The sequence below is a fragment of the Microbacterium sp. CFBP9023 genome, assembly GCF_034045055.1.
Classification (GTDB): Bacteria; Actinomycetota; Actinomycetes; order Actinomycetales; family Microbacteriaceae; genus Microbacterium.
The window spans coordinates 1-56,754 of sequence record NZ_JAXCWI010000003.1; the positions used below are offsets into that span (position 1 = coordinate 1).

At 68.0% G+C, this 56,754-nt stretch carries 51 protein-coding genes and 4 tRNA genes (1 of these 55 only partly in view); 30 read left to right on the forward strand and 25 right to left on the reverse strand.

Features of this window, described 5'->3' with window-relative positions; genetic code table 11:
* Positions 1-226: 226 nt before the first annotated feature.
* The 3 genes from SOM10_RS14695 to SOM10_RS14705 form a co-directional block, all read right to left on the reverse strand.
* Entirely contained in the window at positions 227-1,447 is a 1,221-nt protein-coding gene (locus SOM10_RS14695; protein ID WP_320490754.1) for a TIR domain-containing protein, read from the reverse strand.
* Between the two features lie 121 nt (positions 1,448-1,568).
* The gene (locus SOM10_RS14700; protein WP_320490756.1) at positions 1,569-2,477 is read right to left on the reverse strand and encodes a DUF4231 domain-containing protein; all 909 of its coding nucleotides are present in this window, start codon (positions 2,475-2,477) and stop codon (positions 1,569-1,571) included.
* Between the two features lies 1 nt (position 2,478).
* Positions 2,479-3,030: a TIR domain-containing protein gene (locus SOM10_RS14705; RefSeq protein ID WP_320490757.1), complete on the reverse strand. Its 552-nt coding sequence runs from the start codon at positions 3,028-3,030 to the stop codon at positions 2,479-2,481.
* Between the two features lie 507 nt (positions 3,031-3,537).
* On the opposite strand from SOM10_RS14705, the gene SOM10_RS14710 reads away from it, so the two are divergent.
* Positions 3,538-3,936, forward strand: coding sequence for a hypothetical protein (locus SOM10_RS14710; protein ID WP_045278962.1), 399 nt, complete (start codon positions 3,538-3,540; stop codon positions 3,934-3,936).
* A gap of 695 nt (positions 3,937-4,631) precedes the next feature.
* Here the strand turns inward: SOM10_RS14710 and SOM10_RS14715 are convergent.
* From SOM10_RS14715 to SOM10_RS14725, 3 genes are all read right to left on the reverse strand, one after another.
* Positions 4,632-4,704 (reverse strand) — tRNA-Phe (locus tag SOM10_RS14715).
* A 70-nt stretch (positions 4,705-4,774) separates the two neighbouring features.
* Positions 4,775-4,848, reverse strand: a tRNA-Asp gene (locus SOM10_RS14720).
* Positions 4,849-4,877: 29 nt separating this feature from the next.
* Positions 4,878-4,950 (reverse strand) — tRNA-Glu (locus SOM10_RS14725).
* A gap of 211 nt (positions 4,951-5,161) precedes the next feature.
* Here SOM10_RS14725 and SOM10_RS14730 point away from each other — a divergent pair.
* Entirely contained in the window at positions 5,162-6,529 is a 1,368-nt protein-coding gene (locus tag SOM10_RS14730) for a peptidoglycan DD-metalloendopeptidase family protein (RefSeq protein ID WP_053098718.1), read from the forward strand.
* Positions 6,530-6,597: 68 nt separating this feature from the next.
* Here SOM10_RS14730 and SOM10_RS14735 read toward each other — a convergent pair whose 3' ends face one another.
* Together SOM10_RS14735 and SOM10_RS14740 are read right to left on the reverse strand one after the other, a co-directional pair.
* Positions 6,598-7,089: an inorganic diphosphatase gene (locus SOM10_RS14735; RefSeq protein ID WP_053098719.1), complete on the reverse strand. Its 492-nt coding sequence runs from the start codon at positions 7,087-7,089 to the stop codon at positions 6,598-6,600.
* Between the two features lie 68 nt (positions 7,090-7,157).
* Positions 7,158-8,129: a LysR family transcriptional regulator gene (locus tag SOM10_RS14740; protein ID WP_320490763.1), complete on the reverse strand. Its 972-nt coding sequence runs from the start codon at positions 8,127-8,129 to the stop codon at positions 7,158-7,160.
* 111 nt (positions 8,130-8,240) lie between these two features.
* Between SOM10_RS14740 and SOM10_RS14745 the strand changes: the two genes are divergently transcribed.
* Both SOM10_RS14745 and SOM10_RS14750 read left to right on the forward strand, forming a co-directional pair.
* The gene (locus tag SOM10_RS14745) at positions 8,241-9,620 is read left to right on the forward strand and encodes an MFS transporter (protein ID WP_320490764.1); all 1,380 of its coding nucleotides are present in this window, start codon (positions 8,241-8,243) and stop codon (positions 9,618-9,620) included.
* On the forward strand, positions 9,617-10,414 hold the full coding sequence (locus SOM10_RS14750; RefSeq protein ID WP_320490766.1) for a 3-hydroxybutyrate dehydrogenase: 798 nt from the start codon (positions 9,617-9,619) through the stop codon (positions 10,412-10,414). Before SOM10_RS14745 ends, SOM10_RS14750 begins: the two co-directional genes overlap by 4 nt.
* Here the strand turns inward: SOM10_RS14750 and SOM10_RS14755 are convergent.
* Entirely contained in the window at positions 10,381-11,037 is a 657-nt protein-coding gene (locus SOM10_RS14755; protein ID WP_320490767.1) for a TMEM175 family protein, read from the reverse strand. The genes SOM10_RS14750 and SOM10_RS14755 overlap by 34 nt on opposite strands.
* Positions 11,038-11,114: 77 nt before the next feature.
* On the opposite strand from SOM10_RS14755, the gene tilS reads away from it, so the two are divergent.
* On the forward strand, positions 11,115-12,101 hold the full coding sequence (gene tilS / locus SOM10_RS14760) for a tRNA lysidine(34) synthetase TilS (protein WP_053099371.1): 987 nt from the start codon (positions 11,115-11,117) through the stop codon (positions 12,099-12,101).
* Between the two features lie 93 nt (positions 12,102-12,194).
* On the opposite strand, the gene SOM10_RS14765 is transcribed toward tilS, so the two are convergent.
* Entirely contained in the window at positions 12,195-12,785 is a 591-nt protein-coding gene (locus tag SOM10_RS14765; protein WP_320490768.1) for a DUF937 domain-containing protein, read from the reverse strand.
* A gap of 137 nt (positions 12,786-12,922) precedes the next feature.
* Between SOM10_RS14765 and hpt the strand changes: the two genes are divergently transcribed.
* The 10 genes from hpt (at position 12,923) to SOM10_RS14815 (ending at position 21,575) form a co-directional block, all read left to right on the forward strand.
* Complete coding sequence (gene hpt, locus SOM10_RS14770) at positions 12,923-13,474, forward strand: hypoxanthine phosphoribosyltransferase (RefSeq protein ID WP_053098725.1); 552 nt, start codon at positions 12,923-12,925, stop codon at positions 13,472-13,474.
* An 81-nt stretch (positions 13,475-13,555) separates the two neighbouring features.
* Positions 13,556-15,556, forward strand: a complete 2,001-nt coding sequence (gene ftsH, locus SOM10_RS14775; protein ID WP_056276765.1) for an ATP-dependent zinc metalloprotease FtsH — start codon at positions 13,556-13,558, stop codon at positions 15,554-15,556.
* Between the two features lie 3 nt (positions 15,557-15,559).
* The gene (folE, locus tag SOM10_RS14780; protein ID WP_053098727.1) at positions 15,560-16,159 is read left to right on the forward strand and encodes a GTP cyclohydrolase I; all 600 of its coding nucleotides are present in this window, start codon (positions 15,560-15,562) and stop codon (positions 16,157-16,159) included.
* A complete protein-coding gene (gene folP, locus SOM10_RS14785) occupies positions 16,156-16,956 on the forward strand; it encodes a dihydropteroate synthase (protein ID WP_320490769.1) in 801 nt (266 codons plus the stop codon). The genes folE and folP overlap by 4 nt, the downstream gene beginning before the upstream one ends.
* 3 nt (positions 16,957-16,959) lie before the next feature.
* Positions 16,960-17,352, forward strand: a complete 393-nt coding sequence (folB, locus tag SOM10_RS14790; protein WP_056276771.1) for a dihydroneopterin aldolase — start codon at positions 16,960-16,962, stop codon at positions 17,350-17,352.
* Positions 17,349-17,888, forward strand: a complete 540-nt coding sequence (gene folK / locus SOM10_RS14795; protein WP_320490770.1) for a 2-amino-4-hydroxy-6-hydroxymethyldihydropteridine diphosphokinase — start codon at positions 17,349-17,351, stop codon at positions 17,886-17,888. Before folB ends, folK begins: the two co-directional genes overlap by 4 nt.
* Complete coding sequence (locus SOM10_RS14800; protein WP_053098731.1) at positions 17,885-18,382, forward strand: DUF3180 domain-containing protein; 498 nt, start codon at positions 17,885-17,887, stop codon at positions 18,380-18,382. The genes folK and SOM10_RS14800 overlap by 4 nt, the downstream gene beginning before the upstream one ends.
* Positions 18,318-18,914 (forward strand): PH domain-containing protein, encoded by a 597-nt coding sequence (locus SOM10_RS14805; protein WP_320490772.1) that lies wholly within the window; start codon positions 18,318-18,320, stop codon positions 18,912-18,914. Before SOM10_RS14800 ends, SOM10_RS14805 begins: the two co-directional genes overlap by 65 nt.
* A complete protein-coding gene (locus tag SOM10_RS14810; RefSeq protein ID WP_320490774.1) occupies positions 18,911-20,878 on the forward strand; it encodes a PH domain-containing protein in 1,968 nt (655 codons plus the stop codon). Before SOM10_RS14805 ends, SOM10_RS14810 begins: the two co-directional genes overlap by 4 nt.
* Positions 20,871-21,575 (forward strand): DUF2520 domain-containing protein, encoded by a 705-nt coding sequence (locus SOM10_RS14815; protein WP_295100465.1) that lies wholly within the window; start codon positions 20,871-20,873, stop codon positions 21,573-21,575. The genes SOM10_RS14810 and SOM10_RS14815 overlap by 8 nt, the downstream gene beginning before the upstream one ends.
* A 2-nt stretch (positions 21,576-21,577) precedes the next feature.
* Here the strand turns inward: SOM10_RS14815 and SOM10_RS14820 are convergent, their stop codons facing one another.
* Positions 21,578-23,419 carry a DUF2207 domain-containing protein gene (locus SOM10_RS14820; RefSeq protein WP_320490777.1) on the reverse strand — a complete coding sequence of 614 codons (1,842 nt, stop codon included), beginning with the start codon at positions 23,417-23,419 and terminating at the stop codon, positions 21,578-21,580.
* An 80-nt stretch (positions 23,420-23,499) separates the two neighbouring features.
* Here SOM10_RS14820 and lysS point away from each other — a divergent pair, with 80 nt between their 5' ends.
* Positions 23,500-25,026, forward strand: a complete 1,527-nt coding sequence (lysS, locus tag SOM10_RS14825; protein WP_053098735.1) for a lysine--tRNA ligase — start codon at positions 23,500-23,502, stop codon at positions 25,024-25,026.
* Here lysS and SOM10_RS14830 read toward each other — a convergent pair.
* Complete coding sequence (locus tag SOM10_RS14830; protein ID WP_320490779.1) at positions 25,019-26,137, reverse strand: DUF4192 family protein; 1,119 nt, start codon at positions 26,135-26,137, stop codon at positions 25,019-25,021. The two genes, lysS and SOM10_RS14830, sit on opposite strands and share 8 nt — an antisense overlap.
* 120 nt (positions 26,138-26,257) lie before the next feature.
* On the opposite strand from SOM10_RS14830, the gene SOM10_RS14835 reads away from it, so the two are divergent.
* The 3 genes from SOM10_RS14835 (at position 26,258) to SOM10_RS14845 (ending at position 28,784) form a co-directional block, all read left to right on the forward strand.
* A complete protein-coding gene (locus SOM10_RS14835) occupies positions 26,258-26,431 on the forward strand; it encodes a hypothetical protein (protein WP_171821981.1) in 174 nt (57 codons plus the stop codon).
* A gap of 100 nt (positions 26,432-26,531) precedes the next feature.
* Entirely contained in the window at positions 26,532-27,992 is a 1,461-nt protein-coding gene (cls, locus tag SOM10_RS14840; RefSeq protein ID WP_320490781.1) for a cardiolipin synthase, read from the forward strand.
* Between the two features lie 51 nt (positions 27,993-28,043).
* Complete coding sequence (locus SOM10_RS14845; RefSeq protein ID WP_320490782.1) at positions 28,044-28,784, forward strand: hypothetical protein; 741 nt, start codon at positions 28,044-28,046, stop codon at positions 28,782-28,784.
* A 28-nt stretch (positions 28,785-28,812) separates the two neighbouring features.
* On the opposite strand, the gene SOM10_RS14850 is transcribed toward SOM10_RS14845, so the two are convergent.
* Positions 28,813-29,811, reverse strand: a complete 999-nt coding sequence (locus SOM10_RS14850; RefSeq protein WP_320490783.1) for a diacylglycerol/lipid kinase family protein — start codon at positions 29,809-29,811, stop codon at positions 28,813-28,815.
* 74 nt (positions 29,812-29,885) lie between these two features.
* On the opposite strand from SOM10_RS14850, the gene serS reads away from it, so the two are divergent.
* The 4 genes from serS (at position 29,886) to SOM10_RS14870 (ending at position 33,418) form a co-directional block, all read left to right on the forward strand.
* Positions 29,886-31,169 carry a serine--tRNA ligase gene (gene serS / locus SOM10_RS14855; protein ID WP_053098740.1) on the forward strand — a complete coding sequence of 428 codons (1,284 nt, stop codon included), beginning with the start codon at positions 29,886-29,888 and terminating at the stop codon, positions 31,167-31,169.
* The gene (locus tag SOM10_RS14860) at positions 31,166-31,987 is read left to right on the forward strand and encodes an HAD family hydrolase (RefSeq protein WP_053098741.1); all 822 of its coding nucleotides are present in this window, start codon (positions 31,166-31,168) and stop codon (positions 31,985-31,987) included. Before serS ends, SOM10_RS14860 begins: the two co-directional genes overlap by 4 nt.
* A 42-nt stretch (positions 31,988-32,029) precedes the next feature.
* Positions 32,030-32,114 (forward strand) — tRNA-Ser (locus SOM10_RS14865).
* Between the two features lie 50 nt (positions 32,115-32,164).
* On the forward strand, positions 32,165-33,418 hold the full coding sequence (locus SOM10_RS14870) for an LCP family protein (protein ID WP_053098742.1): 1,254 nt from the start codon (positions 32,165-32,167) through the stop codon (positions 33,416-33,418).
* Positions 33,419-33,487: 69 nt separating this feature from the next.
* Here SOM10_RS14870 and SOM10_RS14875 read toward each other — a convergent pair whose 3' ends face one another.
* The gene (locus SOM10_RS14875) at positions 33,488-34,084 is read right to left on the reverse strand and encodes a TetR/AcrR family transcriptional regulator (protein ID WP_320490785.1); all 597 of its coding nucleotides are present in this window, start codon (positions 34,082-34,084) and stop codon (positions 33,488-33,490) included.
* Between the two features lie 93 nt (positions 34,085-34,177).
* Here SOM10_RS14875 and SOM10_RS14880 point away from each other — a divergent pair, with 93 nt between their 5' ends.
* On the forward strand, positions 34,178-36,466 hold the full coding sequence (locus tag SOM10_RS14880) for a glycoside hydrolase family 3 C-terminal domain-containing protein (protein WP_320490787.1): 2,289 nt from the start codon (positions 34,178-34,180) through the stop codon (positions 36,464-36,466).
* Between the two features lie 23 nt (positions 36,467-36,489).
* Here SOM10_RS14880 and SOM10_RS14885 read toward each other — a convergent pair whose 3' ends face one another.
* The 4 genes from SOM10_RS14885 to SOM10_RS14900 form a co-directional block, all read right to left on the reverse strand.
* The gene (locus SOM10_RS14885; RefSeq protein ID WP_320490789.1) at positions 36,490-37,554 is read right to left on the reverse strand and encodes a mandelate racemase/muconate lactonizing enzyme family protein; all 1,065 of its coding nucleotides are present in this window, start codon (positions 37,552-37,554) and stop codon (positions 36,490-36,492) included.
* Between the two features lie 35 nt (positions 37,555-37,589).
* Positions 37,590-38,486 (reverse strand): NAD-dependent epimerase/dehydratase family protein, encoded by an 897-nt coding sequence (locus SOM10_RS14890; RefSeq protein WP_053098746.1) that lies wholly within the window; start codon positions 38,484-38,486, stop codon positions 37,590-37,592.
* Entirely contained in the window at positions 38,483-39,811 is a 1,329-nt protein-coding gene (locus SOM10_RS14895; protein WP_053098747.1) for a Gfo/Idh/MocA family protein, read from the reverse strand. Before SOM10_RS14895 ends, SOM10_RS14890 begins: the two co-directional genes overlap by 4 nt.
* An 85-nt stretch (positions 39,812-39,896) precedes the next feature.
* A complete protein-coding gene (locus tag SOM10_RS14900) occupies positions 39,897-40,901 on the reverse strand; it encodes a LacI family DNA-binding transcriptional regulator (RefSeq protein ID WP_320490792.1) in 1,005 nt (334 codons plus the stop codon).
* 74 nt (positions 40,902-40,975) lie between these two features.
* On the opposite strand from SOM10_RS14900, the gene SOM10_RS14905 reads away from it, so the two are divergent.
* Complete coding sequence (locus tag SOM10_RS14905) at positions 40,976-42,019, forward strand: peptidase M24 (protein WP_320490793.1); 1,044 nt, start codon at positions 40,976-40,978, stop codon at positions 42,017-42,019.
* 91 nt (positions 42,020-42,110) lie between these two features.
* Here the strand turns inward: SOM10_RS14905 and SOM10_RS14910 are convergent, their stop codons facing one another.
* The gene (locus tag SOM10_RS14910) at positions 42,111-43,118 is read right to left on the reverse strand and encodes a LacI family DNA-binding transcriptional regulator (protein WP_053098748.1); all 1,008 of its coding nucleotides are present in this window, start codon (positions 43,116-43,118) and stop codon (positions 42,111-42,113) included.
* Between the two features lie 150 nt (positions 43,119-43,268).
* On the opposite strand from SOM10_RS14910, the gene SOM10_RS14915 reads away from it, so the two are divergent.
* Genes SOM10_RS14915 through rhaS form a run of 4 tightly spaced genes read left to right on the forward strand, consistent with a single transcriptional unit; the run spans position 43,269 to position 47,974 of the window.
* Complete coding sequence (locus SOM10_RS14915) at positions 43,269-44,798, forward strand: sugar ABC transporter ATP-binding protein (RefSeq protein ID WP_053098749.1); 1,530 nt, start codon at positions 43,269-43,271, stop codon at positions 44,796-44,798.
* A complete protein-coding gene (locus SOM10_RS14920; RefSeq protein ID WP_053098750.1) occupies positions 44,795-45,826 on the forward strand; it encodes an ABC transporter permease in 1,032 nt (343 codons plus the stop codon). The genes SOM10_RS14915 and SOM10_RS14920 overlap by 4 nt, the downstream gene beginning before the upstream one ends.
* Positions 45,823-46,875 carry an ABC transporter permease gene (locus SOM10_RS14925; RefSeq protein WP_053098751.1) on the forward strand — a complete coding sequence of 351 codons (1,053 nt, stop codon included), beginning with the start codon at positions 45,823-45,825 and terminating at the stop codon, positions 46,873-46,875. Before SOM10_RS14920 ends, SOM10_RS14925 begins: the two co-directional genes overlap by 4 nt.
* Before the next feature lie 55 nt (positions 46,876-46,930).
* Positions 46,931-47,974, forward strand: a complete 1,044-nt coding sequence (rhaS, locus tag SOM10_RS14930; RefSeq protein WP_056276817.1) for a rhamnose ABC transporter substrate-binding protein — start codon at positions 46,931-46,933, stop codon at positions 47,972-47,974.
* A gap of 174 nt (positions 47,975-48,148) precedes the next feature.
* Here the strand turns inward: rhaS and SOM10_RS14935 are convergent, their stop codons facing one another.
* The 6 genes from SOM10_RS14935 to SOM10_RS14960 all read right to left on the reverse strand — a co-directional run bounded on the left by SOM10_RS14935 (position 48,149) and on the right by SOM10_RS14960 (position 55,121).
* A complete protein-coding gene (locus SOM10_RS14935) occupies positions 48,149-49,546 on the reverse strand; it encodes a rhamnulokinase family protein (protein WP_320490798.1) in 1,398 nt (465 codons plus the stop codon).
* Positions 49,543-51,579, reverse strand: a complete 2,037-nt coding sequence (locus tag SOM10_RS14940; protein ID WP_187249929.1) for a bifunctional aldolase/short-chain dehydrogenase — start codon at positions 51,577-51,579, stop codon at positions 49,543-49,545. The genes SOM10_RS14935 and SOM10_RS14940 overlap by 4 nt, the downstream gene beginning before the upstream one ends.
* The gene (locus tag SOM10_RS14945) at positions 51,576-52,430 is read right to left on the reverse strand and encodes an alpha/beta hydrolase (RefSeq protein WP_320490800.1); all 855 of its coding nucleotides are present in this window, start codon (positions 52,428-52,430) and stop codon (positions 51,576-51,578) included. The genes SOM10_RS14940 and SOM10_RS14945 overlap by 4 nt, the downstream gene beginning before the upstream one ends.
* A gap of 74 nt (positions 52,431-52,504) precedes the next feature.
* Positions 52,505-53,671, reverse strand: a complete 1,167-nt coding sequence (rhaI, locus tag SOM10_RS14950; protein ID WP_320490802.1) for an L-rhamnose isomerase — start codon at positions 53,669-53,671, stop codon at positions 52,505-52,507.
* Positions 53,668-54,060: an L-rhamnose mutarotase gene (locus SOM10_RS14955; protein ID WP_320490804.1), complete on the reverse strand. Its 393-nt coding sequence runs from the start codon at positions 54,058-54,060 to the stop codon at positions 53,668-53,670. The genes rhaI and SOM10_RS14955 overlap by 4 nt, the downstream gene beginning before the upstream one ends.
* 95 nt (positions 54,061-54,155) lie before the next feature.
* On the reverse strand, positions 54,156-55,121 hold the full coding sequence (locus tag SOM10_RS14960; RefSeq protein WP_285365260.1) for a serine hydrolase domain-containing protein: 966 nt from the start codon (positions 55,119-55,121) through the stop codon (positions 54,156-54,158).
* Between the two features lie 65 nt (positions 55,122-55,186).
* Here SOM10_RS14960 and SOM10_RS14965 point away from each other — a divergent pair, with 65 nt between their 5' ends.
* A protein-coding gene (locus SOM10_RS14965; protein WP_320490808.1) for an ABC transporter ATP-binding protein crosses the window boundary here: on the forward strand, positions 55,187-56,754 show its 5' portion. It continues 208 nt past the right edge of the window; 1,568 of the gene's 1,776 nt are visible here — the first part of the coding sequence; it begins with the start codon at positions 55,187-55,189; its stop codon lies off the right edge, out of view.

Sequence of the window (56,754 nt, forward strand, 5' to 3'; positions counted from 1 at the left end):
GTAGAAGCTAGGCGAGGGTTCCTAAGGTGACTGTAATGATCACCCTGTGGCTCCGACGGGCGTCGATCCCGTGACCTCACGATTTTCAGTTGGATGCCGTGGGTCAGCGGGTGCTCGTTGGTCGCCGTTTGCCGCGTGATTCCGCGGAAGTCGTCGTGGTTGGTCTCGACTGGTTGAGGGTGGTTTCAGTGGAGCTACCGGCACAGAACCGGCACAATCGGAGTGTTCATTGACTGTCGAGCGACTCCCACTCTTCGATGATGGTGGAGCCATCCACCATGTTGCGCACGGCGGTTTCATAGCGACGCAGAACGGGGCGGAGGTCGCGGCTGAGTTTCGCGTTGTTCCGTGCCGCGTCAGCTGCGCTTTCGAGACTGCTCATTGCTTCTCGCGAAGTCTGAACCAGGACGCTCAGGTTGTCCTTCAGTTTGGACTTGGCCGCGGCGGCCTCTTCTTCGGGTGACAGGGCAGCGAGCGCGAAGACGCCACGAAACGTTGAATCAATACGCAGGAGCCCAGAAGCATAGTCTTTGGAGAGACGTTCCAGTTCTGACAACTCTGGTTCAACCTCTGCCGCGAGTTCGCGCGCAATGACAATCTTGCGGGCAAATGCGTCGGGCCGAGTGTTCGCCTGGTTCATCCGCGCGGTTGCCGCCTGAACTTTTGTGTTGAACTCCGTGATTACAGGCCCGAGATTCGATAGCGTGTCGGTCCAAGCCTCCATCGCGGGCTGGGCATCAGCGACGAGGTCGAGCAAGCCTGGCGCATCGTCGTCATCGTCTTCTTCGATTTCGGGGAGTGCTGGAGTAGTTACCTCGTTCTGAGGCAGGAGGGGATCGGATACGGACGGCGCCGAAACCACTCCAGCAGCTCGGTCCTCCGCGGGGAGGAGCGGAGCTTGGGAACCGAGCGCACCCGATGAGGGCGTAGATCCGGACTCCGACTCAAGGCTCGTCGCAAGCTGCGCAAGTCGTGCGGCAAGTCGGTTTACTGCGATGCGATGCTCGGCGGAGTGCTCGTCGACGAGCCTCATCCCATCCCAGAGCTCGTATTGCATGCGAGCAGCTACCGCTTTGAGCTCATCAGGGCTCTCTTCGGTGAGGTCCACGACGGGGATGTATCGAATCGACATGAGCAACTGCTGCAGTCCTAGAGCTTTGGCCGATCGGACGAACTGGGACAGTTCCTTGCGGCACTCCTCGCGAAGGAAGTATGTCGGGGTGAGGATCGGAATGAAGAATGATGTCTCTTGGAGCGCTTGATCCAGCTTTTGTCGGAAGTCATCACCCCAAGCAATCTCGGAGCGATCGGTGAATATCTCGATTGTGGTGCCGGTCAGTAGCTCGTACTCCGAGCGGACCAGGTCCGCCAATCGGAGGATGCGGTCGTTCTCGCGCGTGTTGTCGGCGTGCGCGTAGCTCCAAAAGGCCTTGGCCGTCGTCTCCATGCGCTCACCATATCTGCTTGAAGCGCGGGAGGCAGCGTCACGACCCCCTCGCGGAATCTTGCCCCCAGTGATCTAGGGACTGGGAGATGGCGAATGTCGGCGTTGACGCTCGAGCGCGTGGCTAAAGCTGGGCGCGACCGACATCCTCGTTGACTTCGCCTCGTGATGCCAGCCACATAGTGTGCTCGCGACTGATCGCCTCTTCCGCGTCCGCGACGGACTGCGCCCACGTGGCCTCTGAGTTCGCGGACCTAACTGAGACCATCTGTCGCTCGAGTTCGGCAGCAGTGAGAGAATACGCAGCGCGGAGCGTTGAGTGCTGCTTAACAGCTAGCCACGCAGCGCCCGCCCCGATCAGCGCGGCAAGTATGCCAGCTACGTCAATCTCCCAGCCGGCGAAAACTCGACCAGCTGCGAGGACAACCGCAATCACTTCAGCTGCAATGAGGGAAACCCTCCAAAACACGGCCCGCGATCTATTGAACTTGGCCTTGTCCGTGTACCAGTCGCGCTGGGCTCGTGTTCGATCGCGGAGATAGGTAACGCGCCTGTTCTCCAGACTTGACCTTCGGAGCGCAATCATCCCATCGGACGGTGCTGTGGCGTCACCTTTTGGTAGCTGTACTGAATCTGTTACTTGTCGCGCGACCTGGATCACCCTCTGGCGGAACAGCGAATCCGCAGCCTCATCCCCTAGCGATAAGAAGAACGGGTCTGCTCCGACTGAGAACCGCCAACTTAGAGTCTTTGCGGACTCCGCGCCCGCGCGGGCCTGGTACCAGCGTTTCTCTGGCGTCGCCAGGGCGAGAAAAAGCTCTGAGATTAACGCCACGAGAAAACCTATGAGGGCAATCCACGCCCAGACGTCAATCTGGTGAAGCGTCAGACTGAACGCGCCGCCAACCGCAGCTGCGACTGCACCGCCCAGGCGTGCTTGAGTCGCTCTAAGTGTTGCGCGCTGCGCTGCGTTCGATTCCATATCTGCTTCGCGGAAGAACGCGGGGAGGTCGGAATCCTGCAATGTGCTCATGTCAAACCGAACGGTTGCGCGAGTACAGGAGTCTCGTGTTGTCGACGACGTCGGCGTGTGTGGTTCGCCTAGCGTACGCGTCATCAATCATCTGGGCGAGGGCATGAGACGAACTTGGGTACTTCATCCATCGTGCGTAGCCGCTCTCGCCGTCTACGTTGTCGTCGATTCGCTCGGGAACCCGTCGGCCGGCGACGCTCGCGATCGATGGCAGTGTGATCGCGACCAACCCGTTGCGCTTGCTCGTCGATGTGTTGCGAAGGGAGGCGGCGACCTCCCAGTCCACGAATTGCCGACTCCACGTATGTTTCCCGATGAGCACCAGCGTCACCGTGCTATCTCGAAGATACAAATCACGGATACGTTGTTTGATGTACCCGCCGTCGGTGCTCTTGATCACATCTCCGGCCATCGATGCACCGATTCCTCGCGAGATGAGGATGTTGCGGTCGTGGTCAAAGTAGTCGATGAACGCCGCAACTTCAGCCTCGTCCGCGTGGTGATAGGAGATGAAGGTCTTGTGTCGGGTGTACGGCGTGAGGAGGCTCGACATTTGCGCCATTCTTGTGGTGGGCCAGATTGGCACCAACCATATCGTGCGGTGCGCCGTGACAGTGGCGTCGCCGAGGAGCGCCCGGACCGCAGCGTAGCGAGGACCGGACGCACCGCAGGTGGCGCCGCCGGTCGGAGGCCGGCCTTGAATGAGTAAAGAAAGTTCTCACACCTTAGGTCCGGCTCGAACGCTGCAGCCCATGCACCTGATGTCGTGCGCTGACTTGCCGCAGCACTGATGCGCGCTCGGCGACCGGATGCTAGATCGAACCCGTCTGGAGCTCGCTCGTCTGGAGCGCGCCGACTACCGCGAGAATCCCGTGCCAGTCTGCGGCAGATTTTCGCCCTCTGAAGAGGATCGTTCTTTGCCTTTCGATCGAGATCTTGGGGTGCTTGTGCGCCTCCTTTGGTGCTGAGCACCGAAAACCGCGGCAGGTCTGTCGGGGTGTCTTCGCAGTCTTGAGCTGTACCCGCAGTTGCGGGAACACAACTCAAACAGGAGGACACCATGGCAATCCAGACATCCATCCCAGTCAACTTCGAGGCGTACTTCCCGCGCGGGGCCTTCATGGTCGGCGAGGTCGAGCCCGTCGTGAAGTGGTCGGACGACGGACAGCGTCAGGGGCAGGATCTCGACAAGAACACCGGTCACCCTCTGTGGCAGGTTCGCGTAATCGACGCCGATCCCGACGCTCGCAAGGGACAGAACGAGGTCACCGTCAAGCTCGCGAGCATCGCGGAGCCAACTGCCCCGCCTGAGGCCAACGGTCTCCCGTTCCGCCCGGTGTTCTTCGAGGGGTTGTCCGTCACCCCGTACGTCAAGGAGACAGGCGGACGCCCCCGTGTCGCGTACTCACTCCGCGCAGCAGAAATGAAGCCCGCTCCGAAGTCCCGCGGCGGTGAGTGATGGCCTATCCGCGCCCCGTGCTTCGCCAGTACTGGGCGGGGGAGACGCCCCGGCTGTGGCGCATTGGTCGATGGATGCTCGGAATCGCATTGATTCTGACGCCGTTCGCCTTCTTCCTCCAAACCCCGCGAAACGTGATCGTGCTCCTGATCGTCGCCATGATTGTCGTCGTTGTCGGACGGCGGCTGCTGGCTGGTCGCGACATGCATGCAGTCCTGTTGCGTCGGTGGCAGAGAGAGATGTCCTTGCATGTGCAGGCAGCACGGCCGGCTCTCGCGCACACGCTGCGCTTGCAGATTCGAACCCTCGACGGACGGACGATCTTCGCGGGTCTTGGGACTCCCCGTTGGGAAGGGATGTCGCTGGTTGCCTCTGTCTCTCTTCCGCAGGGGCTCGTGCGTGAGGAACGTGTCCGCGAGCGACCGGATTGCGCAGGCATTCTCCGAGCTCCGAGCCTCCTTGCGCGGACTGCAGATCAGTTCACTCCCGTTGCGCCTAGAAACTAACGACAGGCTCAGGCGGTTGATCACATCGCCTCTGGGCGGGAGCTGGACGGCGGGGCAATCGCGATCCGGATCCCCGACCGAGTGAGAACGGACTGTAGAGCGGTTCGTCTCGTCGCCCAGGAAAAGCGGAAACCCCCGCCATGTAGAAGCTAGGCGAGGGTTCCTAAGGTGACTGTAATGATCACCCTGTGGCTCCGACGGGCGTCGATCCCGTGACCTCACGATTTTCAGTCGTGCGCTCTACCAACTGAGCTACAGAGCCATGCGACCGGCTAGACCTGTCGCATCTAGACGAAAGGCCCTTCTCGAAGAAAAGGGCCCGTCGCTTAGAGCGACCCTGACGGGACTTGAACCCGCGACCTCCGCCGTGACAGGGCGGCACGCTAACCAACTGCGCTACAGGGCCATACTTGTTTTCAATTGTACCGGAAGGAGTGACCCCAACGGGATTCGAACCCGTGCTACCGCCGTGAAAGGGCGGCGTCCTAGGCCGCTAAACGATGGGGCCGAAGTCTGTCCCGGAGGACTTCCTTGCCGACGCTCAAGCATAAGGGAAGATCTGAGCAAAACGCGAATCGAGGGCGAGCCTGCTGTCTCCCGGGCGTGTTCAGGAGGACGATGGACTCACATCGCTGTGCCCTCTCCCGCTGTCCGCCCCCTGGTGCGGATGTGAAAGAAGTTGTTAGTGTGGCATCTGTGAAACCGGCGAAAGGGGCCGTGTGAACGACCATCACTCCACGTCGGATGCTGCTGCGGCGGCGTCCGACGACTGCGGCTGCGCGCCGACCCCTGCGGAGAGCCGCGCGTTCTGGAAGGACCGTTCGGTCACCCGTCGCAGCGCCCTCACATTCGGCGCGCTCAGCGTCGTCGCCCTCAGCGCCTTCGGCGTCTCCTCAGGAGTGACCGCCGCGTACGCAGCCTCGTACCCCAGCTGGGACGACGTGCAGAACGCCATGAACAACGAGTCCGCGAAGGCAGCGGAGGTCACGCGCATCGAGGGACTCATCCAGTCGCTCAAGCAGCGGGTGGCGGATGCGCAGGCCAAGGCCGTGCTCGCGGGCGAGGAGTACAACGCCGCGCAGCTCGCCTACTTCGATGCCATCGCCGTCGCGGAGGAGCTCCAGTCGAAGGCCGATGAGCAGGCCGTCGCCGCCGATGACGCCACGAAGAAGGCGGCCCAGCTCGCGGCGCAGCTGTATCGCAATGGCGGCGACGACACCGCCCTCGAGCTGTTCTTCGCCGGCTCGGCCGACAACGCCGACCAGCTGCTCTCGCGTCTCGGCACGATGGACAAGGTCTATCAGTACAACCAGACGGTGCACGACAACGCGGTCGCTGCCCGCAACTCGGCCCAGCAGCTCACCGATCAGGCTGTCGTCGCCCGCACGGAGCGCGATCGCCTGCAGCAGATCGCCGAGCAGAAGATGATCGAGGCTCAGGCCGCTGCGGACGCCGCTCAGGCTGCGCTCGACGAGCAGTCGGCGAACCTCGCGACGATGCAGGCACAGCTCTCAGCCCTGAAAGACGCCACGGCGACGACCGTGGCCGGGTACAAGGAGGGCGTGCGCGTCGCGGAGGAGGAGCGCAAGCGTCGCGAAGCGGCCGAGGCCGCGGCAGCCGCCGCAGGCAACGGCGGCGGAGGAGGTGGCGGCGGAGGCGTCGGCGGCTCGCCGGGTTCCGGCGGCTGGGTTCGACCGCACGGAGGACACCGGAGTGCCGGATTCGGCCCCCGGCCCAAGCCCTGCGCAGCCTGCTCCGGCTACCACTACGGCGTCGACCTCGCGAACGGGTGCGGCGCGGCGATCTATGCTGCGCAGTCCGGAACCGTCGACTACGCCGGTCCGCGCGGCAACTACGGCAACTACATCCGCATCCAGCACGGTGGGGGAGTCTCCTCCGGCTATGCCCACATCAGGGACGGCGGCTTCGCCGTCCGCAGCGGGTCATGGGTCAACTCCGGTCAGGTCATCGCCTATGCCGGCAACACCGGAGCATCCGTCGGCTGCCACCTGCACTTCGAGGTGTACATCAACGGCGCGTACACCAACCCGATCACGTTCCTCGCGGATCGCGGCGTCTCGGTCTGAGATCGACCACGACGAGAAGACCCCCGGCCGCTGAGCGGAACCGGGGGTCTTCTCGTCGGAGCCTGGGGTCAGTGACCCTGCTCGCCGAAGCGGACGATCGCCTCGTCGAGGATGCGCTGCGCCTCTGCGGCGTCGCCCCATGCGTCGACCTTGACCCACTTGTTGGGCTCGAGGTCCTTGTAGTGCTCGAAGAAGTGCTCGATCTCCTTCTTGGTGTACTCGGCGACGTCGCCGATGTCCTGGATGTGGGCCCAACGGGGGTCCTTCGACAGCACGGCGACGAGCTTGTCGTCTCCGCCGGCCTCGTCGCTCATCTTGAGCACGGCGACCGGGCGCACCTCGACGACGACGCCGGGGTAGATGGCGTGGTCGAGGAGCACGAGAACGTCGAGCGGGTCGCCGTCCTCGCCGAGGGTGTTGTCGAAGTAGCCGTAGTCGGCGGGGTACCCGAAGGTCGTGTAGAGCACGCGGTCGAGGTGCACTCGTCCGGTCTCGTGGTCGACCTCGTACTTCACGCGGCTGCCGCGCGGGATCTCGATGACGGCGTCGTGTGCGCCCATGCGTGTGCTCCTCAGAAATGACGGTTGGATGCCGCGCACTAGCCTAGCCGGGCCTTCGACGGGTGCTGTCAGCGTTCGGCGGGCGGGGCGATGCCGAGCAGCGCATCCTGGACGGCCGCCGTGCGGTCGCGGATGGCGGCAGCCACCGCGGCGACCGCGGGCTGACGCAGCGAGTCCGGACGCAGCACCATCCAGTAGGGCAGGCGCTCGGCGAAGTCGTCGGGGAGGAGCCGCACCAGATCGGCGTGGCCGTCGGCCAGGAAGCACGGAAGGAAGCCGATCCCCGCGCCGGCGCGTGTGGCCTCGACATGGACGAAGACGTTGGTCGAGCTGAGCGAATCCGGCATCCCCGGCACGAGTCGTCGAGGAGCATCCAGATCGTCGACCTGGAGCATCGAATCGACGAAGTAGACCAGTGGATGCCTGCTCAGCTCATGGGAGTCGCCGGGCGTCCCGTGCTCGTCCAGGTACCCGTGCGACGCGTACATGCCCAAGGTGTAGAAGCCGAGTCGGATGGCCTCGGCGCGGTGCACCTGCGGTTCTCCGACCACCACTTCCAAGTCCAGCCCGGAACGGTACTGCAGAGCCCGCCGGGTGACGTTGACGATCTCGACGCTGAGTCTCGGATACTTTCGCCGCAGCTGCGCGACCGCGGGCGCGATGACGAACGCACTGAACCCGTCGGTGGCGGAGATCCGCACGACCCCGGCTATCTGATCGGACTCGGCTTCTCCTTCATGGATCGTCGCCACCGCCGTCTCCACGTCCTCGGCGGCGCGCACCGCCCGACGCCCGAGGTCCGTCAACTCCCACCCTCCCGAGCTGCGGGCGAGGACCCGCCCGCCCAGGACTCTCTCCAATGCGGCGATGCGTCGCGAGACTGTCGTGTGATTCAGACCCAGGCTCTGGCCGGCAGTCGTGTAGCGACCGGTGCGCGACACGGCGAGAAGGATGAGGAGATCGTCAGCGTGCGGCTCGGAGGTACTCGGGGAAGATGTCACATCTGCAATTGTGCACTCCGTCTCTGCTCGACTGGTCATTGGCGCACAAAGCCGGGCATGCACATACTGGCGGAGGCCGCCCGCAGACGGGATACCGGCCCGCCAGGCAGCCGTCGACGAGGACGCTGCAGAACACGAAGGAGTGCATTCATGGGCGTCGAGCAACCGGCCGACTCGCAGGTCGAGACCCGAACATCCGGGCTGAAGAAGATCGTGGCCGCCTCGATGGTGGGCACGGTGGTGGAGTGGTACGAGTTCTTCCTCTACGCCACCGCCGCATCGCTCGTCTTCGGCACCTTCTTCTTCCCCAACGCCGGCACCGAGCTCGACGGCATCATCGCCGCATTCCTGACCTACGCGGTCGGATTCATCGCCCGTCCGCTCGGCGGCATCGTGTTCGGCCAGATCGGCGACAAGCTCGGCCGCAAGCACACCCTGCAGATCACCATCATCCTCGTCGGGGTCGCGACCTTCCTGATGGGGTGCCTGCCCGGCTTCGATTCGATCGGCTACTGGGCGCCGGCGCTGCTCGTGCTCCTGCGATTCATCCAGGGGTTCGCCGTCGGCGGTGAATGGGGCGGTGCCGTGCTGCTGGTCGCCGAGCAGAGCCCCGACAGGTCTCGCGCGTTCTGGTCGAGCTGGCCCCAGGCCGCCGTCCCGGTGGGCAACCTGCTGGCGACCCTGGTGCTGCTCGGCATGTCCTGGGCGCTTCCCGCCGACCAGTTCCTGAGCTGGGGATGGCGCGTGGCGTTCTGGGTCTCGGCGATCGTCGTCGTCATCGGCTATTACATCCGCCGGCACGTCAGCGAGGCGCCCATCTTCCTCGAGGCCCGCGCACAGGTCGAGGCCGACAAGGCCGTGAGCTACGGAGTCCTCGAGGTCGTGCGCAAGTACCCGCGGGGCATCTTCGGAGCCATGGGCCTGCGCTTCGCGGAGAACATCCTGTACTACATCATCGTCTCGTTCACGATCGTGTACCTGAAGACGGTGCACGCCTACGACACGAGTCAGCTGCTGCTGGCGCTTCTGGTCGCGCATGCCATCCACTTCGTCGTGATCCCGCAGGTCGGCCGGCTCTCGGACGCCTGGGGACGCAAGCCCGTCTACCTCGCCGGCGCGGTGCTCGGAGCCAGCTGGGCGTTCTTCGCCTTCCCGATGTTCGACACCCAGAACCCGTTCGTGATCATCGCGGCGGTCACGATCGGTCTGTGCTTCCACGCGCTCATGTATGCGGGGCAGCCGGCGATCATGGCCGAGATGTTCCCGACCCGCATGCGCTATTCCGGCGTCTCCCTGGGGTACCAGGTCACCTCGATCGTCGCGGGCTCGCTCGCGCCGATCATCGCCACGGCCCTGCTGCAGGACTTCGGCTCGTGGCTGCCGGTGGCGATCTACGTCGCGGCAGCTTGCGCCGTCACCGCGGTTGCGGTGGTCACCCTCAGGGAGACCCGCGGGGTGTCCCTGCACGACATCGATGACGCGGATGCACGCAAGCACGGGCTGAACACTCCCCGGGTGAGCGCGGCATGACCGAGCGAAGCATCGAGCGGCCGGGTTCGGCCGGTCTGTCGCTGAGCGGCCGCCGCGCCCTGGTGACGGGAGGCGCCAGCGGGATCGGCCTGGCGGTCGTGCGAGCATTGGCCGCGCGTGGCGCTCACGTCGTGGTCGCAGACAAGGATCGCGCGCAGTGCGAGGCCGCCGCGGCCGACGTCGGAGGCTCGAGCTGGGTGGTCGATCTGCTGGAGCCGGCCGCCGTCACCGACGACCGGCTGGCCGACGTGCTGGCCGGTGTCGACATCCTGGTGAACAACGCCGGGATCCAGCACATCAGCCCGATCCAGGATTTCGATCCCGAGGACTTCCGACGGATCGTGACCCTCATGTTGGAGGTTCCGTTCCTGCTGATCCGCGCGGCTCTGCCGGAGATGTACGCGAACGGGTTCGGCCGGATCGTGAACGTCTCATCGGTGCACGGACTGCGCGCATCGCCCTACAAGTCCGCCTACGTCGCGGCCAAGCACGGGCTGGAGGGACTGTCGAAGGCCACCGCGCTCGAAGGCGGGGAGCACGGCGTCACCAGCAACTGCGTCAACCCCGGCTACGTGCGCACGGCGCTGGTCGAGAAGCAGCTGTCTGACCAGGCGCGTGTGCACGGCATCCCTGAAGCCGAGGTGCTGGCGAAGATCATGCTGACCGAAAGCGCGATCAAGCGCCTGATCGAGCCCGACGAGGTGGCATCGCTGGTCGCCTGGCTGGCGAGCGACGAGGCGTCGATGGTCACCGGGGCGAGCTATGCGATGGACGGCGGCTGGTCGGCGCGATGAGGAACGATCCGCGTCCAGAGCCGATCCAGGAGCGATGACAGAGGTCCGGTGAGCCAGAGCAGCAGCAGGGCGAGGTACCCCGCCCCTCCGAGGCTGATCGCCAGCAGCATCGCCACCGCCGAGAGCAGGATCGAGGCGATGTCGGCGGCGGCACCGTGACGGATGCGGGAGGGCGGCGTCTTCGTCAGGTCAGGGTGCCGCAGCAGATAGATGCGCGCGCCGAGCGTGGTGATCTGCGTGGCGATGAGCGTGCCGATGTAGAGGACCACCTGCAGTGGGTCGGTGTCCATCTGACCGAGCATCGCCGTAGGCACCGGCAGCCAGACGATCGTCGCCATCCAGGCCACGTTGAGCCAGAGAAGCGGTCTCGTGATCCGCGTGACCTCGTCGTACTGTCGGTGGTGCCCCATCCAGAAATTGGCGATGAGGACGAAACTCAGCCCGAAGCTCAGCAGCTGTCCTGCATGCTCCTGCAAGAACTCGGCGGTGCCCAGACCTCCGGCGGCGGCCTCGGACACGGACTCCATCAGCGGCAGGATCAGCAGCGTCATCGCGATGGCGACGACCGCGTCGACGAACGCCTTGAATCGTTCGGTCCTGAACCGCAGCACGTGATCCGTCACGGCGCCAGGCTAGAGCGCGATGCCCGTCGAGCGCGAGCGCTGTGCGGTGATCCGTCCCCGTGATCTACCGTTGGTCTGTGCCGTCGCTCTCTCCCGTCATCGCCGAGATCCGCCTCGCCGTGCGCACCGCGCTCGCCGATCTGCCCGAGGGGTCGACAGTCGTCGTCGCTCTCTCCGGGGGAGCGGACTCCCTCGCGCTCGCCGCGGCGACCGCTTTCGAGGCGCCCAAGCTCGGGCTTCGGGTGGGCACGCTCACCGTCGACCATGGGCTGCAGAACGGGTCGGATGCCGTCGCCGCGCGCGCTGCGAGAGCGGCGGCCGCGCTGGGGCTCGACGCGCTGGTCGTGCGCGTGGAGGTCGGCGCTGACGGAGGCCCTGAGGCAGCGGCGCGAGACGCGCGGTACCGGGTGCTGAAGGACGCCGCGACGGATGCCGGTGCGGCGGCCGTGATCCTCGGGCATACGCTCGACGACCAGGCCGAGACGGTGCTGCTCGGTCTCGCACGCGGATCCGGCGCCGCGAGCCTGCAGGGGATGGCTCCCGTGCGAGAGGACGATGACGGACTGCGCTGGGTGCGCCCGATGCTCGGGGTGCGGCGCGAGACCACACGAGCGTTCTGCGCGGAATCCGATCTCGAGGTCTGGGACGACCCGCACAACACAGAGGATCGGTTCGCCCGGGTGCGGGTGCGCGACCGGGTCCTTCCGGTGCTCGAGACCGAGCTCGGCCCCGGCATCGCCGAGGCGCTCGCGCGCACCGCCGAGCAGCTGCGCGAAGACGCCGAGGCGTTCGACGAGATGATCCACGAGACGATCGAGGACATCGTCGAGCACGCCGAGGCGGGGATCTCCGTGAGCGTCGCCGCACTCGCCGCGAACCCCGCCGCTCTCCGCAACCGCATCATCCGACTCGTGGTCGACAGCGAGTTCGGCGTGAGCCTGACCCGATCGCAGACCCTCGAGGTCGCTCGTCTGGCGATCGACTGGTCGGGCCAGGGGCCCATCGATCTGCCGGGGTGCTCGGCGGCTCGAGCGGGCGGTCGCATCGTGTTCACCGCGCGCTGAGCCGCGGCATCCCACCCTCGCAGAGACGGAGAACCCCCGCGGTCTCCTCCTCAGGAGGGGACCGCAGGGGTGTCGTCCAGCAGGCTGGCGGGGCTACTTCTTTCCGCCCAGCAGGCCGCCGAGGATGTCTCCGATTCCGCCGCCGCCCGACGAGCTTCCGCCGCCGAGGATGCCGCCGAGGATGTCTCCGATTCCGCCGCCGCCGGACGAGCTTCCGCTGCCGAGGATGCCGCCGATGACGTCACCGATTCCGCCGCCGCCCGACTGCGACTCTGCAGGCGCGGACTTCGCGGACTTGTCCCTGGTGGCGTTGGCGATCAGGCCCATCACGATCGGAGCGAGGATCGGAAGGAGCTTGCCGAAGTCGATGCCGGCGGTCTCCTTCGATTCGGTGAGCTTCTGGGCGACCTTCTGCTCGTCGTCGCCGAGGATGTGCGAGACGATCTTGCCGCCGTCGGTCTGATCGATGTCGTCGACCTTCGCCGCACCGGTCCGTCCCTCGTGGCGCTTGAGCGCGTTCTCGATCGCGGAGGAGCCCTCAGCGGTCGAGGCGTTCTTGGCGAGGCCGCCGAGCAGCACCGCTCCGCCCTGTTCGACCGCCTCCTTGGCGACGTCGGGGGAGACTCCGAGCTTCGCGGCGATGTCGTCGATCGGGACCTGCTTCAGGATGTCGTCGAGAGCCATGGGTGAATCCTTCCGTCCGGGGCGTCCGCCCGTCACACCGTCAGAGTAGTGGGGATGCCGGCGCGCATCCGGAATTCTGGTCGACGATCTGCGGATGCTGTGCAGGACCATGGTGATGCGTCGCCTAAAATCGATCCATGCGCGCCGCGGAGATCCAGGACGACCTTGCTCAGATCCTCGTCACAGAGGAGGAGATCATCGCGAAGCTCGATGAGCTCGCGGCCCAGGTGGCGATCGATTACGAGGGCAAGGAGATCATCCTCGTCGGCGTGCTCAAGGGCGCGGTCATGGTCATGGCCGACTTCGCCCGCGCACTTCCGTTCCACGCTCCGATGGACTGGATGGCCGTCTCGAGCTACGGTGCGAGCACCAAGTCGAGTGGTGTCGTGCAGATCCGCAAGGACCTCGATACCGACCTGAACGGCAAGCACGTGCTGATCGTCGAGGACATCATCGACTCGGGTCTGACCCTCAGCTGGCTGCTCGAGAACTTCGAGTCGCGCGGTGCGGAGTCCATCGAGGTGCTCGCCCTCCTCCGCAAGCCCGAGGCCGCGAAGGTGGTCATCGACTGCAAGTACGTCGGCTTCGACATCCCGACCGACTTCGTGGTCGGCTACGGCCTCGACTACGACGAGCGCTACCGCAACCTGCGCGATGTGGCCGTGCTGGCCCCGCACGTCTACAGCTGAGCGGACGCTCCGGCGCACCCGCTACGCCGTGGGTGAACGCACAGCGGCCACCTAGGGCGCGCGCGATACGCTGATCCGACCATGGATGTCAAGAAGCTCACGCGGAACCCGCTGATCTACGTCGCTCTGATCGGACTGCTGCTGTTCGGCGGCTTCCTGCTGATCTCGAACCTCGGCGCCCCCAAGCAGATCACGACCCAGGAGGGTCTCGAGCTGCTCGGCGGCAAGACGGTGACCGAGGTCGTCAACACCGACGGCGACCAGCGGGTCGACATGACCCTGTCCAAGGCCTTCGAGGGCGCGGACAAGGTGCAGTTCTACTACGTCGACGCCCGGGCCGAAGAAGTGGTCACGGCGATCAACGACGCCGACCCGAAGGACGGCTTCAACGATGCCGTTCCGCGTGCGACCTGGTTCGACGGCATCCTCTCCCTTCTTCTTCCTCTCGTGCTGCTCGGCCTGCTGTTCTGGTGGCTCCTGTCGTCGATGCAGGGCGGCGGCGGCAAGGTCATGCAGTTCGGCAAGTCCAAGGCCAAGCTCGTCAACAAGGAGACCCCGACCGTCACCTTCGCCGACGTCGCCGGTGCGGATGAGGCGATCGAGGAGCTCCACGAGATCAAGGAGTTCCTCCAGGACCCGGCCAAGTTCCAGGCCATCGGCGCCCGCATCCCGAAGGGCGTGCTGCTGTACGGCCCTCCCGGAACCGGAAAGACGCTGCTCGCCCGCGCGGTCGCCGGCGAGGCGGGAGCCCCGTTCTACTCGATCTCGGGTTCCGACTTCGTCGAGATGTTCGTCGGTGTCGGCGCATCGCGAGTGCGCGACCTGTTCAACGTGGCGAAGGAGAACTCTCCCGCCATCATCTTCATCGATGAGATCGACGCCGTCGGTCGTCACCGCGGTGCCGGCATGGGCGGCGGAAACGACGAGCGCGAGCAGACGCTCAACCAGATGCTCGTCGAGATGGACGGCTTCGACCCGAACGCGAACGTCATCGTGATCGCCGCGACGAACCGTCCCGACATCCTCGACCCCGCGCTGCTGCGTCCGGGCCGCTTCGACCGCCAGATCGGCGTCGACGCCCCTGACCTCCGCGGCCGCCAGAAGATCCTCGAGGTGCACAGCAAGGGCAAGCCGCTGTCGAAGAGCGTCGACCTCGAGGTCGTCGCCCGCAAGACTCCCGGATTCACGGGTGCCGATCTCGCGAACGTCCTCAATGAGGCCGCGCTGCTGACCGCCCGCTCGAACGCGCAGCTGGTCGACAACCGCGCGCTCGACGAGGCCATCGACCGTGTGATCGCCGGCCCTCAGCGTCGCACCCGCGTGATGAAGGACAAGGAGAAGCTCATCACCGCGTATCACGAGGGCGGTCACGCTCTCGCAGCTGCGGCGATGAACTACACCGACCCCGTGACGAAGATCACGATCCTGCCTCGCGGCAAGGCCCTCGGCTACACGATGGTGCTGCCGCTCGACGACAAGTACTCCGTCACGCGCAACGAGCTGCAGGATCAGCTCACGTACGCGATGGGTGGCCGCGTCGCCGAGGAGATCATCTTCCACGACCCGACCACCGGTGCCTCGAACGACATCGAGAAGGCGACCTCGATCGCCCGCAAGATGGTCATCGAGTACGGCATGACCACCCAGGTGGGTCCGGTCAAGCTCGGTTCCGAGGGTGGCGACATGTTCGTCGCGCGCGACATGGGCCGTGGCCGCGAGTACTCCGAGAAGGTCGCGGAGCGGGTGGATGCCGAGGTGCGCGCACTCATCGAGCAGGCGCACAACGAGGCGTACGAGGTCATCAGCGCCAACCGCGACATCCTCGACAGGCTCGCTCTGGCCCTCCTCGAGGAGGAGACGCTGGACCACAATCAGATCGCCGAGATCTTCACCGAGGTGAAGAAGCTCCCCGAACGTCCGCTGTGGCTCTCGAGCGAAGACCGCCCCGTCTCGGAGCGTCCCCCGATCGAGGTCCCGAAGAAGGACGTCTCGCTGGCTGCTTCGATCCAGGCGCCGGCGTCGGCTCCGCGCACACAGCCAGGATCGGCGGGAGCCGGTCAGGCTCGACCAGCGACGGCCTGACCCGTGTCTGTCGACCGCGCGCGTGTCGAGCGACTCACCAGGGAACTGCTCGAGGCGATCGGCGAAGACCCTGACCGTCCCGGGCTGAAGCAGACGCCGACGCGGATGGGCGATCTGTATGCGGAGTTCTTCGCCGGGGTCGGCGAAGACCCCGCAGCGCCTCTCGCGCACACGATCAGCGTCGCCCGGGGTCCCGCACCCGACACGCTCCCCTCGGGTGCCGTGCTGCTGCGGGACATCCGATTCCGGTCGGTGTGCGAGCACCACCTGCTGCCGTTCGCGGGGCGCGCGCACATCGCCTACCTTCCGGGCGAGCAGGTGGTCGGGCTGGGTGCGCTCGTGCGCGTCGTCGAGATCCTCGCCACCCGCCCCCAGGTGCAGGAACGACTCGGCGAGCAGATCGCCGACACCATCGCGGAGCACCTCGACACCCGCGGAGTGCTCGTCGTGCTGGATGCCAGCCACGGCTGTGTGACGATGCGCGGAGGACGGCAGCCGGAGGCGTCCACGCTGACCATCGCCGCCCGCGGCGAGTACACGGACCCGATCGCGAGGGCGGAGCTCATCGCGCTGATCGGCGCCCCGAGCGCGGGGCACGCATGACGGGGATCTGGGGGATCGTCAACGTCACGCCCGACTCGTTCAGCGACGGCGGTCGGTATCTCGACGTGGATCGGGCCGTCGAACACGGCCTGCGGCTGCGGACCGAGGGAGCCACCGTGCTCGACGTCGGCGGCGAGTCGACGAGGCCGGGAGCCAAGCGCGTGGGGGCGGAGATCGAGCAGGAGCGCGTGCTCCCCGTGATCGAGCGACTCGTCGCTGAGGGCGCGCCTGTGAGCATCGACACCATCAACGCGTCGACTGCGGCGGCGGCCGTCCGAGCGGGCGCTCGGATCGTCAACGACGTCTCCGGCGGGCTCGCCGACCCCGACATGCTGGCTGCCGTCGCCGAGTCCGGCGCGGACTATGCGATCGGCCACTGGCGTGGTTTCTCCGCTGACATGTACGAGCACGCCGAGTATCGTCGTGCCGCCCGCGAGGTCGCGGGAGAGCTGCGCGAGCGCATGGGCGAGGCCGCGGCTGCGGGAATCGCGCCGTCGCGCCTGATCGTCGACCCGGGGATCGGATTCTCGAAGAAGGGCGGCCAGAACTGGGGCGTCCTCCGCGGCCTCGACGAGATCGTCGCGCTGGGGCCACGCGTGCTCGTGGGCACCTCCCGGAAGAGGTTCCTCGCGGAGACCATCGGCGCCGACCCTGCGGCGGTGTCCGAGGCGCGTCGCGACCTCGCGACAGCGGTCACGAGCGCCCTCGCCGCCCGCGCCGGAGTCTGGGCCGTCAGAGTCCACGACGTCGGTGCCACCCGCGATGCTCTGGCCATCGTGCATGCCTGGGAGGGATGAACCATGGATGTCCTCGACGAGATCGTCCTCACCGGACTGACCGTGTTCGGTCGGCACGGCGTGTACGACCACGAGCGGGAGAACGGTCAGGAGTTCACGATCGATCTGCGCCTTCGGATGCCGCTGGACGATGCGGCGTCATCGGACGACGTGGCCGACACGGTGCACTACGGAGAGCTCGCCGAGAGAGTCGCAGAGGTCGTCGCGGGCGAGCCGGTGAACCTCATCGAGACGCTCGCCGATCGCATCGCGGCTGTCGCGCTCGCCGACGCCCGGGTGCACTCCGTCACCGTCACGGTGCACAAGCCGCATGCTCCGATCGCCCTGACCTTCTCGGACGTCGCCGTCACCGTGCACCGGGCGCGACAGCAGTTCGCCGAGGAGGAGTCGCGATGAGTCGCAATCTGGCGAACCCGCCGAGTCTCCCCGGCCCGCGACCCGGGCGCGAGGATGCCGTCGCGGTCGTCGCCTTCGGCGCGAATCTCGGTGATCGCGAAGGCACGATCCGCGCCGCCGCCGAGCGCATCTCGCGACTGCCGCTGGTCAGAGACGTGCGGTTGTCCTCGTTGATCGAAACCGTCGCGCTGCGGCTCGACGGGCCGGATCCCGACGCCCCGGGGTATGTGAACGCGGTCGCCCTGGTCACCACCCGCCTCGCTCCGTCGATCCTGCTCGGCATGCTGCACGCGATCGAAGACGAGCACGGCCGCGAGCGCCTGGAGAGATGGGGCGATCGGACACTCGACCTCGACCTGATCGCCTACGGTGACGAGTCGGCGGAGGGTGACGGACTGCAGCTGCCGCATCCCCGTGCGTTCGAGAGGTTGTTCGTCCTCGAGCCGTGGCTCGAACTCGATCGCGACGCAGTGCTTCCCGGTGCGGGTCGGGTCGCCGACCTCGTCGCGGATCTGCGACGCCGGGAGCAGCGATGAAGCGCACCTCGATCGGACTCCTCGTGCTCCTCGCCGTGCTCGCCGCCGGCGGGGGCTTCGTCCTCGACCACATGCTGACGGCGATGGGCCGCACGACCTTCACGCCGTCGTTGCTGCTGCCCGTGCTGCTCCTGCTCATCGGCGCAGCCTCGCTGGGCGTCGCCTGGCCCGTGCGCGCGAGTGTTCGCAACGGCGTCCGCATCGATCCGTTCCGTGCGACGCGCGCGGTGACGCTGGCCCGCGCGTCCAGTCTCGTCGGGGCGATCATGGCGGGGTTCGGAGCGGGCCTCTTGGCGTTCCTCCTCTCCCGGCCGATCGATCCCCCGGTAGGGTCGACTGTGGCGATGCTGGCACTGATCGGAAGCGCGGTCGTGCTGGCCGTCGCCGCGCTCATCGCCGAACAGTTCTGCATACTTCCGAAGGATCCTGATGACTCAGAACCCAGAGATCGAGCCGGGGATCCCGGCCCCGCTGAACTCGGCGGAGGTCACTGACCGCGCGGCCCTCGACCAGGGCACGTACTCGCAGCTGCGCACCGCGCGCAGCGAGGCGAGACTCGAGCTCGACGGGACCTGGCATCAGATCTCCCCTCGCTACGTGGTCTCGCAGAACGTGCAGAACCTGATCTTCATCGCCGTCGTCCTCGCGGTCGCGGCGGTTCTCGCGCTCGTGCTGCATCAGACCTGGGCGTGGATCCCGGCGGGTGTCGTCGTGCTCATCACGCTGATCACCATGGTCATCCTGCCGAGGCAGGCGAGGGCCATCGGATACATGCTCCGCGAAGACGACATCGTCTTCCGCAAGGGCATCCTCTGGCAGCGCATGATCGCCGTGCCCTACGGACGTATGCAGCTCGTCGACATCACCCAGGGGCCGCTGGATCGCGCGTTCGGCATCTCCCAGCTGAAGATGGTCACCGCCGCCGCGACGACCGGAGTGCAGATCCCCGGTCTCACCCAGACGGCGGCAGAAGCGCTGCGGGACACCCTGATCGAGGTCGCCGAGACTCGCCGGACGGGCCTGTGAGCGAGCACCAGCCGCCGGCACCGACGGGAGAGCGGCCCAGCGCGGCCACCGGGCGCGAGACCCTCGCCGACGGCGAGTGGCATCGGATGCATCCGCTCACCCCGCTCTTCAAGGGCGGGCTGGCCCTGATCATCATCGCGGGCATCGCGATCGCCAACCTTCGCGACCGTCTGATCGCCTGGTTCGTCGACCTCTTCACCCCCGAAGAGGCGCAGTACGACTACAGCGGCGGGGATCCCGTCGACTGGGTGCTGCAGAACAACCTCATCGTCATCGTGCTGCTCAGCGTGCTCGGACTGGTCGTCGTCCTCGTCCTCATCTTCTGGTTCGTCTGGCGCTTCCAGCAGTTCCGGATCACGGGGGACCACGTCGAGGTCCGCAAGGGCATCGTCTTCCGCTCGCACCGTCGCGCTCCGCTCGACCGGGTGCAGGGCGTCAACCTCACCCGTCCGTTCCCCGCCCGCATCATCGGACTCGCGAAGCTCGAGGTCGTCGGTGCCGGCACCGATTCCAACGTCGAGCTCGAGTACCTCGCGACTCCGCGCGCAGAGGCGGTGCGCACCGACATCCTGCGCCTCGCCTCGGGTGCGCGCGCAGCCAGACTCACAGCTGCGGACGCCGCGGCCGGCGTGCGCTCCTCTGACGCCGCAGGCTCGGGGACGGTCGCGCCCGGTTCGGCACGGGCACAGCTCGTCGGATCGATGAACGCCGGCGTCAACGATCTGATCAGCGGCGTCGACCTCGCCGACGTCGAGCCCGAGAGTGTGGTGAAGATCCCGACGGGGCGTCTCGTCGGCTCCCAGCTCATCTCGAGCGTCCTCTGGCTCATCTTCTTCGGGATCATCTTCGGGGTCGCGGTCGGCGGCGTCGCGATCGGCTCGCTGATCGACGGAGACCCCATCGGCGGGTTCCTCGGTCTCGGGATCACGCTGGGCATCGCGATCCCCATGATCATCGCGATCGTCGGAATCACCTGGGCGCAGATCTCGAAGTCGCTGCGCTACTCGATCGCCCCGACGCCCGACGGCGTGCGGATCACGTACGGTCTGCTGACGACCGTGACCGAGACGCTGCCGCCTGGACGCATCTTCGCCGTGGAGGTCACGCAGTCGCTGCTGTGGCGGCCGTTCGGCTGGTGGACCATCAGGATCAACCGCATGAGCGGCAAGAGCGCCGCTCAGCAGTCGTCAGGTTCGGCGCAGCAGTTCAGCGTCGTGCTGCCGGTCGGCAAGCGCGCCGATGTCGAACGCGTGCTCGCGCTGATCCTTCCCGATGCTCCGGTCGCCGACATCCCGCTCGTGTGGGAGCACGGCATTCTCGGGCCGGTCGAGGGCGACCCGTACCGGACGATGCCTCGGCGCGCATGGTGGCGCAGGCCCGTGTCGTGGAAGCGTCACGGCTTCGCGTTGACCGAGTTCGGACTCCTGCTCCGGCGTGGCATCGTCTGGCGCAAGCTGGCGATCTTCCCGCTCGCCCGGCTGCAGGGAGTGTCGCTCTCGCAGGGGCCGATCGACCGTGCGCAGCGTGTGTCCGGTGCGCAGGTGCACTCCGTGCAGGGGCTCATCACGGGCTATCTGTCGGGTCTCGAACGCGATGACGCGCTGTACCTGCTCGACAGGGTGAGCTCGGCAGCGGTCGCCGCCGCCGCGCGCGATCACACCCACCGGTGGGGCGAATACGTGACGGATGCCGAGGGAGCGCAGGTTCCCGGATACCCGGTCCCCGGCGCGGATGCCGCTGCAGGCGTCTCCGGGGCCCCGCTGCCTCCTCCGGCTCCGCCTGTCGTGCAGCCGGCTCCGCCTGTCGTGCAGCCGGCTCCGCCTGTCGTGCCTCCGGCTCCGCCTGTCGTGCCTCCGGCTCCGCCTGTCGTGCCTCCGGCTCCGCCTGTCGCGCCGCCCGCTCCGCCTGTCGCTCCGCCCGTGCCTCCGGCCCCGCCCGCAGCGCCGGCTCCGAACGGTGAGTGATCCGACGCGCCGCGACGGGCGCCTCGGAGTCGGCATCATCGGCGCGGGACGAGTGGGGCCGGTCATCGGCGCGGCTCTCGCCGGAGCAGGACACGCGATCATCGGCATCACGAGCGGCTCTGACGACGACCGTGCGTCAGCGGTGCTGCCGGACGTCCCGATCCTCGATGCGCTGGAGGTCGTGCGTCGCAGCGAGCTGGTCGTGGTGGCCGTTCCTCACGATCAGCTGGCGGGCCTGATCGCGGGCATCGCCGAGGTCGGAGGCTGGCAGCTCGGCCAGCTCGTGCTGCATACGGACCCCGGTCACGGCATCGAGGTGCTGCGACCGGCGGCCTCGAGCGGTGCGATCCCGCTCGCCGTGCATCCGGCGATCGCCTTCACGGGCACATCGATCGATCTGCGTCAGCTGCAGGCGAGCTATGCGGCGGTCACCGCTCCGGCGGCGGTGCTTCCCATCGCGCAGGCTCTGGCAGTCGAGATGGGATGCGAGCCGGTCGTGATCTCGGAGGCGGATCGGGAGGCCTACGCCGACGCGATCCAGACCGTCACCGAGTTCTCACGCTCGATCATCGCGCAGTCCACCTCGCGCCTCGGTGAACTCGGCGTCGAGAACCCGGGGGGATACCTCTCCGCCCTGGTGCAGTCGACGGTCGAACGGGCGCTCCGCGATGCGTCAGGGCCGCCCCCTCTGCTCTGACGTCAGCGACCGCCCGAGAAGCCGCCTCCACCGCCTCCGCCGGAGAAGCCGCCGCCGAACGATCCGCCTGCGCTCGACGACGAGCTCGCACTCGGTGCCGCGTACGTCGCGGACGCGTGCGACGTCGCAGCGAACGCCACGAGCTGACCGCGGACGAAGGGCGCGCTGGGATCCCCGATCCACGACGCGCCTCGTTGCTCGTAGGCGTACACCTGCTCGAGAATGGCGCCCCATTCGTTCTCCATGCCGAACAGCATCGCGTAGGGGAGCAGGCGCTCGTAGACGACGATCACGTTCGCGCTGCCGTCCTGTCGCCTCTCGGCGCCCGTGTACGACTGGAGCATCCGGAGTCGGTCGGCTTCGGCGACGCGGATGAACTCCCTGACGCCCATGAGGTATTCGTACAGTCGGGCGCCTTCGGCGGTGAGGACGGTGTGCTTCGAGAAGCCGTAGAAGGAGGACAGGAGAACGAGGAAGACACCGAACGCGATCGCGACGAACGCAGGAATCGCTGTGACACGTCCGCCGATGATCCCCCAGAGGCCGAGGGCGAAGCCTGCGAGCACGACGCCGATCGCACACCACTGCAGGATCATCGCGCCCCTGCTGCGCGCCTTGGTGGTGAGGCCGCGTGACACCGCTGCATCGATGCCGCTCTGCGACAGCGTCTTCATGCGGGCCGCGAAGTCCTCGCTCGAACTCGGAACCTCGGCGACTCCTGCGGCGTCGGCGCCGACGAAGAGCGCATCCAGTGCCTGGGCGTCGAGCTCGTCAGGAATCCTCCCACCCGGAAGGCGTCGCAGCCGTGGCTGCTCGACGTCGGTGCCCTCCTCGATGCGCAGCAGGCCGCGTACCGCGAGGTGGATGATCTCTGCGGGGATCGGGTCTTTGGCGCCGGGCACGATCCCGGCGGCCAGCAGTGGCGGCAGCGAATCCGGCACGTCGTACTGCGCGACGATGATGCCGCTGGATGTGCGTCGCTTCTTCTTGAACGCCGACACGGCGATCCAGCTTCCGACCGAGAGCCCGAGCCCGCCCAGTGCCGCGATCGCGGGCACGGTGTCGGTCACGGGATCGGGCTGCCGCGCCGACGGCTGCACAGCGGTGCCGGGGTCGAATCCGACGGCGACCGTGATCCCCTCGCCGGGGGAGAGCTCTTTCGCCTCGACAGCGAACTGCGCGCCGTCGGGCGACGCGACGAGGTCGCACTCGTTCGTCGATCCCTGGTAGCCGGTGTAGCAGCGGGCGTTTCCGGTCATCCGCTCCGTCATCGTCTCGTCGAACACGATCTCCGCACGGAAGTCCTCGACGGGCTGCGTGCTGTCGAGAGGAAGGAGGTCCCAGTAGAACTCGTCGACTCCGGAGTCTGCCGCCAGGATCACGTCGCGCATCTCGTATTCGATCACGTAGGTCGTGAGTCCGCGCACGTAGTCGTCGTCGCCGGTGAGCACCAGCAGCAGCCCGTCCTCCTGCTCGGTCTCGTAGGGCACGTCGGCCCCGGTCTCGTAGGTCACCGACAGCACTCGCACATCGAGCCACGCGTTCTCGTAGCTCGTCGGAAGGCCGCGGACGATCCCCTTGTTCTGATCGACCTCGGGGAATCGAGCCGTGAGGGACTCGGTGACGTGCATGTGCGAGCGGCCGTCGTCGTCGAGACCCACCTCGTACCGTGCATCCCACGATGCGTAGGAGAAGTCGTCCACGTCGGCGCGGATCGCGGTCGAGGCGCCGGCGGCGGGTGCGGGTCCCGCTGCTGCTGCAGCTGCCGGTGTCGTGGGCACGAGCAGTGCAGCGGCGGTGAGACCGATCGTGACGAGCGTGCGGGCGAGTCTGGTGGCTGCCATGCTTCGAGGCTACCCAGACTCGACCGCAGGGTGAGGGGTCGGACCTCGGTAAACTGGACACGACTTTCAAGGAGCCCCGAATGACTGACGCGTCTGCCGCGCCCGAGACGACCACCGCCGCAACCGAAGAAGACGTCCACGAGCAGAAGGCCGTGCGCCTGGCGAAGCGCGAGCGTCTGGTCGCGAACCGCGCGGATGCCGGCGGGGGAGCGTTCCCTGTCAGCGTGCCGGTGACTCACCAGATCCCGGCGCTGCGCGCCGAGTACGGCGAGCTCGAGGCGGGTGCCGAGACGGGCGTCGTCGTCGGAGTCGCAGGTCGTGTGGTGTTCAGTCGCAATACGGGCAAGCTGTGCTTCGCGACTCTGCAGGCCGGCGACGGCTCGCGGATCCAGGCGATGATCTCGCTCGCGAACGTCGGGGAGCAGTCGCTCGCCGATTGGAAGGAGTACGTCGACCTCGGGGATCACGTCTTCGTGCACGGCGAGGTGATCTCCAGCCGCCGCGGCGAGCTGTCGATCATGGCCGACGGGTGGGCGATCGCCTCGAAGGCGATCCTGCCGCTGCCGAATGCGTACTCGGAGCTCAGCGAAGAGGGCCGGGTCCGCAGCCGCTACCTCGACCTGATCGTCCGCGAACAGGCGCGCACGACGGTCCGCGCTCGTGCGGCGGTGAACGCGAGCCTCCGAGCGACGTTCGGCAGCCACGACTACCTCGAGGTCGAGACCCCGATGCTGCAGGTGCAGCACGGTGGAGCATCCGCTCGCCCGTTCGTCACCCATTCGAACGCATTCGACACGGAGCTCTACTTGCGGATCGCGCCCGAGCTGTACCTGAAGCGTGCCGTGGTCGGCGGCATCGAGCGGGTGTACGAGATCAACCGCAACTTCCGCAACGAGGGCGCAGACTCGACCCACAGCCCCGAGTTCGCGATGCTCGAGGCCTATCAGGCCTATGGCGACTACAACCAGATGGCCGCGCTGACGCAGGAGCTGGTGCAGCAGGCGGCGATCGCGGTCGCCGGTTCGACCACGGTCACCTGGGCGGACGGCACCGAATACGACCTCGGTGGCGAATGGGATCGCATCTCGATGTACGAGTCGCTGTCGGCGGCATCCGGTCGCACGATCACCCCGAGCGATCCGGTCGAGGACCTGATCGCCTTCGCCGAGGCGAACGGCGTGGACCTGCCCGCTCAGGCCACGCACGGCAAGCTCGTCGAAGAGCTGTGGGAGCACTTCGTGAAGGGCGACCTCGTGCGCCCGACCTTCGTCATGGACTTCCCCGTCGACACCTCGCCCCTCGTTCGCGAGCACCGCTCGATCGAGGGCGTCGTGGAGAAGTGGGATCTGTACATCCGCGGGTTCGAGCTGGCGACCGGATACTCCGAGCTCGTCGACCCCGTCATCCAGCGCGAGCGCTTCGTCGAGCAGGCGAAGCTCGCCGCCCGCGGTGACGTCGAGGCGATGCCGGTTGATGAGGAGTTCCTGCGGGCGCTCGAGCACGGCATGCCGCCGTCCGGCGGCATGGGCATGGGCATCGATCGCCTGCTGATGGCGATCACCGGGCTCGGCATCCGCGAGACCATCCTCTTCCCCCTCGTCAAATAACGGGCGTCGCGCCGCGGCTGAACGCCCACTCCGGCAGCATCGCCGCGTCGATCATCGACGCGAGCAGCGCGGCAAGACCGTACTCGGGATCGATCGCCCGCACGAGATCGAGGTACTGCGCGGCATGGCTCGAGCGGCCGAGTGCCCACGAGAGCCATGCCGCAGCGGTGAGCGGAGCGGGTCTCGCCGCAGGCGGGGCGAGAGCGGCAGCCGTGCGGACGAGTGAGAGGGCGACTGCGAGTCGCTGCGGATCAGGAGTGGGTCCCCGGCCGAGGAAGACATCGCCCAGGTCGTCGGGCACCCTGGTCGTCGCGCCCGCGAAGTCGAGCTGCGCCTGGAGCGTGCGCTCGCCGCCGCGCGCATCGGTCGCCCATTGGGTCAGCGCGACGTCTCGGAAGAGCGGGCGATCGAGGCACCAGAGGAGGGCCGCGGTGGCGAACGGCGGCAGATCGTCCGGGGATGCCAGAACGGACTCGAAGAAGGCCGGGATGTCCTCGAGGAGCACGAGCGCCGCGATCGCCTGAGGGGTCTCCGTGCCCGTCGCCCCAGGGGTGCCGCCTCGTTCGAGGAGACCGCCGACGTCACGCAGTGCGCGCCCCACCCGCTCCTTGTCGGCGAAGCCGACCGCAGGAAGAGCAGCACCGGACAGCTGGTCCCCGGAGACGTCACCGACGCCCGGCACCTCGGGTGCGAGGCGGTCGAGACGGCGGACCTGCGGATCGCCATCGAGGTAGCTCGACCACCCGTCAGGGGTCACGCAGAGCGCGTCGACGATACGCAGTCCGGCGTCCTCCGCCCGACCCAGCACTTCATCGACCTCGACGGCGAAGGGGAGCACCAGCCCGTCGCGTGTGCGCTGCACGGTGTCATCCGTATAGACCACGAGGGCGACCGCATCCGTCCGCTCGACTCGCGAGACGAGGCCGACCGCGGCATCCGCGTAGTCGGCGAGGTCGTCGTGGCTGCGGGGGAGGTCGAGTCGCATCGCGCCGTACGTGCGGGTGCCACGGAACGGCAGCAGGACGAGGCTCTCAGTCGGGGTGAAGCCTGCGAGAGAGGGGACGATGCTGAGGAACTCAGCGGAGCCGGAAGCGCGGAGCAGTGTTGTCATCCGGCGAGTCTCATCGCACGAGCACGCTCGCGGTCGGTCTCCACAGCGCCGATGGCCTATCCCCCTTCTGCGCCCGAGTGTGGAGGAGCAGTGGGGTAGTGAGTCGCGTACCATGGAGCCATGGAGAACTTCTGGCTCGCAGCCGCATGGTCGCTCATCCCGACCATCGGGGTGAGCGTCGTGTTCTTCTTCGTGCTCCGCGGAATCCTGCGGTTCGATCGCACCGAACGCAAGGTGCACGCACGGATCGAAGCCGAGGAGCGGGCCGCACGCGGTCTGCCGCCGCGCTCCTGAGCGGCGTCGGTACCATCGGCTACTGTGTAGCCAGCGCACCGTCATCGGTGCCCACTGAAGCGCCCGGCGTCGAAGTGCCGAGCGGCCGAGAGGACGAGGGATGACGCCCGAGATCTGGGCTTGGTGGACCGCGGCGTTCCTGATCGCCCTCGACCTGACCATCCGCATCACGGCGATCATCATCATCCCGCGCAACCGGCGTCCCACGGCGGCGATGGCCTGGCTGCTCGCGGTCTTCTTCATCCCGTTCGTCGGCGTGTTCCTCTTCCTGCTCATCGGAAATCCACGGCTGCCGCGAGCGCGGCGTCGCAAGCAGGATCAGATCAACGAGTACATCGCCGAGACGAGCGAGCACCTGCACTTCGGCACCCTGCGCCCGAATGCGCCGAGCTGGTTTCCCCCGCTCGTCGAGATGAACCACCGTCTCGGAGCGCTGCCGATCTCCGGCGACAACGGCGCGCATCTGATCGCGGACTATCAGGACTCGCTCGACGCGATGGCCGACGAGATCCGCAAGGCCCAGGACTACGTCCACATCGAGTTCTACATCCTCCAGTCCGATGCGTCGACGGACAACTTCTTCCGCGCGATGGAAGAGGTGGCAGAACGCGGCGTGCATGTCCGCGTGCTGCTGGACCACTGGGCGAACAGGTGGAAGCCGAAGTACCGGAAGACCGTCGCCAGGCTCAATCGGATGGGCGCGAACTGGCACCTGATGCTGCCGGTGCAGCCGCTGAAGGGACGCATGCAGCGGCCCGACCTGCGCAACCACCGCAAGCTCCTCGTGGTCGACGGCAAGGTCGCGTTCCTCGGCTCCCAGAACGTCACCGACTCGACCTACAACCTTCCCAAGAACATCAAGCGGGGTCTGCACTGGGTCGACCTCATGGTCCGCATCGACGGGCCCGTCGTGCTGAGCGTGAACGCCATCTTCCTCAGCGACTGGTACAGCGAGACCGACGAGGTTCTGCAGGAGATCGACATCTCGCACGCCGAGGCCGGCTCGGGCGACCTGGACTGCCAGGTCGTGCCGTCGGGGCCGGGGTTCGAGGTCGAGAACAACCTGCGTCTGTTCCTCGGGCTGCTCTACGCGGCCAAAGAGAAGATCATGATCGTCAGCCCGTACTTCGTGCCGGATGAAGCGCTGCTGCTCGCGGTCACCGCAGCGGTCGACCGGGGAGTCGCGGTCGAGCTGTTCGTCTCCGAAGAGGGCGACCAGGCGATGGTGTACCACGCCCAGCGCAGCTACTACGAGGCGCTGCTGAAGGCCGGGGTGCGGATCTGGATGTATCGCAAGCCGTACATCCTGCACACGAAGAGCCTGACCGTCGACGACCAGGTCGCCGTGATCGGCTCGAGCAATATGGACATGCGCTCATTCGGTCTGAACCTCGAGGTGTCGATGCTCGTCCGCGGCGAGGAGTTCGTCCTCGAGATGCGCGCGGTCGAAGACGTCTACCGCTCGCTCAGCCGGGAGCTCACTCTCGAGGAGTGGATGCAGCAGCCGCTCCGGTCGACAGTCCTCGACAACCTCGCCCGTCTCACCTCTGCGCTGCAATAGGGCGCCGATAGGGGGGTGCTTTCGGCAGACCGCGGCCGGTACCCTGTGTGCATGGCTTCCCCGTCGCGTGTCGTCGCCGCTCTCTCGTCCCTGGCCGCTCTGCTGCTGATCGCGGGGTGCACGATCGGCCCCGGGGCCACAGGATCGCAGGCGACCTCGAACCCCTCGAGCGGGCCCGGGCAGAGCACCGACGATTCGGACGACGTCGAAGGCACGCTGCTCGACGACGGCCGCATGTTCGCCGTGGTGACATGGGGCTCCTCGACGTGCGTTCCCCAGGTCGACGCGGTGACGGCCGAGGGGCAGACGGTATCGGTGACGCTGGTCGAGCCGGAGTCAGAGACGGACGGCGAGAAGGCGTGCACCGCTGACCTGGCCTCCCGCGCGAGCGTCGGCGCACTGCCCGAGGGAGTCGACCCGACGAAGGAGATCACTCTGCAGGTGACGTACGGCGACATGGTCGACGACGTCGAGCTCGACGGCGACCCGTCGTTCACCGGCACCCCCGGCTCATCGACCGAGTACACGCCGAGTGCCGGGTGGTTCGATGACGGCTCGCTGGTGCTGCTCACGTGGGGCTCCTCAGGCTGCCCCCCGGTGGTCGAGAGCGTCGAGGGATCTGGTGCATCGGGCACCGCGACCTTCACGACCGACGACGACCAGGTGTGCACCATGGACATGGCACCGCGCGCGACGATCCTGGAATTCGGCGAGGACACCGTCGATGATGACGCCTTCACCCTCACGCTCGTCGGCGGGAACCTCGACGGCACGGTCGAGGTGCGCAGCTGACGCCGTAAGAAGTGCGCGCGCCGGTGGATCAGAGCGATGCGACCGGGTGATCGGCGGGGAGCGCCAGCAGAAGAGCCCCGGGATCGACCCGGCACGTGATGCGCACCGCTGTCCCGAACTCGTCGCCGTCGAGCTCGATCGGGGTGGGAGAGGTCACCGCGGCTTCGGCGACGGCTCCGCGGAAGTAGTGCACCGATGCGTCCCGGCCCCGTCGCTCGAGCACGCGACGGCCGGCGCGCGAGCGTCGCAGCACTGAGTTGTCCCACCAGATCTTGCGCCACACGCCGAGCCAGCCCCAGACGCCGGTCGGCTGGATCACGGCGACGTCGAGGACGCCGTCGGTGATGGAGGCGTCGGGGATCAGCGCGATTCCCGCAGGCAGGGTCCCGCAATTGGCGAACAGGATGCTGTGCACCTTCGTCGAGTGCAGGCGGCCGTCGTCGATCTGGAACACGGATCGGAACGGCTCGGCGCTCACGAGCGACCTCGCCGCGCCGTCGACGTACGCGATCCAGCCGACCGACTTCTTGAGGTCCGGGCGCGTGTTGGCGATCATGTCCGCATCCAGCCCGACGCCGGCGAGCACGACGTAGGCGTGCTCCTCGTCTTGCCCGCTCTCTCTCGTCAGACGCGCCCAGCCGATGTCGATCGCGTGGCGGAACTCGCCCAGCGCCGCGCGGATCATCTGGTCGGGGTCGGCCAGCGGGAGTCCGAGATTGCGCGCCAGCAGGTTGCCCGTGCCACTCGGCAGGATCGCGAGCGGCACCCCGGTGTTGGCGATGGCCTCGGAGACAGCGCGTACCGTGCCGTCTCCGCCGGCCACCAGCACGACATCCACGCCGCGTGCGAGGGCCTCGGCCGTCGCACCCTGACCTGGATCCTCGATCGTGGTCGGATAGAAGGCCGGATGCTCCCACCCGGCCTCGTGCGAGAGAGCGCGGACTCGCGCCCGCAGCTGCTTCCCGTCGACCTTGATCGGGTTGTAGACGAGCGCTGCCTGGCGTCGGCCGGTGGCGCTCGTGGTCATGGCGCTACTCTAGCCCGGGCGTCGGCCCGCCCGGACGCGGCGGACGCGCCCGGGCCGCACCATAGACTTGATGGATGATCGACCTCGCACTCCTCCGCGAAAATCCGGAGATCGTCCGCCGCTCTCAGGCCGCCCGTGGCAACGACCAGGGCACCGTCGACACCGCGCTCGAGGCTGATCGATCGCGCCGAGCGGCGCTCGCCGCGTTCGAAGAGCTGCGCGCCGAGCAGAACGCCTTCGGCAAGCTGGTGGCGAAGGCTCCCAAGGAGGAGAAGGCGGCACTCGTCGCTCAGGTCAAAGACCTCGCCGAGCGCGTCAAGCAGGCGCAGCAGGCCGCGAATGAGGCCGCAGACGCCCTGGCGGTGGCTCTCGCACGCATCGAGAACGTCGTCGTCGACGGCGTCCCCGCGGGTGGCGAGGCTGACTTCGTCGAGTTGCGACGCGTGGGCGAGGTCCCCGCATTCGACTTCGAGCCGCGAGACCACCTCGAGCTCGGCGAGATCCTCGGCGCGATCGACATGGAGCGCGGCGCGAAGGTGTCGGGCGCCCGCTTCTACTTCCTGCGCGGGATCGGAGCGCGGCTCGAGATCGCGCTCATGAACCTCGCCCTCGACAAGGCGCTGCAGAACGACTTCATCCCGCTGATCACGCCCACCCTGGTGCGGCCGGAGATCATGCAGGGCACCGGATTCCTCGGCGAGCACGCCGACGAGGTGTATCACCTGGACAAGGACGACGACCTCTACCTCGTCGGCACCAGTGAGGTCGCACTCGCCGGATACCACAAGGACGAGATCCTCGACCTCGGCAAGGGCGCGCTGCGGTACGCCGGATGGTCGACCTGCTACCGCCGTGAGGCGGGCTCCCATGGCAAGGACACCCGCGGCATCATCCGGGTGCACCAGTTCAACAAGCTCGAGATGTTCGTCTACACCAACCCGGAGGACGCCGAGGCCGAGCACCTGCGCCTCGTCGCGCTGCAGGAGGAGATGCTGACCTCGCTCGGTCTCGCCTACCGCGTGATCGACGTGGCCGCCGGCGACCTGGGCTCCAGCGCCGCACGCAAGTACGACATCGAGGCGTGGGTCCCGACGCAGGGCGCGTTCCGCGAGCTCACCTCCACCTCGAACTGCACGACGTATCAGGCGCGCCGTCTCGACATCCGCCACCGACCCGAGGCTCAGGAGGGGCAGACCGCGAAGACGCAGCCGGTCGCCACCCTCAACGGCACCCTCGCGACGACCCGATGGATCGTCGCGCTGCTCGAGACGCACCAGCAGGCCGACGGATCGGTCCGCGTGCCGGAGGTGCTGCGCCCGTACCTCGGTGGGCTCGAGGTTCTGGAGCCGACCGCGTGACAGCTCCCTGGCTCGTCGGGCTCGACGTCGACGGCACGATCATCCTGCAGGACGAGACGATGAGTCCCGGTGTTCCCGAGGCGGTCGCGCGCCTGCGAGACGCCGGCCATGTGGTCACGATCGCCACCGGACGCAGCTGGATGGCGACGCGTCGCTATGTCGAGCAGCTCGAGCTGACCGCCGATTTCGTGGTGTGCTCGAACGGTGCGGTGACCATGCGCCGTGTGGGAGACGACTGGGAGCGGTGGCACATCGAGACGTTCGATCCGTCTCCTGTGCTCGCTCTGCTGCGCGAGCGGCTCCCGGAAGCCCGCTACATGGTCGAGCTCGGGTCAGGGCTGCGGCTCTACACCGAGCACCTGGACGACTGGACGCTCGACGGCGGACGGCAGGTCGGCTTCGAAGAGCTCGTCGCCGAACCGGTGTCCCGTGTCGTCGTCGTCTCTCCCGGGCACGACGAGGAGGACTTCCACCGCCTCGTGGCGGACGCCGGGCTGAATGAGGTCTCCTACGCGATCGGCTGGACGGCCTGGCTCGACATCGCACCGCAGGGAGTGGACAAGGGCACGGCGCTGGAGCGCGTGCGCACCGAGCTCGGCTTCGAGCGCGGGCACGTCTTCGTGGCCGGCGACGGGCGCAACGACATCGGCATGTTCGGCTGGGCGCTGGGTCTCGACGGCCGGGCGGTCGCCATGGGGCAGGCGCCGACAGAGGTGAAGGATGCCGCGGGCGAGGTGACCGGCGATGTCGAGGACGGCGGTCTCGCGATGGCGCTGAACACGCTTCCAGCGGCCGCCCAGGTCAGCGCGGGAGAATAGAACTCGGCTAGACTCACGGCTTGTCGGCAGATTCGTCTGTCGGGAGGGTTGTCCGAGTGGCCGATGGAGCTGGTCTTGAAAACCAGTGGGCAGAGATGTCTCGTGGGTTCGAATCCCACACCCTCCGCATTCCAGGGACGGTGCCTCCGCGCCGTACGCTGAACCGAAAGGCCCCGAGTGAGTCCCACCACGCGACGCCGCCGCACCATCGCGCGCCACGGTCAGCTCCACACGCCGGGCCCCCTCAGCCAACTGCTCAAGTTCATCGCGATCGGTCTCGCCGTCGTCCTGGTGAGCGGCTTCGGCGTCGTCTCCTACATCGTCTACGACCTCTCGAGCACCGTCTCGGCCAACGCTGTCGAACTCGACAGCACCGAGGAGCTGCCGCCCGACATCAGTGAGTACAAGGGCGGATTCAATCTGCTGCTCACCGGTGTCGACACGTGCGAAGAGGCGTACGCGCAGTACTTCGGCGACCGCTGCACGGGCGCGGACTCCGAAGGCACCCTCAACGACGTGAACCTCCTCATGCATGTGTCGGAGGAGCCGCGCCGGATCACCGTCGTCAGCCTTCCGCGCGACATGATGGTCCCGATCCCCGAGTGCGAGGACGCAGAGGGCGAGGTGCACTCCGCGATGAACAAGCAGCAGATCAACGTCGCCTACACCGACGGAGGACTCAACTGCGTCGCGAAGACGGTCTCCGACCTGTCCGGTCAGGACATCCAGTTCGCGGCCTCGGTCACCTTCGGCGGCGTGATCGAGATCACCAACGCGATCGGCGGCGTCGAGGTGTGCCTCGCCTCCCCGATCAAGGACCGGTACACGGGCCTCGACCTCGCAGCCGGAAACCATGTGATCGAGGGCATCACCGCGCTGCAGTTCCTGCGGACCCGACACGGAGTCGGCGACGGCAGCGACCTCGGCCGCATCGGCAACCAGCAGCAGTACATGTCGAGCCTCGCGCGCACGCTCATCAGCGGCGAGACGCTCGGCAACGTGCCGATGATGCTGAAGCTCGCGACGACCGGTCTCGACAACGTCGAGGCGAGCACGTCGCTGGCCGACCCGATGAAGATCGTGCAGATCGCGCTCGCGGTGAAGTCCGTGCCCTTCGAGGACATCGTCTTCCTGCAGTACCCGACCTTCACGGACCCGGACGACCCCAACCGCGTCGTGCCGGACAAGACGTCAGCAGAGGCCATGTGGGACGCGATCAACCAGAACGCTCAGCTGCAGGTCACGCATCAGAACACCGAGAACGACGGCGTCGTCGTCACTGACCCGGGAACGCAGGCACCGGCGGAGCCGGGAGCGGAGGCGGCGACGCCGGACCCCTCGGCCGCACCCGAGAACGTGGTGGCGCTGCCCGACACGATCAAGGGCAACTCGGCCGCACAGCAGACCTGCTCGAACGGGAACGTGCGCTGACGCGCTGACTGCACTCTCCGTCACGAAGAACCGCCCCTCGCCTACAGCGCGAGGGGCGGTTCTCCGCATTCAGCTCTGTTGCGCGTCGGGCTGATCGGTCGGCGGGTAGAGCACATCCATCAGAGCGCTGATGATGCCGGGCATGTCGACCGAGCGATCGATCATCCACTGCAGTTGGAGTCCGTCGGCGACCGCCTGGATCACGCGCGCCATGGTGTCCGGATCGAGAGCGGCTCGACGGTCGGCATCGTGGGCGAAGGCGTCGGTGATGCTCTCGCGGAGTCGCTCGCTGCGCTCGAGGAAGTACTGATGCGCGGGATGCGCGGGGTCGACGGCATCGACGGAGAGTCGGGAGAACAGCTCCACGACGCCCGGGACCTCGGTGTTGTGGCGGATGACGTCGACGAACGCGGACTTCGCGTCTTCGGGGTTCGAGGTCTGCGGCGCCATCCCGTCGTGTTCGTCGCGCGTGCGCAGCACCTCGGTGAACAGCTCCTCCTTGCTGCCGAAGTAGTGCAGCAGGGCGGCCGGGGTGACGCCGACGAGTTCGGCTATCTGCTTGAGTGAGGCGTTCTGATAGCCCTTGCGGCCGATCACATCGAGAGCGCTCTCGAGGATCTCCTCGCGCCTGGCGACGCCCTTCGCGTATGAACCTCGTCGTGCCATTCCTCGAGAGTAATCCTGAACAACGTTTGAGATCCAATACTTACTGGCATATAGTTTTCGCAAGACACCGTTGTCGCGCGCGAAAGGAAGACCATGACCGACACCTCGGCATCCGATCTCACCCTCGAGGAGAAGGCGTCGCTCACGAGCGGGGCGGACTTCTGGACCACGAAGGCCATCGATCGCGTCGGTCTGCCGTCGATCATGATGACCGACGGGCCGCACGGCCTGCGCAAGCAGTCGGGGGGAACCGACCACCTCGGCCTCTCGAGCAGCGTGCCGGCGACGTGCTTCCCACCGGCCGTCGGCATCGGATCGTCGTTCGACCCCGAGCTCATCGAGCGGGTCGGCGCCGCCATCGGAGTCGAGGCGGCCATCGAAGACGTCGCGATCGTGCTGGGCCCCGGCATCAACATCAAGCGGTCGCCGCTGTGCGGCCGCAACTTCGAGTACTTCTCCGAAGACCCGATCGTCTCGGGAACCCTGGGTGCCGCCTCGGTGCGCGGTGTGCAGTCGCAGGGCGTCGGCACGTCGCTGAAGCACTTCGCCGCGAACAACCAGGAGTTCGACCGGATGCGGGCGAGCTCCGACGTCGACCCGCGACCGCTGCACGAGATCTACCTGCGTGGCTTCGAGCGCGTGGTCAAGGACGCTCAGCCATGGACGGTCATGTGCTCGTACAACCGCATCAACGGCGTCTACGCATCGGAGGACCCCTGGCTGCTCACCCAGGTGCTCCGCGACGACTGGGGCTTCGACGGTCTCGTCGTGTCGGACTGGGGTGCCGTGAACGATCGTGTGGCGGGCGTCGCCGCCGGCCTCGATCTCGAGATGCCGTCGTCGGGAGGTCGGACGGATGCGCAGCTCGTCGCTGCCGTGCGGGCCGGCGAGCTCGCTGAGAGCGTGCTGGACACAGCGGCCGACCGCGCGATCGATCTGGTCCGCAAGGCGCAGCGGCGTCCGGCCGTCTCCGGCCCGCTCGACGTCGACGCGCACCATGCGCTCGCCAGGGAGGCGGCCGGTCGCTCGATCGTGCTGCTCAAGAACGACGGAGACCTGCTGCCGCTCGCCCCCGAGCAGCGCATCGCGGTCATCGGCGCCTTCGCCACCGAGCCGCGATTCCAGGGAGCAGGATCGTCGCTCATCAACCCGACCAGGGTCGACAAGGCGCTGGACGAGCTGCGCGCGATCGGTGGGGACGACGTCGCATATGCGCCGGGCTTCGCCGTGGAAGGCGGCGACACCGCCGCATCCGGTCGCTCCGCTGACGACCTGCGCGCGGAGGCGGTCGCCGCCGCGTCCGCAGCGGATGTCGCGGTCGTGTTCCTCGGCCTCCCCGCCGCAGAGGAGTCGGAGGGCTTCGACCGCGAGCACATCGACCTTCCGGCGGCTCAGCTGGCGGTGCTCGACGCCGTGATCGAGACGAATCCCGCGACGGTCGTCGTGCTCTCGAACGGCGGCGTCGTCGCGCTGCCCTTCGCCGACCGGGTGCCCGCGATCGTCGAGACCTGGCTGCTCGGACAGGCGGGCGGCGGAGCGGTCGCCGACGTGCTCTACGGCGCCGTGAACCCGTCGGGCAAGCTCACCGAGACGGTGCCGGTGCGTGTGGAGGACAACCCGTCGTTCGGCAGCTTCCCCGGCGAGTTCGGTCATGTCCGCTACGGCGAGGGAGTGCTGGTCGGCTACCGCTGGTACGACGCCAAGGGACTCGATGTCACGTTCCCGTTCGGCCACGGGCTCTCGTACACGGCCTTCTCGTACGGCGAGGCAACGGTCGACGCGGCCGAGAACGGTGACATCGCCGTGCGCGTCGACGTGACCAACACCGGAACCCGCGACGGCCGCGAGATCGTGCAGGTGTACGCCGCTCCGGTGTCCTCGGTCGTCCAGCGCGCGCCTCGCGAGCTCAAGGCCTTCGCCTCGGTGGCGATCGACGCGGGCGAGACCCGGACGGTCGAGCTGGTCATCCGTCGCGAGGACCTCGCCTACTGGGACGTCCGCGTCGACCGCTGGATCGTCGAGCCCGGCGAGTACCGCATCGATGTCGCGGCATCGAGCCGCGACATCCGCTCCACCGCGACCGTCGAGGTGGCGGGTGATGCGGTCTCGCTGTCCCTCACCATGAACTCCTCGATCGGCGATGTGATGGCGCACCCCGTCGCGGGGCCGATCATGATGGGCGCGCTCGGCGGCTTCCTGGGCGAACTGAGCGGCGCCGATTCGTCGGCGGCATCGATGATGCCCAACGACGAGGCCATGGAGAAGATGATGGCGTCGTTCCCGATCGGCCGCCTCATCGGATTCCCGGGGGTGGACGTGACGCACGAGCAGGTCGAGGAGCTGCTCGCCGGAGCGAACGCCGGCGCGCTGCCGCAGGCCTGACCGCACGCCTCGGCGCCGAGAACTCAGGCGCCGAGGCGGGCCCCGTCGTCGAGCAGGGGAGCGAAGCGGAGCCCGAGGCCGTGGTGCGGGTTCTCGGTGAGGTGGCCGTCGGTGATCGTCACCGGCGAGGGGTCGGCGAGAGCTCCCAGCGCACCGAAGCCGGCGTCTTCGACGTCTTCGACCAGGACCTCGTGGCGGGTGTCTGGCAGAGTCAGCGCGAGCTGACCCGAGAGCTCGGGCAGAAGGTGCGGGTGCAGGGTCGCACCGTGCGCGGCGACCAGCTCGGCGATGCGGAGGAACGGCGTGATCCCGCCGACCCGCACGATGTTGGGCTGCAGGATCTGCGCCGCACCCGCGCGCAGGAAGTCGCCGAAACGGTGCGCGGTGTGCAGATTCTCGCCGAGCGCGATAGGCACGTCGATGCGCCGTGCGAGTTCCGTGTGTCCGTCGAGGTCATCGGCGCGCAGGGGCTCTTCGATCCAGGCGAGGTCGAAGCGCGACATGACCTCGACGGATGCGGTCGCCCGCGCCAGATCCCACCGCTGGTTCGCGTCGATCATCAGCCCCCGATCAGGGCCGAGCAGCTCGCGGACGGCGGCGACCCGATCGGCGTCCTCGGCGATGCCGGGCTTTCCGACCTTGATCTTGACCGCCTCGAACCCCGCATCGATCCAGCGCTGCACCTGGGCGAGCAGTTCGTCGAGCGAGTAGTGCAGGTTCACGCCTGAGCCGTAGGCGCGCACCCGTTCGCGGCGGCGGCCGATCGACTCCGACACCGAGACGCCGGTCGACCGCGCCTCCGCATCCCACAGCGCCAGGTCCAGACCGGCGAGTGCGATCGTCGTGATCCCCCCGCCTCCGGCTTCGTGCAGGTGCTCCCACATCCCCTGCCAGCTCTCGGCGGGCGTGGCGGAGCGGCCGACCGCGGCGGGAGCGATGTCATGCTCGAGCAGCGCCTGCACGGCGGGCGCACCGATCTGCGGACTCCACGAGAAGCCCCATCCCTCGCCACCGTCGGAGCGCACGACATGAGTCGCGATCACGCCGACGGAGGTGACGTCGGCAGCCCACGGGCGAGTCAGCGGCACCCTCTGCAGACGAGTCGACAGGCTCCGGATCGTGGTCACAGCAGTGCCAGCTCTGCACGCCAGGTGCGGGACGGGCGCCAGCCGAGGAGTCGGGCGGCCTTGTCGGACGAGAAGGCGGGGGAAGTGCCGGTCAGCGCCGCGGCCGCGTGCTCGGTGCCGGGGTGGAACTCGGGCAGCAGCTCGCTCAGCGGGCGGCGGGCGAGGGCATCGTCGGCTCCCACGAAGAATCTCTCGCCGTTCGGGATGTGGTCGAGCGCGGCGAGGAGGGTGTCGGTGAAGGCTGCGACGTCGCGGGCGTCGACATAGTTGAAGAGCGCGGGCGCGGAGAGCGCCGGATCGTCGAGACGATCGAGAACGGTGTGGCCCTGCTGGGTGAGAGCGCCGGCCCACTCCTCCGGGGCGATCACGTAGCAGGGGCGGAAGGAGGCGAAGCGCACGTCGTCGCCGGCCTGACGCCGCAGCATGTCGACGGTCTGCTCGATGAGCAGCTTCGACAGGGCGTAGGCGTTCCAGGGCTCGGTCGGCGACGTCTCGTCGAGGGGGAGGCGCTCAGGGGTCCAGCCGCGAGGTGCGCCATAGCCGACCACGGTGGGACTCGACGCCGCGACGACGCGGTGGATGCCGGCCCGTACGGCTCCGCCCAGCACCGACTGGGCGAGAGCCGCGTTCGTGCGGATGATCACGTCCTCGGGTGCGCTGAACGGCACTGCGATCGCCGCGAGATGGATCAGTGCATCCGCCGACGTCGCGGCGAGAACGGATGCCGTGGCATCCGCGTCCGTCAGGTCGAGGGACGCCTGCGTGATCCCGTCCCGGTCGAGGGCCGCGCTCGGCTCCCGGTCGATCGAGACGATCTCGTGCCCGGCATCTGCGAGGCCCGTCACGAGGGTGCGTCCGAGTCTGCCCGAACCACCGGTGACGATGATCCTCATGGCCGCGCCAGCAGGGCGATCCCGAGCTCGTCGACCTTCACGGGAAGGCCCGTCTCGAGTGAGCGGTTCCCCGCGATGCCCACAGCGATCGAGCGGATGCCGTCGGTCCAGTCGGCCGGACGCGCGAGGGGGTCGTCCCCGGGGCCCTCGAAGACATCGGACAGCAGCAGCTCGTCTCCACCGCCGTGGCCTCCGTCGCCGCCGTCGATCGGCACCTCGTAGGCCTCTTCCCAGTGGCGCTGCACGATCAGACGCTCGCTCTCAGGGCGCAGTGCGGTCGTGCCGTGGCCGCCGGAGAGGCTGGGGTCGATGTGCGGGTGCAGTCCCTCGCCCGCGAGCACGGCGCCGCGCTCGACCACCTCGAGCTCGACCCGGCCGAGGGTGCCGTTGACGGCGACGCGGTAGCCCTCCCAGGGGGAGTGCGCGTTCAACGAGTACGACATCGTCGCGCCGGACGCATAGTCGACGACGAGTGCGAGGTTGTCCTCGATCGTGATGCCCTCGCTGAACACGTCGAGATCGCGCCGGTACCCGTCGTGCTCCTCGGCGTCGAGGTAGAGCGCGGTGAGACGCTCATCGGTGCGCAGATCGAGTTCGAACAGGTCGCCGTCGTCGTGGGTGCCTCGCGCCGGTCGCTCGCCGAGGCCACGGCCGGCCGCGTTCTCGGCTCCGTAGAAACGCAGGCCGCCGGAGGCGAAGACGCGGGTCGGCTGCGAACGGATCCACCAGTTGACGAGGTCGAAGTGGTGGCTCGACTTGTGCACGAGCAGACCGCCCGAGTTCTTCTTCTCGCGGTGCCAGCGGCGGAAGTAGTCGGCGCCGTGGTTCGTGTCGAGCATCCACGAGAAGTCCACGGACGTGACGTCGCCGATCGTGCCGTCCTGGATCACCTGGCGCAGTGCGCTGTTGCGGGGCGAGTAGCGGTAGTTGAACGTCAGCACGACCTGGCGACCGGTGCGCTCGACGGCGTCTTCGATGCGGGCGGCGCTCGCCGCGTCGATAGTGAGCGGCTTCTCGACGACGACGTCGGCGCCCGCTTCGAGCGACCGGACGATCAGCTCGGCGTGGAGGTCATCGCGGGAGCAGATGATGACCCGGTCGACCCGCTCGTCGCTGATCACCTGCTCGAGCTCGTCGGGGGTGGCGAGGCGGGGCGCCGGCGCGCCGACCTCCGCGATGCGGTCGGCGTAGTGCGCGGCCCGCACCGGGTTCGGCTCGATGATCGCCACGAGCTCGGCGCGGTCACGGTGCGTGCCGATGATCCCCTCGACGTACATCTGGGCCCGGGCTCCGGCGCCGGCGAGGGCGTAGCGGGTCTTCGTCATCGTGATCTCTCTTCGATCTCCGGTCAGGAAACGTTTTCTCGACGATAGCACAGGGGAGGTGTCGGGCCCCGGGACCGCCGACGGTTCAGGGCGTGTGGACGGTGGCGGTGCTGCCGCGCACGATCAGGGTCGGCGTGAAGGTGAGCGCTGCCGTGGGATCGCCGCCGGTGAGCTGGTCGTGCATCGCAGCCCATGCGGCTGCGCCGATCTCGACCGCGGGAACGGCCACGGTCGTGAGCGGGGGTGAGGTGTAGGCGGCGAAGGGGATGTCGTCGAAACCCGTGATCGACAGCTGCTCCGGCACGTCGACGCCGCGCACGGTCAAGGCCGAGAGCAGCCCCATGGCGACGAGGTCGTTGTAGGCGATCACTGCGGTGGCTCCGCTCGCGAGAACCTGGTCGGCGACCGCGGTGCCGCTGTCGAAGTCGACGCCTGCGGTGATCTCCTCGACTTCGAGCCCGTCGGTCCGGGAGAGCTCCGCCGCGATCGCATCCTGCCGTGCCCTGTGCGTCACGCTGCGGGTGGCGCCGGCGAGATAGACGAGCCGGCGGTGGCCGAGCGAGGTGAGGTGGCCGACGATCTCGCGCATGCCGGATCCGTAGTCGGCGCCGACCACGGGAGTGCTCGTCTGCGGGCCGCGGTTGATCACGACGGCGGGGGAGAGCATCGGCAGCAGTCGGCCGAGGTCCTCCTCGGGCATTCGAGGGGCGCAGAGGATCACGCCGTCGGTGCGCAGCCTGGTCGCTCGGGCGAGCGCCTGCTCTTCATCCAGATCCTCACGCGAGTCGGCGACCAGCACGTGGTATCCGTCGGCCGCGGCCGCGCGGCTGAGGCCACGCAGGATCGCCTGGAACGTCGGGTTCTCGAGGTCGGGGATCACGACGGCGATGGTCTGGGTGCGGCCGAGCACCAGGCTCCGTGCCACGGGGTTCGCCGTGTAGCCGAGCTGCGCAGCGGCTGCCTGCACGCGCTCGGCGAGCGCCGGATCGACCGTCGGGTTGCCGTTCATCGCGCGCGACACCGTCGACAGTGAGACGCCGGCGAGTTTCGCGACGTCGGTGATGCCGGGGCGTGTCGATTCGCGTGCCATCGGCATCCCTTCGTGTCCGCGAGAGGTCGCGGCTGTCGTCATACTACGAGAAAACGTTCTTCAGGGAGGGTCTCATGGCTGGAGCATCCGAGGACCGCGCCGAGAAGCAGGATCGGCTGGCGCGCGTGCGCCGAGAGGTCGACGGGGCGCCCGTGGTGCTCGTCTCTCACGAATCGCTGTCGTGGTACCTCGAGGGCGTGCGCACGCATGTGTCGCTCGCGGGTCCCCCGGTGCTCGCGGTGCGGGCGGAGGCGCAGGGCGATGTGCTCTTCATCGCCGAGAACGAGGCCGATCGGCTGATCGCCGAGGAGCTGCTGCCGGAGGATGCCGCGCGCGTGGTGCGCCTGCCGTGGTGGATCCCACCCGCTGCCGCCGCGGCTGAGGAGGCCGGCGTCGCCGAATCGCATGTGGCGGCTGAACTGCGCGCGGCTCGCGCGCGCCTGCTGCCGGCCGAGCGTGCCAGATATCGACTTCTCGGACGGGAGACGGCCGAGGCGCTGACGGATGCGCTCGCCCGCGTCGGTCCGGAGCAGAGCGAGCGGATGGTCGCCGCGATCGTCTGCGCCGAGCTCCTCGCCCGAGGGATCGATCCGCTGGTCGTGCTGGTCGCCGGTTCCGATCGGACTGCGTTCCGGCATCCGCTTCCGACCGTCGGGCTGCTCGGAGAGCGGGCGATGATCGTCGTGTGCGGGCGTCGGAACGGGCTCATCGCCAACGCGACACGCTGGGTCGGCGCATCCGTCGATGACGAGCCGATCTGGGGCGTGGAGCGGGCTCTCCTCGATGCGTCAGTGCCGGGAGCCCGTCTGAACGACGCGTTCATGGCGGGCATCGCGGCGTACGCCCGCTATGGGTTCGACGCCGACGAATGGCAGCGCCACCACCAGGGCGGACCGACCGGGTATGCCGGTCGCGATCCCCGCGCCACGGCATCCACTGCGGATCTGATCGTCGAGGATCAGGCGTTCGCCTGGAACCCGACCGCACCGGGCCGCAAAGTCGAGGACACCCTGCTGCGCACAGATGACGACTGGGAGGTGCTCACGGTCGATGAGCGCTGGCCGTCGGTCGAGTACGAGGGGCTGCATCGGCCGGTCTCGAGGGCGTATCGGACCTGATCGGGGGGTCGATGGCGGGGCTCGGCGCCGAATGCCGGCTCAGGTTGCGGATGCACGTGAGCCGCCGAGGTCCGGGGAAGGCGGCCCCGGGTCAGCCGCCGGTCGAGCTGCGCACGATCAGCTCGGGCGGGAACACGGTCTGGCGGGGGATGCTCTCGGGGTCGGCCGCCTCTTCGAGCACGATCCGCAGCGCCGTGCGACCGATCATGCGGCTGGGCTGACGGATGGATGACAACGGCACCGCGGCGGCGGCCGCGAACGGATTGTCGTCGAAGCCGATCAGCGCGATCTCGTCGGGGACGAGCAGGCGTCCGCCCGACACGAGCGACTGCAGCAGGCCGAGGGCGAGCAGATCGTTGGCGGCGAAGAGCGCGTCGGGCCACTCGCGCCGAGGGCGGGTGAGCAGGCGCGCTCCGGCGGCGACGCCCTCTTCGACCGTCATCGCCGCCGTCGGCACGACCTCGAGCTCGACGTGCACCGCCGCGTTCTCGGCCGCCGCGCGAGCGCCCGCGAGACGGTCGGTGACCTGACGCATGTCGAAGGGGCCGCCGACGAAGGCGATCCGCCGCCGACCGCCCTCGATGAGGTGCTCGACCGCCAGTCGCCCACCCGCGACGCTGTCGACCGACACCGACGAGAACCCACTGTCGGCGCTGAATCGGTCGACGAGAACCGTCGCGATCCCGCTCGCTCGGAACTTGCGCAGCTGCGTCATGACGTCGCCGTAGGGGGCGATGAGCAGGCCGCGCACCTGCTGCTCGCGAAACAGGTCGAGATAGACCTTCTCGCGGGACGGGTCGTCGTCGGTGTTGCCGTACAGGATCGCGATGCCGTGGCTGGACGCCTCGTCTTCGGCACCGCGCACCACATCGTTGTAGAAGGGGTTCTGGCCGTCGAGCACGACGAATCCGACGGTCGTGCTCACGCCGGCTCTGAGCTTGCGGGCGGCGTCGTTTCGCACGTAGCCGAGCTCTTCTATCGCCTGCGTCACTCGCTCGACCGACTCGCTGGAGACCTCGTCCGGTCGGTTCAGGACGTTCGAGACGGTGCCGACGGAGACGCCAGCGCGAACGGCGACATCGCGGATGCTGACCGGCATTCGGCAGTCCTCTCGTCGTCGGGCGGATCACGCTTCGGCATCGGGGGTTGACCTGAGACCGGCATCACATACACTAGCCTGAAACGAGCTTGAATCGATTCAGGTAAAGTTCATTCCGATCATCATCCCCCTCAACGGAGAGGAAAGCCAGTGGTAGACGCAGCCTCCGCCCGCAGCGCTCCCCCCACCGCGCTCGAGCTGCATCGGGTGGTGAAGTCCTTCGGCCCCGTCGTCGCACTCCGCTCCGGCAGCCTGACGCTCCGCCCCGGCTCGATCCACGCCCTCATCGGCGAGAACGGCGCGGGCAAGTCCACGCTCGTGAAGATCATGGCCGGTCTGTACCGCCGCGACTCGGGCGACTTCCGTCTGCACGGCGACGATGTCGATTTCACCAGCACCGCCCAGTCGAAGGCCGCGGGCATCGCGGTCATCTACCAGGAGCCGACGCTGTTCCCCGATCTCTCGGTCACCGAGAACATCTTCATGGGACGTCAGCCCACCGGCTTCCTCGGCCGCATCGACCGCAAGGCCATGCGCACCGAAGTCGACCGGATCTTCCGCCGCCTGGGCGTGACGCTCGACCCCGACCGCATCACCGAGGGTCTGTCGATCGCCGACCAGCAGATCATCGAGATCGCCAAGGCCATCTCCCTCGACGCGAGCGTGCTGATCATGGACGAGCCGACGGCCGCACTCAGCGGCGTCGAGGTCGACCGACTCTTCGCGGTCGCGCGGAGCCTCCGCGACGAGGGACGCGCGATCCTCTTCATCTCGCATCGCTTCGACGAGGTGTTCGACCTGTGCGACACCGTCACCGTCATGCGTGACGGGGCATACATCGACACCACTCCCATCGCCGAGACCACGGTCGACGAACTGGTGCGCCAGATGGTCGGCCGCGACGTCACCGAGCTGTTCCCCAAGCAGGAGGCCGCCATCGGCGAGCCGCTGCTCGAGGTCACTGCGCTCACCCGTCCCGGCGTCTTCCATGACATCTCGTTCACGGTGCGCGCGGGCGAGATCGTCGCACTGGCAGGTCTCGTCGGCGCCGGTCGCTCGGAGGTCGCCCGCGCGATCTTCGGTGTCGATCCCTACGACGAGGGAGAGGTGCGGATGCTCGGCGCGGGCGTCGCCCGCCGCAACCCGACCGCCGCGATGCGCAGCGGACTCGCGCTCGTTCCCGAGGACCGCCGCAAGCAGGGCCTCGTGATCGACGCGAGCGTCGGAGGCAACATCACGCTCGCCATCCGCCGGCGCCTCTCGAAGTGGGGACTCATCACGAGCGGCATCGAGAACCGTGCGGCGAAGGAGTGGGCGTCGCGCCTCGAGGTGAAGACGCACGCGCTCGACACCGTGGCGTCCACGCTCTCGGGCGGCAATCAGCAGAAGGTCGTGCTGGCCAAGTGGCTGGCCACCGACCCGCGCGTCCTCATCATCGACGAACCGACTCGCGGCATCGACGTCGGCACCAAGTCCGAGGTGCACCGACTGCTGTCGCAGCTCGCCGGCGAGGGCATGGGCATCCTGATGATCTCGTCCGAGCTGCCCGAGGTGCTCGGCATGGCGGACCGAGTGCTCGTGATGCGCGAAGGACGCATCACCGCCGAGATCTCCCGCGACGACGCCACCAGCGAGAACGTCATGTTCGCCGCCACCCACTCATCGGAGCTGCACTCATGAGCACCACCACCGCACCCGCGGCCGCCGCTCCGGCGATCGCGAAGAAGCCCGGCGGCATCGGCCGTGCACGCGAGTTCGGCATCCTCGCCGCGCTCGTGCTCGTCGTGATCGCCGCGACCGTCAAGAATCCGGCGTTCCTCTTCAGCTCCGACGGCTGGCGCGATCTGCTGCTCACGCCGTCGATCCTCATGCTCGTCGCGGTGGGCCAGGCGATCGTCATCATCACGCGCAACGTCGATCTGTCGGTGGGCTCGGTGATGGGCCTCACGGCCTACCTGACCGGACGCCTCTTCGTCGACGTCCCCGGCATCCCGATCGTGGTCGTCGTGATCGCGGCCGTCCTGCTCGGTGCCTTCCTCGGCCTGGTCAACGGCGCATTGGTCGCCTTCGCGAAGGTGCCGGCCATGGTGATCACGCTCGGCACGCTCTATGCCTACCGCGGCATCAATGTGCTGTGGACCGGCAGCGATCGCATCAACGCCTCCGACATGCCCAAGGACTTCCTCGCACTCGGCACGCAGCAGATCCTGTTCATCCCTGTGCTGACGATCATCGCGGTGATCGTGCTCGCGCTCGCGGCCTGGTATCTGCGCAACATCCGGGGCGGACGCGAGTACTACGCGATCGGCTCCGACCCCTCGGCGGCCGAGCTCTACGGCCTCAAGGTCACCCGTCGGGTGCTCTCCGCGTTCGTCCTCTCGGGTGCACTCGCAGGTCTCGCCGGCGTCTTCTACGCCGCGCGATACGGATCCATCAGCTCGCAGGCGGGAAGCGGCTGGGAGCTGGATGCCGTCGGCGCAGCCGTCATCGGTGGCATCGCGATCACCGGCGGTGTCGGCACGGTCTGGGGCGCGGCCATCGGCGCGATGCTCCTGATGACCATCAACCGCGCGCTGCCCATTCTCGGCATCCCGGACTTCTGGCAGCGTGCCGTGGTCGGTGTGCTCATCATCGGGGCCATCGTGCTCGACCGGGTGCTCGCGGTCAGACAGAGACGCCAGCTCATCGAGGCGAGGGACGAATCATGACCACGACAACGACGACGACGTCGACCCGCGTCATCCGCGACTACGACCGTCCGCTGTGGCGGCGCATCTTCATCAACCGCGAGTTCGCGATCATCGCGCTCCTCGTGCTGGTGACGATCGTGGCGGCCGTCACGATCCGCGGCTTCGCCCAGCCGATCACCGCGAACTACCTCCTCCTCGACGTCGCACCGATCCTGCTCATCGCGCTGCCCATGACGCTCGTCATGATCACGGGCGAGATCGACCTGTCGGTGGGATCCATGGTGGGGCTCGCCAGCGTCGTCACCGGAGTCCTCACCGAGTCGGGTGCTCCCTTCGAGGTCGCCGCCCTTGCGGCCCTCCTCGTCGGCGTCGTCGGCGGAGCCTTCAACGGGTTCCTCGTCACGATCGTCGGGCTGCCGTCGCTCGCCGTCACGATCGGCACGCTCGCACTCTTCCGCGGGCTTGCGGTCGGCCTGCTCGGCACCACGGCCGTCACGGACTTCCCCGAGACATGGACGGCGCTCGCGAAGGCGAAGATCGCCGGGACGACCATCCCGTACATCGTCATCCCGTTCCTGATCCTGCTGGTGCTGTTCGCGGTGCTGCTGCACTTCACGCCCTTCGGCCGTGGTGTCTTCGCGATCGGTCTGTCGAAGGACGCCGCGCGGTTCTCGGGCGTCGACGTCGAACGGACGAAGTTCATCCTGTTCGTGCTCTCGGGCGTGGTCGCCGCCTTCGCAGGCATCTTCTACACGCTGCGGTTCGGCAGCGCCCGAGGCGACAACGCCACCGGGCTCGAGCTGCAGGTGATCGCGGCCGTGGTGCTCGGCGGAGTGTCGGTGTTCGGCGGACGGGGACACCTGCACGGCGTCGTCGCCGCCGTTCTCCTGATCGGGGTGCTGGGCAGCAGCCTGCGCCTCGCCGGAGTCACATCCGACGTCATCAACATCATCACCGGCGGGCTGCTGATCTTCTCGGTCGTCGCAGCGAGCGTCCTCGCCTGGGCGCAGCGCGTCCGCGCGAAGGCCGGTCCGCCACTGCGCGTCGCAGCCTCTCCCGCACCATGAGGCAGCCTCTCATCGCCGGCACCCGCCAGCGGTGATCATCACGAAAGGAAGAACAATGACGTTTGCACGTAAGAAGATCGCGGGGTTCGCGGCGGTCGCCGTGGCCGCAGCGCTCGTGCTGAGCGGCTGCGCCGACACCAGCGGCGGATCCGGAGGCTCGGGTTCAGAGGGTGAAGGCGGATCCGACAACCTCGCGATCACGTTCCTGCCCAAGAACCTCGGCAACCCGTACTTCGACACCTCGAGCGAGGGCGGCAAGACCGCCGTCGACGAGTTCGGCGGCACGTTCGCCGAGGTCGGCCCGGCCGAGGCCACCCCCGACGCCCAGGTCAGCTACATCAACACCGCGACGCAGCAGGCCGTGGGCGCGCTCGTCGTCTCGGCGAACGACCCGAAGGCGATCTGCGACGCGCTGAACGAGGCCCGTGACGCCGGCGTCAAGGTCGTCACCTTCGACTCCGACACGAACCCCGAGTGCCGCGACCTGTTCATCAACCAGGCCGACTCCGAGGGCATCGCCAAGGTGCAGGTCGACCTGATCGCCGACCAGATCGGCGGAGCCGGCGAGGTCGCGATCCTGTCGGCATCGGCCAACGCGACGAACCAGAACGCCTGGATCGACCTGATGAAGGAGTACGTCGCCAGCGAGTACCCCGACATCACGATCGTCGAGACCGTCTACGGTGACGACGACGACCAGACGTCGTTCGACAAGACCGCTGCGCTGCTGCAGAGCCACCCGAACCTGAAGGGCATCATCTCGCCCACCACGGTCGGCATCGCGGCTGCGGCGCGGTACGTGTCCACCTCGGACTACAAGGGCAAGGTCGCCATCACCGGTCTCGGCACCCCGAACCAGATGCGCGAGTACGTCGAAGACGGCACCGTCACCGCGTTCGCGCTGTGGAACCCGGCCGACCTCGGCTACCTGGCCGCCTTCGCCTCCAAGGCGCTGATCGAGGGCGAGATCACCGGCGAAGAGGGCGACACCTTCGAGGCCGGAGACCTCGGCGAGTACACGGTCGGCGCCGACGGCGTCGTTCTTCTCGGCGACCCGTTCGAGTTCAACGCAGACAACATCGGCGAGTTCGACTTCTGAGTCGAGTTCGGGAGGGGCGTCGGGGCTTCGGCCTCGGCGCCCCTTTCCGTGTGCGCGGCGGTGTGCGTTCTCCGGCGCCTGACAGGGCGGGAATCCGCACCCGCACAGGGGTCCGCACCGGCAGCCATCGGGGATACGGGCGGTCGGATGAGGGGCTGCGACGGGCGTGAGGGGTCAGCGCGGGTCGAAGCGCTCCGGTTCGTGCGTCGCGGCGACGAGGGCGCGCAGCTCCTCGAGGGATGCCGGGGCGGCGCCGAGAGCCCGTGCCTGCACGAGCACGTTGCCGAGGGCTGTCGCCTCGACGGGGCCGGCGAGCACGGGACGGCCGGTGCGATCCGCGGTGGCCTGGCACAGCAGACGGTTCAGCGAGCCGCCTCCCACGAGGTGGATGCTGTCGAGTTCGCGCCCTGACAGATCGGCTGCCGTCTGCACGGCATCCGCGAAGGCGGTCGCGATCGACTCGACGATCGATCGGGCGAAGGCGGGTCGCGTCGTCGGAGCCTCGGCCCCGAGCAGTGTCGTGATGCGCGCGGGCATGTCTCCCGGTGCGCTGAGCGACGCGTCGTTCGCGTCGAAGAGGGGCACATCGTCTGTCACGGCGGATGCCGCGGCCAGCAGCTCGGGCAGGTCGATCCGCGAGCCGTCCTCCGCCTCCCACGCGCGCACGGTCTCGCTCAGCAGCCAGAGCCCCGTCACGTTGTGCAGGAAGCGGTAGCGACGGTCCACGCCGAGCTCGTGCGTGAAGTTCGCCTCGCGCGCGGCATCCGTCAGCACCGGTTCGGTCAGCTCGACGCCGACCAGCCCCCAGGTGCCGCAGGAGATGTAGGCGGAGTGCGGGGTCGACAGGGGAGCGGCGACGACGGCGGATGCTGTGTCGTGCGACCCGACCGCGATCACCGGCAGCTTCTTGCCGATGCGCTCGACCAGGTCCGCGCGGAGTGTGCCGATCGTCTCGCCCGGATCGACGAGCGTCGGCAGGATGTGCGTCGGGATGCCGATGCGCTCGGCGAGCTCGGCGTCCCACTCGCCCGACTCGACGCCGAGGAGCCCGGTGGTCGAGGCGTTCGTCCGCTCGGCCACCGCTGTTCCGGTGAGCAGGAACGCGATGAGGTCGGGAATGAGCAACGCGGTGTCGGCGTCGGCGAGGCGGGCATCGACGCGGTACTGGTACAGCGTGTTGAACGGCAGGAACTGCAGTCCGTTGCGGCCGTAGAGCTCGGCGAAGGGCGCGACCGTGTGCACCTCGTCGACGCCGCGCGCCGTGCGCGCGTCGCGGTAGTGGAACGGCTCGGCGAGGAGTTCGCCGTCTCGCAGCAGGCCGTAGTCGACGGCCCACGAGTCGATGCCGACGCTCTCGATCGCCGGTTCGCGCCGTACCGCCTCGGCGAGCCCTGCGACGACGTGCTCGTAGAGAGCGCCGAAGTCCCAGTGCAGACCGTCTTCGCGCTCGACGGGCCCGTTCGGGAACCGCGAGACGAGTTCGAGGTCGAGCCGGCCGTCGCCGATCCGGCCGATCATGACGCGACCGCTGGTCGCTCCGAGGTCGACGGCGGCGACGGACCGCACCGTCATCGCAGGAACGCCGCGGCGACGCCGGAGTCGACCGGGATGTGGAGACCGGTCGTGCGGCTCAGCTCGGGACCCGTCAGCACGTAGACGGCATCCGCCACGTTCTCGGGAACGACCTCGCGCTTGAGGATCGTGCGGTTGGCGTAGAACTGGCCGAGGTCCTCTTCGGCGACACCGTAGGTCGCGGCACGGTTCGCGCCCCAGCCGGAGGCGAAGATACCCGAGCCGCGCACGACACCGTCGGGGTTGATGCCGTTGACGCGGATGCCGAACTCGCCGAGCTCGACGGCCAGCAGCCGCACCTGGTGGGCCTGGTCGGCCTTGGTCGCCGAGTAGGCGATGTTGTTGGGGCCGGCGAAGACGGAGTTCTTCGACGAGATGTAGATGATGTCGCCGCCGAGCTTCTGGTCGATCAGCACGCGGGCCGCGGCCTTCGACACGAGGAACGAGCCCTTCGCCATGACGTCGTGCTGCAGATCCCAGTCCTTCTCGGTGGTCTCGAGCAGCGGCTTCGACAGCGAGAGACCGGCGTTGTTGACGACGAGGTCGACGCCGCCGAACGCGAGCACGGCGTCGTTCAGCGCTGCCTGGATGGCATCCGCATCGGCGACGTTCGCCGCGACGCCGATCGCGACGTCGGTGCTGCCCAGCTCGGCGGCGGCCGCCTGTGCCTTCTCGAGGTCGAGGTCGGCGATGACGACGCAGGCGCCCTCTGCGGCGAGGCGGGTGGCGATGGCCTTGCCGATGCCGCTGGCGGCTCCGGTGACGAAGGCGATGCGTCCCTGGTGCGACTTCGGCTTCGGCATGCGCTGCAGCTTGGCCTCTTCGAGCGCCCAGTACTCGATGTCGAACTTCTCGGCGTCGGAGATGGGCGAGTAGGTCGACAGTGCCTCGGCGCCGCGCATGACGTTGATCGCGTTGACGTAGAACTCACCGGCGACGCGGGCGGTCTGCTTGTTGGCGCCGTAGGAGAACATTCCGATGCCGGGCACGAGCACGATGAGCGGGTCGGCGCCGCGGATCGCGGGCGACTCGGCGGTCGCGTGCGCGTCGTAGTAGGCCTGGTAGTCGGCGCGGTACTCGGTGTGCAGTTCGTGCAGACGGGCGATCTGCTCATCGGCGGATGCCGTGACCGGCAGGTCGAGGATCAGCGGCTTGACCTTGGTGCGCAGGAAGTGGTCGGGGCAGCTCGTGCCGAGAGCCGCGAGTTCAGGGGCGCGCTCGGAGGCGAGGAAGTCGAGGACGACGTCGGAGTCGGTGAAGTGGCCGACCATCGGCTTGTCGGTCGACGCGATCCCGCGAATGGTACCGGCGAGGGTCGCTGCGCGCTCACGCCGCTCGGCCTCGGGGAGTGCCTCGAAGCCGGCACGGACGCCGCCGAACGGATCGGCCTTGCCGTTGGCCTCGATGTAGGCGGCCGCGGTGTCGATGATCCAGAGGGAGTTGGCTTCGGCCTCCTCCGACGTGTCGCCCCAGGCGGTGATGCCGTGGCCGCCGAGGATCGTGCCGATGGCCTGCGGGTTCTTCGCCTTGATGGCGGCGATGTCGAGTCCGAGCTGGAATCCGGGGCGACGCCACGGAACCCACACGACCTTGTCGCCGAAGATCTTCGCCGTCAGCTCTTCGCCGTCGGCCGCGGTGGCGATCGCGATGCCCGAGTCGGGGTGCAGGTGGTCGACGTGCGCGGCGTCGACGAGCCCGTGCATCGCGGTGTCGATCGACGGAGCTGCACCGCCCTTGCCGTGCAGGCAGTAGTCGAACGCGGCGACCATCTCGTCCTCACGGTCGAGGCCCGGGTAGACGTCGACGAGTGCGCGCATGCGGTCGAGGCGCAGCACGGCGAGACCCTGCTCTGTGAGCGTGCCGAGGTCTCCACCCGAACCCTTGACCCACATCAGCTCGACGGGCTGACCCGTGACGGGGTCGGTCTCCGTGCCCTTCGCCGATGTGTTGCCACCGGCGTAGTTGGTGTTCTTCGGGTCGGCGCCCAGGCGGTTCGACCGCTCGATGAGGGCGGCGGCGGTGGGGTTGGTCATGGCTGTTCCCTGTTCTGTGGAGACGTGGCGAGGATGCGGGCGGCGAAGCGGTCGATCGATGCTGTCGCTGCCGCGAGTTCGGGCTGATTGAGGTGGCCGTGGCGGGTGCCCGCCTCGGTCGAGATGTCGATTTCGACGCCCGCGTCGCGCAGCAGGGCGCCGAACGCCTCGCCGGAGACACGGAGCTCGTCGACCTCGCCGTTGATCATGATCGTGGCGGGGAAATGCGAGAGCTGGGCGGGGGACGCGGTGCCGGGCACGGCGTAGACGTCGCCACCGTCGACCGGTCCGCCGATGTAGTTCTCGTACATGCCGCGCACCGGGTCGGGGCCGAACACGTCGGCATCGGGGTCCGCGTCGAGGGCGGCGCGCAGCGCAGCATCCGGGGCTGCCTGCACGGCGTGGAGCGTCGGATAGGCGAGCACCGCGAGCGCAGGGAAGGGCCCGGGATCGTGACTGAGGCGCAGTGCCGCGCCGGCCGCGAGGTTGCCGCCGGCGCTCGCTCCGCCGATCGACCACGGCCCCTCGGTGAGGCCGGAGTCGACCGCCCAGCGGAATGCGGCCTCGACCTCCTCGGAGGCGACCGGGTAGTGCACGCCCTCTCGCTCGGGTGCCCCGGCTGCCGCAGCCCAGGTGCGAGGGAAGGGAGCCAGCGCGTAGTCGACCGACACCACGGCGATGCCGCGCTCGGCGAAGCTCTGCGCGACCCAGTCGGCCTCCGGCATGTCGATCTCACCGGCGGCGAACCCTCCGCCGTGCACCCAGACGAGTCCGGGGCCGACGGGAGAGGTCGGGGTGTACACCCGCACGCGCAGCGGTCCGTGCGGTCCGTCGAGCACCTGCTCGTTCACGGTGTCATCCGTTCTGTCGGGGGCGTCGGGATGCGGGGATCGGCTCCCGCATCCCGACGGGTCGGGGTGCGGGCTCAGGCGCCCCAGCCGGCCTGCACGCCACCGACGCGGTCGGCGGCGATCTTCTGCTGGTAGCCCGACTCGGCGTAGGCCGCCATCGGGTCGGCTGCGAGGCCGCGCGACTCTCGCCATTCGGCGAGCGCGGGGCGCACGTCGGTGTAGAACGCGTCCATGAAGACGGCGTTGGCGGCGAGCACGTCGCCGGACTTCTGCGCCGCGGTCAGGGCGTCGCGGTCGACGATCAGCGCACGCGCCGTCATCTCCTGCACGTTGAGCACCGAGCGGATCTGACCGGGGATCTTGTCCTCGACGTTGTGGCACTGGTCGAGCATGAACGCCACATCGGGGTTGTTCAGGCCGCCGCCGCGCACGACCTCGAACAGGATGCGGAACAGTTGGAAGGGATCGGCCGCGCCCACGATGAGATCGTCGTCGGCGTAGAAGCGCGAGTTGAAGTCGAACGACCCGAGCTTGCCGAGGCGCAGCAGCTGCATGACGATGAACTCGATGTTGGTGCCGGGTGCGTGGTGGCCCGTGTCGAGGCACACCATGGCCTTGTCGCCGAGGGACGAGACCTGGGCGTAGGACGTGCCCCAGTCGGGAACATCGGTGTGGTAGAACGCCGGCTCGAAGAACTTGTACTCGAGCACGAGGCGCTGGTCGTCGCCGAGGCGTGCGTAGATCTGCTGCAGCGACTCCTGCAGGCGGTCCTGACGGCCGCGCAGGTCGGCCTGCCCCGGGTAGTTCGAGCCCTCGGCGAGCCAGATCTTCAGGTCGGAGCTGCCCGTGGCATCCATCACGTCGATGCAGGCGAGGTGGTGGTCGATCGCCTTCTGGCGGATCGACGGGTCTTCGTGGGTCAGCGCGCCGAACTTGTAGTCGTCGTCCTGGAACGTGTTGGAGTTGATGGTGCCCAGGGTCACGCCGAGGTCCTCGGCGTGCTTGCGCAGGTCGGAGAACGAGTCGACCAGGTCCCACGGGATGTGCAGGGCGACCGAGGGTGCGAGCGCCGTGTACTTGTTCACCTGCGCGGCATCCGCGATCTTCTCCCACGGGTCGCGGGGCGTGCCGGGCGTGCCGAACACCTTGAAGCGCGTGCCGGAGTTGCCGAACGCCCAGCTGGGGAGTTCGATGCCCTGCTGTTCGAGGGCGGCGAGGTTGTCGGACGAGAGGATGCTCATGAGGCGCTGCCTTCGGTGTCGGTGCGGTTGTCGATGTCTGATGCGGGGGAGTCGCCGGCGTCGGCGAGCTGGTCTTCGAGGTGGAACACCTCGGCGAGTGCGGTGGCGGCCTGGTCGGGGCGTCCGTCGAGACCGATGAAGAATCGGCTCATCTCGGACTCCCAGCGCGCGGCGACGGGGGAGGCGGCGAGATACGCCTGGGCGGCGGCATCGTCGTCGGTCTCGTAGTAGCCGACGAGCGTGCCGCCCTCGGCGAGGAACAGCGAGTAGTTACGGCGGCCGGCGGCCGCGATCTCGGCCAGCATCTCGGACCGGACCGGCGAGTGACGGGCGAGGTATTCGTCGAGCAGTTCAGGACGCACCTGCAACTGGAACGCGACGCGGGTCATGATGGTTCTCTCTTCATCGAGCGGATTTTGAATCGTTTCATTCAATGTCTCAACCCTAGACACGGGCGAGCGACGTGTCAAGCGAGCGTCGGCGGTCACACGGCGGTGATGACCGCGTTGTCGAGCTGATCGGCGTCCACGCCCGGGCGCACGGCCGCGTTCGTGAGCAGCACCCAGCAGACGCCCGCCGTCGGGTGCACCCAGAACTCCGTGCCCGCCCACCCGCCGTGGCCGAAGACGTCACGGTCCACCAGCCCCGGCGCTCGTGAGCGCAGGTTGAACGTGAAGCCCCAGTCCTGACCGCGCTCAGAGGGGTACGGGTCGAGGCGGGGGATCGCGCCGGTCAGCGGGCGGAGCATCATGGCCAGTCCCGCCGGAGACAGGATGCCGTCTTTCGCGCCCTGGCCGATGCGCAGCAGCTCGGCGCCGAGGTGCAGGAGATCCTCGGCTCTGCCCAGGAGTCCTGCGCCGGGAGCACGCGTGGCGTGGAACCGGTCGAGGTCGAGTCCGCCGGCCGCGGCATCCGGAACCCCGAGGGACTTGCTCGGGTCGAGGGTCAGGCCGATCGCGCCGATGCGATGCGCCCAGTCGAATGTGCCGGCATCCCAGGTCGAACCGGTCGCGTGCTCGATCAGCGCCGCGATCCCCTCGAAGGCCAGGGTGGAATACCGCGACGCGGTGCCGGCGGCGAAGTCCCGCCCCTGGCTGAGCAGCTCGTCGCGCAGCGGAAGCGCGGTGTCGAGAGCCGGCTCGGAGATCCCCGAGGTGTGGGATGCCAGGTGCCACAGCCGCACGATGTCGTCACGAGAGGTGCCGAACTGCGGCAGGGCGTCGGCGAGCGGAGTGTTCGGGGTGAGCAGACCCCTCTCGATGGCGCGCGTCGCCGTGATGCCGGTGAGCACCTTCGTGATCGAGAACAGCGGATAGACGGCATCCGTCGCGGCCCCGAAGCCCTCGAGGTCGACGATCCCGTCAGCCGTGGCCATGCCGAGCACCGCTGTCGGTAGGCGCTCCGCCTGCACGTGACCACGTGCCCAGTCGAATGCTGCGTCGAAGGTCATGGCTGCTCCTGCTGATTCGGATGGTCGCGCTTCCCAGACGGGTGCGGTGACTCTACGATAGGACCATGGCACAGAAAGCGCTTTCCCATCCGGCCGCGCTCATCGACGGTGATCACCCCACCCGCTCCGTGCTGCGCCTCGTCGCCCGCCGTCCCTGGCGACTGACCTTCGCGATCACGGCCTTCGCGATCAAGGAGATCCCGCTCTGGTTCCTGCCGGTGATCACCGCCGCGATCATCGACGTCGTGGCGAGCGACGGCGATGTCACCGAGGTGCTGTGGTGGTTCGCGCTGGCCGCCGTGCTGCTGCTGCAGAACTACCCGAACCACATCATCTACACCCGCAACTTCATGACCGTGGTGCGAGACCTCGGTGCCGATCTCCGCAACGCCCTCACCGCGCGACTGCAGAGCCTCTCGATCGGGTACCACACGAGGATGAGCTCGTCGATCGTGCAGACGAAGGTGGTGCGCGACGTCGAGAACGTCGAGCTCATGCTGCAGCAGGTCACGCATCCGCTCCTGTCGTCGACCATGGTGATGCTCGGCGCACTCAGCATGACGGCGGTCACCGTGCCGCAGTTCCTTCCCGTGTACGCCCTCGCCGTGCCGATCGCGATCGGCATCCGCTACGGCATGCGCAATCGATCGCAGCGTCGCAACGAGGTCTTCCGGCGCGAGATCGAGACGCTGTCGGCCCGCGTCGGCGAGATGGCGTCGCTGATCCCGGTGACACGCGCTCACGGGCTCGAGGAGACGGCGATCAACCGCGTCGCGGGCGGGGCGGATGGCGTGCGCCGCGCCGGACTCGACCTCGACCTGCTGAACGGCCGGGTGGCCTCGATCTCCTGGGTCGCGATGCAGCTGCTCGGCGTCGCCTGCCTCATGCTCGCCGCCGTGTGTGCGCTCACCGGCTTCCTCCCGATCACGCCGGGCGAGGTCGTGATGCTCTCGAGCTACTTCACGCTGCTGACCGGCGGGCTCACCCAGCTGCTCATGCTCATTCCCGTCGGCGCCCGCGGGCTCGAGTCGGTGCGCTCGATCGCCGAGGTGCTGCAAGAGCCCGACATCGAGCAGAACTCCGGCAAGCGCGTCGTCTCGGCGGTCGCCGGCGAGATCGTGCTCGATTCTGCGACGCATCGCTACGCGGATGCCGACGACGACGCCCTGTTCGAGATCGATCTGCGGATCGCCCCCGGCGAGACGGTCGCCTTCGTGGGATCGTCGGGCTCGGGCAAGTCGACCCTCCTGAACCTCGTGCTCGGATTCGTCCGTCCGACGAGCGGCCGCATCGTGCTCGACGGCGCCGACATGCAGGAGCTCGACCTGCGCACCGTGCGCCGGTCGATCTCGGTCGTGCCGCAGGAGTCGGTGCTGTTCGAGGGATCGGTCTTCGACAACATCGCCTACGGCATGCCCGACGTCACGCCCGATCGCGTCGAACAGGCGCTGCGAGACGCCAACGCGTGGGAGTTCGTGAGCGAGCAGTCGCAGGGGTGGGACACGGTGGTCGGCGAGCGCGGAGCGCGCCTCTCGGGTGGTCAGCGCCAGCGTCTGGCGATCGCCCGCGCGCTCGTGCGCGATCCGCGGATCCTGCTGCTCGACGAGGCGACGAGCGCGCTCGACCCCGAGTC

Coding starts and splice junctions, on each gene's coding strand:
- SOM10_RS14890 (WP_053098746.1), bottom strand. CDS start 38,486: ATGAGGATCATCGTCACCGGTGGTTCGGGCAGACTCGGACGCACCCTC.
- rhaI (WP_320490802.1), bottom strand. CDS start 53,671: ATGAGCATCCTCTCGTCCGACAACCTCGCCGCCCTCGAACAGCAGGGC.
- folK (WP_320490770.1), top strand. CDS start 17,349: ATGAGTCGCAATCTGGCGAACCCGCCGAGTCTCCCCGGCCCGCGACCC.
- SOM10_RS14765 (WP_320490768.1), bottom strand. CDS start 12,785: ATGGCTCTCGACGACATCCTGAAGCAGGTCCCGATCGACGACATCGCC.
- SOM10_RS14845 (WP_320490782.1), top strand. CDS start 28,044: ATGGCTTCCCCGTCGCGTGTCGTCGCCGCTCTCTCGTCCCTGGCCGCT.
- SOM10_RS14735 (WP_053098719.1), bottom strand. CDS start 7,089: ATGGGCGCACACGACGCCGTCATCGAGATCCCGCGCGGCAGCCGCGTG.
- ftsH (WP_056276765.1), top strand. CDS start 13,556: ATGGATGTCAAGAAGCTCACGCGGAACCCGCTGATCTACGTCGCTCTG.
- SOM10_RS14700 (WP_320490756.1), bottom strand. CDS start 2,477: ATGAGCACATTGCAGGATTCCGACCTCCCCGCGTTCTTCCGCGAAGCA.
- hpt (WP_053098725.1), top strand. CDS start 12,923: ATGCGCGCCGCGGAGATCCAGGACGACCTTGCTCAGATCCTCGTCACA.
- SOM10_RS14905 (WP_320490793.1), top strand. CDS start 40,976: ATGGCTGGAGCATCCGAGGACCGCGCCGAGAAGCAGGATCGGCTGGCG.
- SOM10_RS14750 (WP_320490766.1), top strand. CDS start 9,617: ATGACCGAGCGAAGCATCGAGCGGCCGGGTTCGGCCGGTCTGTCGCTG.
- SOM10_RS14940 (WP_187249929.1), bottom strand. CDS start 51,579: ATGACCAACCCCACCGCCGCCGCCCTCATCGAGCGGTCGAACCGCCTG.
- SOM10_RS14835 (WP_171821981.1), top strand. CDS start 26,258: ATGGAGAACTTCTGGCTCGCAGCCGCATGGTCGCTCATCCCGACCATC.
- SOM10_RS14960 (WP_285365260.1), bottom strand. CDS start 55,121: ATGACCTTCGACGCAGCATTCGACTGGGCACGTGGTCACGTGCAGGCG.
- folB (WP_056276771.1), top strand. CDS start 16,960: ATGGATGTCCTCGACGAGATCGTCCTCACCGGACTGACCGTGTTCGGT.
- SOM10_RS14955 (WP_320490804.1), bottom strand. CDS start 54,060: ATGACCCGCGTCGCGTTCCAGTTGCAGGTGCGTCCTGAACTGCTCGAC.
- SOM10_RS14695 (WP_320490754.1), bottom strand. CDS start 1,447: ATGGAGACGACGGCCAAGGCCTTTTGGAGCTACGCGCACGCCGACAAC.
- SOM10_RS14880 (WP_320490787.1), top strand. CDS start 34,178: ATGACCGACACCTCGGCATCCGATCTCACCCTCGAGGAGAAGGCGTCG.
- SOM10_RS14875 (WP_320490785.1), bottom strand. CDS start 34,084: ATGGCACGACGAGGTTCATACGCGAAGGGCGTCGCCAGGCGCGAGGAG.
- SOM10_RS14895 (WP_053098747.1), bottom strand. CDS start 39,811: ATGACGAAGACCCGCTACGCCCTCGCCGGCGCCGGAGCCCGGGCCCAG.
- SOM10_RS14800 (WP_053098731.1), top strand. CDS start 17,885: ATGAAGCGCACCTCGATCGGACTCCTCGTGCTCCTCGCCGTGCTCGCC.
- SOM10_RS14745 (WP_320490764.1), top strand. CDS start 8,241: ATGGGCGTCGAGCAACCGGCCGACTCGCAGGTCGAGACCCGAACATCC.
- rhaS (WP_056276817.1), top strand. CDS start 46,931: ATGACGTTTGCACGTAAGAAGATCGCGGGGTTCGCGGCGGTCGCCGTG.
- SOM10_RS14910 (WP_053098748.1), bottom strand. CDS start 43,118: ATGCCGGTCAGCATCCGCGATGTCGCCGTTCGCGCTGGCGTCTCCGTC.
- SOM10_RS14925 (WP_053098751.1), top strand. CDS start 45,823: ATGACCACGACAACGACGACGACGTCGACCCGCGTCATCCGCGACTAC.
- SOM10_RS14710 (WP_045278962.1), top strand. CDS start 3,538: ATGGCAATCCAGACATCCATCCCAGTCAACTTCGAGGCGTACTTCCCG.
- serS (WP_053098740.1), top strand. CDS start 29,886: ATGATCGACCTCGCACTCCTCCGCGAAAATCCGGAGATCGTCCGCCGC.
- folP (WP_320490769.1), top strand. CDS start 16,156: ATGACGGGGATCTGGGGGATCGTCAACGTCACGCCCGACTCGTTCAGC.
- SOM10_RS14920 (WP_053098750.1), top strand. CDS start 44,795: ATGAGCACCACCACCGCACCCGCGGCCGCCGCTCCGGCGATCGCGAAG.
- SOM10_RS14900 (WP_320490792.1), bottom strand. CDS start 40,901: ATGGCACGCGAATCGACACGCCCCGGCATCACCGACGTCGCGAAACTC.
- SOM10_RS14850 (WP_320490783.1), bottom strand. CDS start 29,811: ATGACCACGAGCGCCACCGGCCGACGCCAGGCAGCGCTCGTCTACAAC.
- lysS (WP_053098735.1), top strand. CDS start 23,500: ATGACTGACGCGTCTGCCGCGCCCGAGACGACCACCGCCGCAACCGAA.
- SOM10_RS14740 (WP_320490763.1), bottom strand. CDS start 8,129: ATGACCAGTCGAGCAGAGACGGAGTGCACAATTGCAGATGTGACATCT.
- SOM10_RS14830 (WP_320490779.1), bottom strand. CDS start 26,137: ATGACAACACTGCTCCGCGCTTCCGGCTCCGCTGAGTTCCTCAGCATC.
- SOM10_RS14935 (WP_320490798.1), bottom strand. CDS start 49,546: ATGACGGTGCGGTCCGTCGCCGCCGTCGACCTCGGAGCGACCAGCGGT.
- SOM10_RS14805 (WP_320490772.1), top strand. CDS start 18,318: ATGACTCAGAACCCAGAGATCGAGCCGGGGATCCCGGCCCCGCTGAAC.
- cls (WP_320490781.1), top strand. CDS start 26,532: ATGACGCCCGAGATCTGGGCTTGGTGGACCGCGGCGTTCCTGATCGCC.
- SOM10_RS14820 (WP_320490777.1), bottom strand. CDS start 23,419: ATGGCAGCCACCAGACTCGCCCGCACGCTCGTCACGATCGGTCTCACC.
- SOM10_RS14705 (WP_320490757.1), bottom strand. CDS start 3,030: ATGTCGAGCCTCCTCACGCCGTACACCCGACACAAGACCTTCATCTCC.